The organism is Mesobacillus maritimus, from assembly GCF_023715205.1.
Lineage (GTDB): Bacteria > Bacillota > Bacilli > Bacillales > Cytobacillaceae > Mesobacillus_B > Mesobacillus_B maritimus_C.
The window spans coordinates 115,343-173,013 of record NZ_JAMBNR010000006.1; the positions used below are offsets into that span (position 1 = coordinate 115,343).

The window sequence follows — 57,671 nt, forward strand, 5'->3', positions numbered from 1 at the left end:
TACGGAGCAGCATTCCCATTAGTATTAAAGAATCTCTTCCCAGAATATGTTGGACTTGCTTGGATTGGAGCATTTTTAGCAGCTGCAGCTCGTCCAGTAGGTGGATGGCTTTCTGATAAATATGGAGGAGTTTTGGTCACATCTATTACATTAGCCGTGATGTCATTAGGAGCGTTTGTTGTCATCTACTTTACGAATACAGCTAATTTCGCTGGTTTCCTGACATCTTTCTTAATTTTATTTATTGCAGCAGGAATGGGTTCAGGGTCAACTTTCCAGATGATTCCAAATATCTTCTCAGCTAAAGAATCTGCACCTGTTTTAGGAATTACAGCAGCATTTGCTGCCTACGGTTCATTCTTAATTCCGCAGCTATTTGGTTGGTCTACTAATAACTTTGGAACACCAATTAATGCTTTATATATTTTCATTGCTATTTATCTTCTTTCGATTGTTCTAAACTGGTATTACTATCAGCGTAAGAATGCTGAGGTGAAAATTAAATAAGTTACTTATCAGAAAGGTCAGGGCTGTCCCTGACCTTTCTGATTTCTTTAAGAGCGAAAAATAATAAGGATTTATGCTAATTAGTTATTCCATTGATGATTGGTTTAGGTGAAAAAACACTGTACTGCTATGAAGCTAAAAGCGCTATCAGTTAAGCAAAGCTAGGATCCATAAATCTGTCAGAAGCACAAATCTTAATGATTAGCTAAAAAGAGGTCGCATAGACGCACCATGCGACCAAAACGGATTTCATTCCTCGAAATAAGGGTTCTTAGAAAGTTGCATGAAACCTTAACGTTGTTCATTCCCTAGGGAAAAGGGTAGTTACGCCGCAATTAGGACAAAGCACGTTGCGCACAAATAAAATCAAAAATCATAAACTGGCCCTCATACAATTAAATATATCTTGTAACAAAATTCGTAAGCTTTACAGCATATTAACACCTCTAACAACTTCACAATTCTGTCAAATGGAACAAGATTATTGTGAGGAAGTTCACTTAACACTGTGAGGAAGTTATTTATACTAAAACCAGATAATAAAGGAGGCCGTTCATATGTTTGCAAGAGATTTTAATAAAGATCCTTTTATCGTAATATGGGAGTTAACTAGAGCCTGCCAGCTTAAATGCTTACATTGCCGTGCCGAGGCTCAATATAGACGCGATCCACGTGAGTTAAGTTTCGAGGAAGGAAAAGCACTTATTGATCAAATTTATGAGATGAATAACCCTATGCTGGTGTTTACTGGTGGGGATCCATTAATGAGAGAAGATGTGTTTGATATTGCTCGATGTGCAGTTGAGAAAGGGATTCGGGTATCAATGACCCCAAGTGCTACCCCGAATGTAACAAGAGAAGCCATTGAGAAAGCGAAGGAAGTCGGTTTATCTCGATGGGCATTTAGCTTAGATGGTCCAACTGCGGAAATACATGACCATTTCCGAGGTACAGCTGGTTCTTTTGATTTAACAATGGAAAGAATTAAATATCTGCATGAGTTGGAGATTCCAATCCAAATCAATACAGTTATCTCCCACTACAACTATGATTACTTAGATGAAATGGCCAAGCTTATTGAAGAACTTGATTGTGTTTTATGGAGTGTGTTTTTCCTAGTACCTACAGGAAGAGGGCAGGAAAAGGATATGATTACCCCAGCGGAACATGAGAAAGTTTTTATCTGGTTATATGAGTTAAGTAAGAAAGTGAAGTTTGATATTAAAACGACCGCAGCTCAGCATTATCGACGAGTTGTCATTCAGCATAAAATGAGGGAAGCCAAAGAACAGGTTGAGGAGATTCAATATCTTGATGCTTTGACGCAACAAGGATTGACGGGTTCCATAGATGGATTAGGGCGTGCGCCAAAAGGAGTTAACGATGGAAATGGGTTTGTGTTTATTTCTCATATAGGCGATGTCTATCCAAGTGGTTTATTGCCTGTTAAAGCAGGGAACGTTCGTGAGCAACCGCTAGCTGAAATCTATCGTGAATCCCCTATTTTTAAAGCGCTAAGAAATCCCGATGAATACAAAGGAAAGTGTGGACAGTGTGAATTTAGATATGTTTGTGGTGGTTCTCGTTCACGTGCATATGCGATGACCGGCGATTACTTAGAAAGTGAGCCATTCTGTGTTTATATCCCTAAAGCATTAAGGAAGCAGAAACAGAACCAGAACCAAACACCTAAGTAGGACCAATCTCTTTCTTATTTTGGTTCTTTTCTCAAACTTTGTGATCTTAAACAAATCGACTGAATGAACTAGTTTATACAAAAAACAGCCATTGTCTAAAACCGAAAGCAAGAAATGTGTTTAACCTAAGGGGCTGGGGTGAGAACAAGGTTTCATAGAGTAGGAAAATATAGGGCCTTAAATTGGCCCCTTTTAAGTTGAAAGTAGCCGAACTCCCTTGATATAAGTCTTACCGCGATAAAGCAATTTCAACAGTTAAGAGGTGAATATCAGACTCATTTCTTATCAAAGGTAACGTTCGCAATCTAAGAATAAGCTAAACACTTCGATTGCCTCTAACAAACAACAAAATATTTTCCAAAAGGATATAAAAAAGTGAAGCCAGAGGCCTCACTGTCTATTCAATGCTACAGAATACAGCTGGACAATTTTCACAGCCGATTTCATTTTTTAGAAACTCTAAGTTATGAATTAATATTTTCCCTTTTTTTATTGAGATAATATTCTCACGTTTAAGGTCGTTTAAGATACGGTTCGTACTTTCTCGTGAAGTTCCACAGAAATTGGCCAGCTCTTGATTGGTTAGCGGGAGATCGATCAAAATTCCTTCTTTTTGATGAACGCCATAGCTATTAGTCATACGAATAAGTGTTGAAAATAATGCTCCCTTTTTCCCATTTAATACAAGGTCACGGAATTTGGTTTGTGTTTTTCGAAAATGGTCACTCATCCATTTCATAAATTCAAAGGCGAGGGATGGGTTTTGAAATATTTCTTTTTCTATAACCTCTTTTTTGATAACTGCAATTTCAGCATCCTCAAGGAGTAAGGCGCTTAATAAGTATTTTGGAGCCTCGGTAAATAAGGTTAATTCGCCGCAGATATCATTTTCACCACAAATGCGTAGAGCTAATTCCCGACCATCCTTTGTTACTTTGCTTATCTGTATTTTGCCGGAAAGTATTAAGTATAGTTCCTCTGCGTCCATTCCTTCTTGAAAAAGGTAAGTTCCTTTTTTGGCAAAAATGGTACGGTCTGAAAAATTTAATAGTTCTTTTATTTCAATTGAATGTGTTGCTTTTTTGATTTGAGGCATGCTCATCACCCTTGTCGTTTATCTTTCTTGTTCCTAATAATAACATTCCAATAGTGTAAAAACCGTGTTCTACCGCACTTGTTGAAAAATCGTCACGATTTTGCAGTGAATTTGTTCACACTTCTGTAAAAATGTTAACTAGCTAATCAGGTACGGTGACAACTTATGACAACTTATGACAACCTAATGACATTTTTTGTGATTTTCACTATGATTGTAGTTTTTATGGTTCAATGATACTATGAAGAGACAATGTTTTTTTCCGTTATCGTCAGATTAATGGTACTGTATGGAGAAAAGAACGAATAGGAATCAGTATCGTAGTTTGTTATTTTCCTACAAGAATAATAGCAAAACTTCATTAATGGAGTTGATATAAATGGATAAACAAATCGTGAAAGACAAATTGAATCGACCTCTACGTGATTTAAGGATTTCGGTTATCGATCGTTGTAACTTTCGCTGCACATATTGCATGCCCGCAGAAATATATGGACCGGACTTTGCCTTTCTTCCAAAATCTGAACTTCTTTCCTATGAGGAAATCGAGCGGATTGCAAGGATTTTTGTTGGATTGGGAGTAGAGAAACTCAGGTTAACTGGTGGAGAGCCGCTGTTAAGAAAAGACCTTCCTATATTAGTGGAAAAGTTATCGGTAATCGATGGCTTATCAGATATTGCGTTAACAACGAATGGAGTAATGCTTCCAAAACTTGCTGTCCCATTAAAAGAAGCAGGGTTGAAACGGGTGAATATCAGTCTAGATACACTTAAGGATGAATTATTCGGACAAATTAACGGGCGTGGTGTCGCTACAAAACCTGTTTTAAAAGGGATTAAGGCAGCTCAAGAAGCAGGTTTGGGCGTGAAAATCAACATGGTCGTAAAAAAAGGCCTAAATGATACAGAAATCCTTCCAATGGCTGAATTCTGCAAGAATGAAGGACTAGAACTTCGGTTTATTGAGTATATGGATGTGGGAAGCACGAACGGTTGGAAAATGGACGATGTGATTACGAAAAAGGAAATTTATGAAATGCTTAAGGGAAATTACGAACTTGAGCATACTGGAGCTGCGTATTTTGGTGAAGTGGCAAAAAGATATCGTTATAAAGGAACAGATGTACATGTAGGATTTATTTCTTCTGTTTCTGAGTCTTTCTGTTCAAGTTGCACAAGATCTCGACTTTCAGCCAATGGTCAAATTTTTACATGTTTGTTTAATGGGAATGGTCATGATCTACGTGATTTTATGAGAGCGGGAGCAAGCGATGAAGAAATAGCTCAACGTGTGATTGGAATTTGGAATGGTCGCTCGGATCGTTATTCAGACGAACGGACTGCTGAAACCATTGCAAACCGTAAGAAAATCGAAATGTCATATATTGGTGGTTAATGGTAAGGATTGATTCTCGTAACAAGAGGATCGATCCTTCTTTAATCTCCAACATTATTAATAGAATTGGAGATAAAGAAAACCCTCGTATGGCTACGAGGGTCCTCCTTTCCTTGTTTAAACAGTGGCAGTTTCAAAATAACGAGGGAATAAAATATTATTCTCTAAATGAACATGCATAAAAGTATGTTCTTCGAGCATCTCTAGGCGCTTGTAAACTAAACGATAAGTACCGCAAGCATCGATTGGAGGAGTAAAATCGGATGTGATCTCACGTAACTCCTTTAAAATCGCTCCTGCGTGATCGTGTTCTTTTTCTAACTCGCGAATTTCTTTTAGAATTTCTTCGCGGTTAGGAGTATTAGGATCATCTAGAGAAAGAAGTGCTGGGAATACAGTTGCATCTTCTTTAGCTGTATGCTCCAAAAGTTCTTTTTTCAATTCGTAAAATAAGTCATGCATTTTGATCAATTCTGGGTGGTTTGCTCCGTGGACGCGAGCGACTTTTGTTACGTAAGGGCTCATTAATTTTAGCTCTTCTTCAAGAGTTCGGTGATATTGATCTTGAATATGCTTTACAAGTTTTACGGATTCAGTTTGTGTCCAGAATTCCATATCTTCAGCAGAATTGGCATTTTGCTGAAAAAGTTCTCCTAGTTCAGCCATTAGATTTTCTACGTTGACCGATTTTTCAGAAGCTGCTTCTGTTAAAGGAATGCTTCCTCCACAGCAAAAATCGATTCGATTTTTCTTGAAGATATCGCTTGATTTTGGGAATACGTTTACGATGTCACGAACTAATGTATTTTCATTGAATGGAAGTTTCATTTTTATTCCTCCTTAAAAGGTCACCAATTATTGTTTACAAGTTCATCATAAAGGAAATGGTTTTATTAGTAGGTGATATGAATCACACATTGAGAACTTTTTTCAGAGGAATATAATGGTTGGTATTAGTTGATTTGTGATATTTGTCAAAGTCGCAGGTTATCATTTATCTTTATAATGGAAATAAGCAAAAAAAAATGCCTAGACATTAGGAGCTGAACAAAACGATGTTAGAGAAAAGAACACCAATCCAAATAGGTGAAGCAGTAAAAAGAGTTATGCAATATAAATTAAATGGAACTACCGAATGGGTTTCTATAAATGAAAGTTATGGTCGGTTTTTATCTGAAGACTTGAAGGCGACAAGCGATGTTCCCCATTTTGATCGCGCTCCATATGATGGATATGCAATTCGGTCGGTGGATACCCAATCTGCTTCTCAGGCAACGCCAGTAAAGTTTGAGGTAATTGATCATATAGGGGCAGGTATGTTAACAGATAAAGAATTAGGCCCTTTTCAGGCTGTTAGAATTATGACCGGAGCACAAATGCCTGTAGGTGCTGATGCTGTCGTAATGTTAGAACTTGCAAAAGAGAGTCAAGACAGCAATAAAAATTATATGAGTATAAAGAAAATACATAAGCAAGGTGAAAATGTTTCTTTCCGCGGTGAGGATGCGAAAGAAGGGGAAGTACTAGTAAAAAGAGGAACATTTATTAACCCTGGTATTCAAGCGATGTTAGCAACATTTGGCTATGCTAAGGTACCAGTTGCTAGGAAGCCGGTTGTAGGTCTTTATGCGACAGGAACAGAGCTGCTAGAGGTAGATGAACCACTTGAGCCAGGTAAAATTCGAAATAGTAATTCCTACATGATTTCGGCGCAGATTCAAAGAGCAGGGGCGGAAGTTCGCTATTTTGGACAATTAGCTGATGATTTTGATACGTGTTTTGAGGCTGTTTCAAAAGCGGTTAAAGAAGTGGATCTTTTCATAACGACTGGTGGCGTATCAGTTGGAGATTTTGATTATTTGCCACAAATCTATGAAAAGCTTGGGGCGAAAGTTTTATTTAATAAGGTAGCGATGAGGCCAGGGAGTGTGACGACAGTTGCACACCTTGATGGAAAACTATTATTTGGCCTGTCAGGCAACCCTTCAGCTTGTTATGTGGGATTTGAATTGTTTACAAGACCGATAATAAAAACGATGCTTTTATCTGAAACGCCTCATTTGCGAAAAGAAATAGCGGTTTTAAATGCTGATTTCCCCAAAGCTAATCCTTTTACAAGATTTGTGCGAAGTGCACTAACTATTAAGGAAGGGAAGCTTGTGGTAACTCCAAGTGGCTTAGATAAATCGAATATTATCATGAGTTTAGCAGGAGCAAATTCATTAATGATTCTTCCTGGAGGTACAAGGGGGTTTGAAAAGGGCATGGATGTAGAAGTCCTTATGCTAGAGGATCATGTTGGTTGTGATTGGCCGTGGTAAGGGCGCCTATTTTCCAACTGGTAGGTTATCAAAATAGCGGCAAAACAACCACAATGTATGAAGTCATACAACGTCTATCCAGTGATGGGTTTAAAATTGTCACTATTAAACACCATGGGCATGGTGGGAAGCCTGATATTGTTGAAAAGAAAGATTCGGGTCGTCATGTTAATGCCGGGGCCCTTGGTTCAATCATTGAAGGAGAGGGCAGGATCCTTCTCCAGGCTGAACAAACTAGTTGGTCCTTAGAAGCGCAGATCCTTTTAGCCAATGCTTTAACCCCTGACTTGATCCTTATAGAAGGTCATAAACAGGAAAAATACCCAAAAGCAGTTCTACTCCGCAATGATCGGGATAAACACTTATTGAATGAACTAAATTCTATACAGGCTGTTTATTGTATCGATTCCAATTGTAGGAACGATTTGCAAAAGGACATGAAGCAGCCCTTTTTTAATGATAAAGAGGACTTCTATAGATGGGTTGTCAATCATCTTAAATCTACCATCACATCTGAAGGCAACAGCTAGGTCACCAATAAGCCCGGTAGGTGCCCTTTTCATACACCCATGCACAGGTTAGCTCACCAATAAGTACGTCAGGTGACAGTTCTAGGGACTTAAATTTGTAAAGGAAATTTCTTAATTTGGACACTTCGGCGACTTTTCTCACTGTGCCTATCCGCATAACTAGTTAAAATGAAATAGGTTAAACAAACCTATTTTAATAAGTACTAGAGGTGAAATGGATGGAAATAGATCAAATTCTTTTATGGATTGTTTTTCCCTACTCCGTGGTAGCAGTTGTAGGAATGTCTTTAATATGGCAATTGGAAGCTAATGGTACCGGAAGTAAAAGATCAACTGGTGATCGAATCCTCACAGGTTCCTTAAAATGGTTATTCGTTTTAGGTATGTTAACCGGATTGGTGGTCACTCATTTTTATCAAGAAACTGCGCAGCTATATGTTTGGGGAAAAAGTCTTATTCAATTACAACCGGATATGAGTGTAATTAATAATATTTCCTTCCTTTCACAAGTACATGTAATCATAGTTTTTTCATTTCTATTAGGCCTAGCGTTTTCAAGCCATATTCGCTATTTAATGAAGCCACATTTATATATAAAGGCTCTTTTCTCAAACTTTGTTGCTTTTCGAGATGAAATAATGAGAAATCACTTTATTTTCACTGGAAAAGACTATTTAGATTAGGAGAAAAGCGCAAGCAAACAAAGTACGAACACACAAAATGCCTGATTCTGCGTTAAAATCGGCTTTAAGATTTTAACAACAAATGTTACGAAAACAGCCTATTTAAAAGAACTCTTACAAAAACGTTACTTAGTACGAAGGCATCCTTATGGGTGTCTTTTTTTGTAAGAGTATACTCCTGTTAAACTTGTCTTGTATTCATTCCTTATAATGAATGATCCTTAATACAAATTTTAACTTTATGACATATTCGTGAAGATGAAGGATTGAACATCTTAAATGTGATAAGTTTCACTTAGTAATATTCCTATGTGATTTATAGTGTGAATAGAAATGAAAGGGAGTGACGAAATTGAAGTTGTTTCTACCAAAACAGCATGGTGCTTGGGCAATGCTCATCATTCCATTTTGGCTCGGGGCTGCCGCATCAGATGTTGTTTGGCAACATATCCCGTTTTTTATAGGCTGGCTTTTGTTATATTTGGCAACATATCCAATGCTTTTTCTTTTTAAGAAGAAAAACATTCCTTATTATCGAAAATGGACCATTCTTTATTTAATACCAGCTCTATGTTTCCTTACCTTTCCGTTAGTTAGAACTCCATCCATAATCTTTTTTGGTCTGGGAATGATTCCTTTCTTTGCTGTGAATGCTTATTTTTCAAGCAAGAAGAACGATCGGGCTTTAATCAATGATATAAGTGCCATTACTTGTTTTGGGATTGCGGGTTTAGCAAGTAGTTACCTCGCACATTCAACTATAAATGGTGAAACGTGGTTAGTCTTCCTAGCTTCGGTTCTATTTTTTCTTGGTAGTACTTTTTACGTTAAAACAATGGTTCGTGAAAAAAAGAATATTCGTTATAAATATATTTCGTGGATTTTTCATTTACTCATTCCGATTATATGGCTTTTACTTGGGAAGTGGATTATTGCCATAGCTTTCGTACCAAGTTTAGTCCGGTCCATTTACTTTTACGGTCGTTCTCTTGGAATGATGAAACTAGGAGTATACGAAATTGTCAACGCAACCCTGTTTTTCATCATTATTCTGATTGCTATTTCTTAATCGTAGGAAAATTGTATAAGCAGAGTGATACAGCCAATTATGGCTGTATTTTTTTTATACAACTTATTGACTTTTCTCCATTAAAAACCGCTAATCGAAGCTTATTACGATAATTCATCTCAAAAAATGATAATCAATCAGCCTATCTTGTATTTCCTGTTATTCTGTTCCTAAAAACAGGCTTCATACCTTCAATTATAAGGCTGGCACTCTGAAAAGGAGGGATATTTTTTATAAAAAGTTTGCCGAATTTTTCAAAATTGGTTGCGTTTCGGAGAAGGAATTCTTATAATAAAAAGAACTAAAATTAATAAATATAAGTATATATGTTTATTTATACATTGGACGATGAAAGGAGGAGTAAAGTGAAGGTAGCAGTTATCGGCACAACAGGATATGGTGGAGGCGAATTGATTAGGATTTTACATAACCATCCTTTCTTCCAAATTCACTCCATTCATTCAACGAGAGATGAAATGCCCATTACAGAAGAATTCCCTCATCTGGAAAGTATTTTTGAAGATTCATTGAAACCAGTAAACCCTGACATTATTGGGGAAGAGGCTGATTTGGTTTTTCTAGCCACTCCATCCGGTGTTTCAGGTAAATTGGCTGAGGCATTCATTGAGAAGGATATACAGGTGATTGACTTGTCAGGCGATCTTCGAATGAAAGAGCCTAGTGAATATGAGAAATGGTATAAACGTGATTCTGTTCAGAAACAGACGCTATCAAAAGCAGTTTATGGGCTTAGTGAGTGGAACAAAGAGTCGATTCAAAAGGCAAAACTTCTAGCCAATCCAGGATGTTATCCAACGGCTACATTGCTTGGTCTTGGTCCTGTAGCTTCAGCTGGGATAATTGATCCGAAGGGAATCATTATCGATGGGAAGTCGGGAGTTTCGGGAGCAGGCAAATCGCTTACGAAAACAAGTGCATTTGCTGAAATGAATGATAATTTTCGGATTTATAAAGTAAATCAACACCAGCATATTCCTGAAATTGAGCAACAATTGAAGTTCTGGGATGAATCCATTCAACCTGTGACCTTTAGTACACATTTGATTCCGATTACGAGGGGAATAATGATAACGGCCTATGTTCAACTAAACCAAGATATGAATACGGCTGAGTTGTTGGAACTTTATCATGAAAACTACCGAAACCAGCCTTTTGTGAGGATCCGAAAACAAGGACAGTTTCCTTCTGTGAAAGAGGTTGCTGGCTCTAATTTCTGTGATATTGGAATTGATTTAGATCAACGAACGGGAAGATTAACCATTGTTTCCGTCATTGATAATTTAATGAAGGGTGCTGCTGGGCAAGCGGTGCAAAATGCGAATATTATGAACGGATTGGATGAGAAAGCGGGACTGAATTTTATCCCAATCTATCCTTAAGGAGGACGCGATGAAACAGGCATTGACAGAGAAAGAGATTGTAAGAAAAGTAGACACAGGTGGAGTATTAAGCCCAAAAGGTTTTTATGCTGGTGGGGTTCATGCCGGCCTAAGATATAGCAAGCTAGATATAGGGATTATATTAAGTGAGACGCCCGCTAGCTGTGCAGCAGTCTACACAACTAGTCATTTTCAAGCGGCTCCAATTATTGTGACGAAGGATAGTATTGCTAAAGAAGGAAAAATTCAAGCGGTTATTGTAAATAGTGCTTGCGCCAATGCCTGTACAGGTGAAAGAGGCTTAGCAGATGCATATAAAATGAGAAGCTTAACGTCAAACGCATTTAATATAGCTGAGCATCATATTGCGGTTGCGTCCACAGGGGTTATTGGTGAATACCTTCAAATGGATAAAATCGCTAACGGTATTGGATCAATTAAGATTGGTAAGGAATTAAATAAAGCTGAGGAATTCCAGACAGCGATTCTAACGACAGATACTGTAATGAAGAGCAGTTGTTACACTGGAGAAATAGATGGCAAGACCGTTTATATGGGAGGCGCTGCAAAGGGTTCAGGAATGATCCATCCAAATATGGCAACAATGCTAGGCTTCTTAACCACAGATGCAAATATATCTCCAGAAAATTTAAACTGTGCTTTAAAGGAAATAACAGATGTTACATTCAACCAGATTACTGTGGATGGTGATACATCTACAAACGATATGGTCATTGTACTGGCAAATGGCGAAGCTGGGAATGAACCATTAACACCTGAACACTCTGAATGGCAAACGTTTGTTCAACTTTTAAAAGCGAACTGTGAAAGCCTTGCTAAACAAATTGCAAGAGACGGAGAAGGGGCTACAAAGTTGGTTGAGGTGGAGGTATTAGGTGCCTTATCCGATGATGAAGCTAGAGCCGTTGCCAAACAAATTGTAGGATCAAATCTTGTAAAAACAGCAATATATGGTGCAGATGCTAACTGGGGAAGGATTATTGGAGCGGTAGGGCAGGCAGAAGTATTTGTTAATCCCAATAAAGTTGATGTTAAGCTTGGTGGATTAGAAATGCTAAAAGCAAGTACACCGCTTGTATACTCAGAAGAGGAAGCTAAAAGTTATCTAGAAAAAGACACGATCGTGATTACAGTTAACCTTAATGTAGGGGAAGGTACAGGAAAAGCATGGGGCTGTGACCTAAGTTATGACTATGTCAAAATCAATGCAAGCTACCGGACATAGGAGGAGAATAAATGAAAGCAGTAGTCATAAAATGCGGTGGAAGTGTCCTTGATGAATTATCACCTAATTTTTTTGAGGCCATTCATTCATTGAAAAAGGATGGTTATTCCCCGGTAATCGTACATGGTGGGGGACCTGCGATTAATGCAATGTTAGACCTACATCAAATAGATTCAAAGTTTCATAACGGGCTCCGGGTAACAAACGGAGAGACGATGGAAATCGTTGAAATGGTTCTTTCTGGGAAAACCAATCGGCAACTTGTTAGGCTCTTAGAAAAGAATAACTTAAATGCGATTGGAGTTAATGGGAGCGATGGAAAATGTCTAGTTGCCGATTATATCAATAAAGAAGCATTAGGACTTGTTGGTCGAGTTACTTATGTCAATAAAGCTCTCTTATTTAAAATGATTGAATCAGACTTAATCCCAGTCATTACTCCGATAGGGGCTTCTAGAGATGGATATAGATTAAATATTAATGCAGATTATGCGGCTGCAGCGGTGGCGAGCGCCATTAAAGCTGAGCGGTGCCTATTTGTCACAAATGTTGATGGCATTTTAATCAATGGAGAAGTTGTTAAGCAAACAACAGCTAGTGAAATCCATGAATTTATTGAAGCAGGACATATTTACGGCGGAATGATTCCCAAAGTAGAATCAGCACTTTCTGTACTCACTGAAGGAATGAATCAAGTGATGATTGTTTCCGGTAAAAAGGCTTTTTACCATCAAGGTGGATGGGAAGGAACCGCGATTACAAATAAAGCGGGGGTAGTAGGATGAGTCACTTATTTCCAACATATGGGCGCTGGGAAGTAGAACCTGAGAGCGCTAAAGGATCATATATAAAAGCAGTTGATGGGAAGAACTACCTGGATTTCACATCTGGAATCGGAGTTTGTAATTTAGGGCATTGTCATCCTGAAGTAGAGGATGCAGTTTTAAAACAAATGAAAAAATATTGGCATGTATCCAATCTTTTTCCGCAATCCATTCAAGAACAAGCAGCAAAACAATTAGCCGTTGCTTCTGGATTGGATCTGGTATTTTTCGCTAATAGTGGTGCAGAGGCTAATGAAGCAGCCATAAAATTAGCAAGAAAAGCAACTAACCGTTCAAAAATTATTTCCTTCACGAATTCTTTTCATGGGCGGACATTTGGTTCAATGGCTGCAACTGGGCAGGACAAAATTAAGCAAGGTTTTGGCCCCATGTTGGAAACTTTTGTACATTTGCCTTTTAATGATTCAGCTGCATTATTAGCAGAAATAGATGATCAGACAGCTGCGATTGTGTTGGAAATCGTCCAAGGAGAAGGTGGAATTAACGTTGTCGAGGCCGAGTTTATAGCGACAATCAAAAAAGCATGCGAAGAGAAGGGTGCTTTATTGATTGTTGACGAAATCCAAACAGGTATTGGTCGTACTGGTAAGCCATTTGCATTTCAACATTATCCAATCGTTCCTGACATCATTACGGTGGCAAAAGGGCTTGGAAGTGGTTTTCCAATTGGGGCTGTGGTTGGTTCGGGCAAACTTAAGGATGCTTTTGGACCTGGAAGTCATGGTTCGACCTTTGGCGGAAATCCAGTGGCGTTATCGGCTGCATTAGCAACAATGAAAATTGTATTCTCTGAAACTTTTCTAAATGAAGCTGTCAATACAGGGCAGTATCTGTTTACACAACTTGAAGCGAAACTAGGACATTTGGAAATCGTGAAAGACATCAGAGGACTAGGTTTAATGATTGGAATCGAGATTTCTGGTCAAGTAGCCGAGGTTTTAGGGGAACTCCGTTTAAACGAATTCCTTGCGTTACCTGCAGGTAAAAACGTTATTCGATTGCTTCCGCCTCTTAACGTTGAAAAAAACGAGGTCGATAAGGCAGTCGAATTACTTTTAAAATCATTATCAAATGTACCTTCAGCAGCTGTATAGCTGTATAATTTTGAAATCAACTGAATAATTATTTATATTATCAAATAATTATTCATATTAGATGAGGTGAATTATGGACGGATATTTGCATTTAAGTGAAGGAATGACCTATAAAGGCTCATGGTTCGGTGAAAAACCAAGTAAAGAAATTAAAGGCGAAGTTGTCTTTTTTACCGGAATGACAGGTTACCAAGAGGTCTTAACGGATCCTTCCTATAAGGGACAGATTGTAGTGTTTACTTATCCATTGATTGGAAATTACGGCATCAATAAATTAGATGCTGAAAGCAAGAAACCTCAGCCAGCTGCGGTTGTTGTGTATGAGGCAGACATGAATGGATTTCATTACGAATCTGAACTTAGCCTAGGAGAGTATTTAAAGAAGTGGGATATCCCTTTGTTAGCCCATGTCGATACACGAGCGGTTGTGAAAAAAATCCGCCAGCACGGGTCAATGCCAGCAATTCTTTCTGAAAATGAGAGTGTTGAAGGAGAGTTCGCGTTAGAGAGTGAATTAAAGGTAAAGCAGGTTTCAATTCCAGAGGCAAAAAGTTATGGAAATGGAAATAAACATATTGTCCTTTATGATTTTGGTTATAAAAAGTCTATCTTAGATTCCTTGTTGCAACAAGATTGTAAAGTCACAGTTGTTCCTTTTGATAGTCCTTTTGAATATATCCAAGCCCTTCAACCTGACGGTGTTCTTCTGTCCAATGGTCCAGGAGATCCCAAAGATTTAATAACCATTCTTCCAACTATTAAAAAGGTCATTGAACAATATCCTACCTTGGGAATCTGTTTAGGGCATCAGTTAGCAGCGCTAGCTCTTGGAGGGAATACTAAAAAAATGCTTTTTGGTCACCGTGGAGCGAATCAACCTGTTTGCGACCACACTTCAGGTAAGGTGTTTATGTCTTCACAAAACCATAGTTATGTAGTAGATGAAAAAAGTATCCAACAAGCAGGTTTAAAAGCGCGATTTCTTAATTGTAATGATGGTTCAGTTGAAGGGCTTTCACATCAAAGCCTTCCATTAGTAACAGTGCAATTCCATCCGGAGGCACACCCTGGACCGGGAGACAGTAGCTTTATTTTTGAGGAATTCATCAATCTAGTTCAAACAACGAAGCGGAGAGTAGTCAATTATGCCTAAAGATAAGAGTATTGAATCCATCTTAGTTATTGGCTCAGGGCCGATTATCATCGGTCAAGCGGCTGAATTCGATTACGCAGGAACTCAAGCATGTATTGCCTTAAAGGAAGAAGGTTATCGGGTTATCTTGCTAAATAATAATCCAGCCACAGTTATGACGGATCCTGAATTTGCTGACGCCATTTACTTTGAGCCAATGACTGTAGAAAATGTTGAAAAAATCATTCAAAAAGAAAAACCGGATGGCCTCCTCGCCACTTTAGGAGGTCAGGCTGGTTTAAATATGGCGTTTCAACTAAACGAACATGGAATTATTGAGAAATATGACTTAAAAGTTTTAGGAACATCAATTGCTTCCATTAAACAAGGAGAAGATCGCGATGCCTTTCGGAGTCTGATGTACGAACTGGGCGAGCCTGTCCCTGAAAGTGAAGTCGTTCACAGCGTCAACGAGGCTTTATCCTTTGCAAATGAGATTGGATATCCCGTAATCGTTCGACCTGCTTATACACTTGGCGGAACAGGCGGGGGAATTGCATCCTCTGAGGCAGAACTGAAGAACCTTATAAGCGGTGGTCTTAATGAAAGCCCAATCCACCAATGTTTGGTTGAGAAGAGTATTGCAGGATATAAGGAAGTTGAATATGAAATGATGCGGGATGCTAATGGTACCTGTATCGCGGTTTGCAACATGGAGAATTTTGATCCTGTTGGTATTCATACAGGTGACTCGATTGTTGTTGCCCCTTCGCAAACTTTAACAGACCGAGAATATCAGATGCTTAGGTCTGCAGCTGTAAAAATCATTTCAGCGCTAGGGATTGTCGGTGGCTGCAATATTCAATTTGCACTTGACCCAGAGAGCAAAAATTACTATTTAATTGAAGTAAATCCCCGTGTTAGCCGTTCGTCAGCTTTGGCGTCGAAAGCAACAGGTTATCCAATTGCTAGAATGGCAGCGAAACTCGCAGTGGGGTATTTGTTATCAGAAATTAAAAACCCGGTAACGGGAAATACGTTTGCAAGCTATGAACCAGCACTAGACTACGTTGTGGTTAAAATCCCTAAATGGCCATTTGATAAATTCCCTGCAATTAATCGACGTCTAGGGACCCAGATGAAAGCGACTGGGGAAGCAATGGGAATTGATCGTAATTTTGAACGTGCATTAATTAAGGCGGTACGCTCACTTGATGGAAAGAATACAGATTTGAGTTTAACAGCTTTAACAGAGAAATCTGTTGAAGAGTTAAAGAAAATGCTACTAGAGCAGTCGGATGAACGGCTCTTTGTCATCTTAGAATTATTGCGCCGTGGAGAAAGCAAAGAACAGATTCATATCGAAACGAAAATTGACTTGTTCTTCCTTAATAAATTGGAATTAATTGTAAAAGTCGAAACGGAAATTAAAGAGTTATCAAGTGGTCAGGTAACAGCACAACAATTAGCTTCATTTAAAGAAAAAGGAATGAGTGATCAGTTTCTCGCCACTGCTTGGGGAATGACTGAAGCAGATATTCGAAACCTAAGAAGAGAGCTTACAGTTACTCCAAGTTACAAAATGGTTGATACCTGTGCTGCAGAATTTGAGTCTAGCTCGAATTATTTTTACTCTTGTTATTATGGGGAAAATGAGGCGCCCAAAACAGAAAAACAAAAGGTATTAATTGTCGGCAGTGGTCCAATTCGCATCGGTCAAGGAGTCGAGTTTGACTATTGTTCCGTCCACGGTGTTCTAGCTCTAAAAGAAGAGAATATCGAAACCATTATGATTAACAACAATCCCGAAACAGTGAGTACGGATTTTACTCTATCCGACAGGTTGTATTTTGAACCGCTATGTCTCGAAGAAATTCTTGATGTCATTGAAATGGAAGGAATCACGGACGTTATTGTTCAACTAGGTGGCCAAACAGCATTAAATTTAGCAAATGGCCTAGAGGAACATGGAGTCCATTTGCTTGGAACTAGCTCTGATTTGATCGATTTATTCGAGGATCGGGATAAGTTCTATGCATTACTTGACCGCCTTAACATTCCACGTGTAAAAGGATTAATTGCGGATAATGAGCAGGAATTAATTGCAGCGTCTAAAACAATTGGATATCCTGTACTAATTCGTCCTTCGTATGTAATTGGTGGTCAAGATATGATAATTATTGAAAATGAAGAGGAATTGTCGAACCATTTATCAGGTTCAATCATTCAATACCCAGTATTGATCGACCAGTTTATGGCCGCGAGTGAGGCTGAAATTGATCTTGCTGCTGATGGAGAGTATATAATTGTTCCAGCGATTATGGAACATATTGAAAAGACAGGTGTTCATTCGGGAGATAGTTTATCTATGATCCCTGCTCAAAACTTATCTGCTGAAGTTAACCAGAAAATCCTTCAGTATGCTTCACAGATTATTAAAGCTACCAAGTATAAGGGATTAATGAATATCCAGTATATTATTTCCAACCAAGATGTGTATATTTTAGAAGTAAATCCTCGTTCAAGTCGAACGATGCCAATTGTGAGCAAGGTTACTGGAGTTCCTTTAGTCAATCAAGCGACAAAAATATTGCTTGGGAAATATAAATTGTCGAAAGATGAATTCCCTAAATTGAGTAAAGAATTAAATCCATATGTTTGTTTGAAGTATCCAGTTTTTTCTAATTTCGCGTTAGCAGGTCTCGATATGAAAACGGGACCACAAATGATGTCAACTGGCGAAGGAATCAGCATTGGAGCAACGATACAAGAAGCATTAAAGAAATACTTTTCTTCCATTTCGGCAAAAGATCGAGGCAACTGTATCGTTTATACGGATTGTGATTCAGCAGTGATTCAGGAGGCAAACGAAGCTGGGTTCAATTTGGTTGAATACAGTGGCGAACTAAACAATATGGAAAAGGTTATCGGAGTTTACTGTTTAGGAAATAGTTCAGATGATTTTACACTTCGGAATTGGGCCATTCGCCAACGAAAGCTTATTTTCACCCAACAAGAAACATTTAAAGCCTATCTTGAAGGAAACAAATCAACCGAGTGGAATGTAAAGCCAATGGGAGAATGGCTAAATTATATAGAAAAGGACGTGGCGCTAAAATGAGTCAATCGCAGCAAGCAACAGTTGAACCACAACTTAAGGGAAAACATTTTTTAACTGTATCCGCGTTTTCGTCTGAAGAAATTAAATTGTTAATTGAGAAAGCGGAAGAATTGAAATCAAAAGGTCCGGAATATCAACCTCTTGCGGGTAAAACCTTGGCGATGATATTTGAAAAAAGTTCTACACGAACCCGTATGTCCTTTGAGGCTGGAATGCTCCAACTTGGAGGAAATGCAATTTATATGAATAGTCAGGATTCACAGTTAGGCCGAGGTGAACCAATCTCAGATACTGCTCAAGTATTATCTCAGTATGTCGATGCCATTATGATCCGAACCCATGGACATAACAGGGTAGAGGAACTTGCACAACATGCAAGTGTTCCTGTTATTAATGGATTAACTGACTTAGCTCATCCATGTCAGGCCCTTGCTGATATTCTTACAATTAAAGAGAAAAAAGGCAGTTTGCAGGGATTAAAGATGGCTTATGTAGGTGATGGCAATAACGTGTCAAATTCATTGATGGTAATTTGTGCGAAACTGGGGATGGACTTTTCAATTGCCGCCCCTAAAGCCTATTGGCCGAAGGAACAGCTAGTAGCTGAGTGTAAGGTTTTAGCGAAGGAAACGGGAGCGACGATTACAGTGACAGAAAATCCTGTTGAAGCTGTCAGTCAAGCGGATGTTGTATATGCTGATGTATGGACGAGTATGGGGCAAGAGGAAGAGAATGAACAACGGTTAAATGATTTTAATGGCTACCAAGTAAATGCAGCACTTGTTCATCATGCAAAATCCGATTATCTTTTTATGCATTGTTTGCCAGCACATCGCGGTGAGGAAGTTTCTGCAGACGTCATCGATGGTTTAAATTCTGTTGTATTTCATCAAGCGGGAAATCGACTTCATGCGCAGAAAGCATTATTGGTCGAGTTACTTAAATAACTTTTTGAAGACAAAACAGTGTGAATTTGTAAATTCATGCTGTTTTTTCTTTGATTTAAAATTATTAAAAGCTGAGTTTTGGGGATTTTTCCCTTCATTATAATAAAGGCTGTTCGGCAATAATAAAAGGGCAAGATATTGATAGGGAGGAGGCAATTACATGGGCCAAAACCATCAATTCCGTCCAGGTCAAAAGGCACCAAATAACGGTGTGTATATTGAAATTGGTGAAACGGGAAGCAATGTCAATAACCCACAAAAAGTAAAACTTAGTGCCGGTGATCATTTTCCTGAAACATCAAATCATAATCGACTTTGGACGTACAAAAGAAAGCCTTGATTCTTATAAAAAAGCCATCCAATTGGGTGGCTTTTATTTGATGGTGAGCAATTTTGATAATGAAGCATTGACTAGTTTTTAGTAAGGAAAATGGATATAATAATATTAAGGTCAAAAATGGTCAAAGGGGTGATATTTATGGACTTTAACTCAATGACGGAAAAGGTTCAACAAGCTTTTTTAAAAGCTCAAGAGCTTGCAACGGATTTAAACCATCAAGAAGTAGATAGTATTCATCTATTTCTAGCTATGTTGAATCAAGCTGAAAGTTTACTTAAGACCATTTTAGAGCGTCTAGGGGAAGAGCCTTCTATCTTCCAGAAATTTGCCGAGGATGAGCTAAATAAAAGGCCTCAAGTTACAGGTACTTCAGTAGAAGGAAAATTATATATCACTGCTGATTTGCAGTCGTTGCTTCAGCTGGCAAAACAGGAAATGGATCAATTTCAAGATGAGTTTTTGTCAACGGAACATTTAGTTTTAGCTTTACAACAAAAAGACCATTCCGACATCGGACGTTTTATGAGCAGTAGAGGCGTTAGTCGAGAAAAGTTATTAATTGTGATTAAAGACATAAGGGGGAATCAAAGAGTGACCTCACAAAACCCAGAAGCAGGCTATGACGCTTTAATAAAATATGGTAGAGATTTAGTTGAAGAGGCAAGAAAGGGGAAAATGGATCCTGTTATCGGTAGGGATAGTGAAATTCGGAATGTTATCCGGATTCTATCACGAAAAACGAAAAACAATCCCGTCTTAATTGGAGAACCGGGCGTTGGAAAAACAGCGATTGTTGAGGGACTTGCGCAACGAATTGTTCGTCGGGATGTACCGGAAGGATTAAAGGATAAAACCATCTTCTCACTCGATATCGGAGCCCTTATTGCTGGTGCTAAATTTAGAGGGGAATTTGAGGAACGATTAAAGGCCGTTTTAAATGAAGTAAAGAAGAGTGAAGGTAAGATCTTACTTTTTATTGATGAACTTCATACAATTGTAGGGGCTGGAAAAACAGAAGGCGCCATGGATGCAGGGAATATGTTAAAACCGATGCTTGCTAGGGGAGAACTCCATTGTATTGGGGCTACAACATTAGATGAGCATCGGAAATATATTGAAAAAGACCCAGCACTAGAAAGAAGGTTCCAACAGGTTCTAGTAGAGGAACCGACTGTAGAAGACACCATTTCTATTATTCGTGGATTGAAGGAAAGATTTGAAATCCATCATGGCGTTAATATTCATGACCGTGCAATTGTTGCGGCTGCCACGTTATCAGACCGCTACATTACGGAAAGATTTCTTCCAGATAAAGCAATTGATCTTGTTGATGAAGCTTGTGCGATGATACGGACAGAAATTGATTCAATGCCGACAGAGTTAGACGAAGTGACAAGAAGAGTCATGCAACTAGAAATTGAAGAAGCGGCATTACAAAAGGAAAAAGATGAGGCAAGCCAAGAGCGGCTTGGAGTTCTCCAAAAAGAGCTTGCAAACCTACGAGAAACGGTAAATCAGATGAAAGGAAAATGGAAAAAGGAAAAGGAAGGGATTCAAACGATCCGGCAAAAGCGGGAAACCTTAGAAAGATTGCGTCATGAGCTTGAACAAGCAGAAAGTGATTATGATTTAAACAAAGCTGCAGAATTACGGCATGGGAGAATCCCGGCCCTAGAAAAAGAATTAAAAGAGCTCGAAAAGCGTGTAGGAGATGAAGGAGAAGAGAGGCTGCTGCGCGAAGAAGTAACAGACGAAGAAATTGCTTCAATTGTTGCTAGATGGACAGGCATTCCTGTCAATAAGTTAGTAGAAGGGGAAAGAGAGAAACTACTTCGTCTTGAAAGCATCCTTAAACAGAGAGTAATAGGGCAAGAAGAGGCTGTATCCCTCGTATCTGATGCTGTCCTTAGGGCTAGAGCGGGTATTAAAGATCCGAACAGGCCAATCGGTTCATTTATCTTTTTAGGGCCAACTGGGGTTGGAAAAACCGAATTAGTCAAGACATTAGCCCAAGCTCTATTTGATAGTGAAGAACAAATGCTTCGATTTGATATGTCTGAATATATGGAAAAACATGCAGTCTCTCGATTAATTGGTGCACCTCCAGGGTATGTAGGTTATGAAGAAGGAGGCCAATTAACGGAGGCGGTTAGAAGAAAGCCGTATTCTGTTCTATTATTTGATGAAGTTGAAAAAGCACATCCAGAAGTGTTTAACATTCTTTTACAAATGTTAGACGACGGTCGAATTACCGACTCTCAAGGAAGAACAGTCGACTTTAAAAACACAGTCATTATCATGACATCCAATATAGGCTCTCAATTTCTCCTTGACCACTCAAATAGTACACAAGGAATTTCTGAAGAAGCTAGGCAACAAGTCATGGGCCAACTAAGAGGACATTTCCGTCCAGAGTTTTTAAATCGGGTCGATGAAATAATTTTATTTAAACCGCTACAATTAAATGAAATAAAAGCCATTGTTGTCAAAGTCCTAGATGATTTACAACAACGCTTAAAGGATCAACAAATTAAGATTAACGTGAGTGAGGAAGCAAAAGAGTTTATTGCAGTTAATGGATTTGATCCTGTATATGGGGCAAGACCTTTGAAGCGCTATATCCAAAGGAATGTAGAAACAAAACTAGCTAGAGAAATGATTGCAGGAGGGGTCAGAGAGAAAAGTACAGTGGAAATTTCATTAAAAGACAACGAACTTAAGCTAACCTTAACATAAAAAGTCATCCAAATTGGATGACTTTTTATCCCTCTGTTAAACGTAATTAATGTTGATCAGCAGGATTATCAGGAAGGATGAGCGGAACAATGTACATCAAGATTGTTACAATAACAGTTAGCAAGATGCCAACTTGGAGATCAAACCCAACGCCAATCATTGCACCAGCTACATAAGTTAACATTTGAACTAATAGGAAAGTCCAGAATAAAGTCCAGAAATAACGCATTCTTTTTCACCTCTACCCTACTATATTTCTTCAATAATCTTACCACATTGCCATAAATTAATAAATAATTAAAAAAGTTGCCTGTCTCAGGTAGAAACAGCATAAATGTTTGAACATAGAAGCTTAGATGGCTAGGACTAAAAGTTGGCAAAATCCAGGTAAAAAGCTGAGCAAGGCTTTGGCTTTTCCTATCCTTTGATAATTTTTAGGCTAATCCCCATTCATTTTATATGGAACCTCATACATTATTATGAACAAACTGTTAAAGGAGAATTAAAAATGGAGAACCGGAACTTCAGATTGGATACCGAATGGAACATAATTCATTATCCCCACAAGCCAAACGGTTTCGGTATCTTAATTTTAGGAGATGAACGACATTTTGTAGACGAACAAAGCAGTTTTTGGACACAAAATGAAGGGAAGCGTAAAATGCTTGATGATTTAAAACAGGCAGGGTATACGATTTTTTACTCTAATTTATACGGCAAAAATTGGGGGAGCCAAGAAGCTGTAGAGTTGGCTAAACGTTTATGTATGCATATAAGAAAAAGTGAAATCCTTAATGATAAGTTCCATGTATTGGCTGAAGGGATGGGGGCACTTACCTTATTAAAATTACTAAAAATTGAGACAAAGTTTCGCTCTCTCGTGTTACTAAATCCTATACTCTCACTTGGTAAACATTTAGAACAAGAAAAGGAACACAAATTTTTCTATAAAAAACTAGTTAAAGAGATTGCATCGGCTTATGATATCCACCCTGATTATGTTTATGAGCATTTCCTACAAGTTGAAGAGGATCCTCGATTCCCAATAGAAACACCAATAAAAATTATTCACGTACTCACTGGTAACCGTGCCTATAAACAATCCAGCATATTGAAAGGATATAGTGAAAAGTGGAAAGTGGATCAGGTTGATTATAATATTTGTTATTTAGTTCCAGAAAAAAAACCTCAAATTGGGTCACAAGTCCTTCAGTTTTTTGGTAAACATGAACGCTTTCTTTAATGAAACAGAAGGAAATAATATGAGCCTAGATTCATAGGATACAAGGAAGATGAATCAGGGGGACTGCTAATGAATAAAGCAATCGTTGTTGGAGCATTTGGTTTTTTGGGTTATGGTGTGACCAAGGCGATGCTGGAGGAAGGAATGGAAGTAATTGCGTTAAGCAATACGGATGAGAAGAATTGTTTTAAAGAAGAAAAGCGAATGGAAGTCGGCCGTAATGCTAATTTTATCGAGGATATAGAGTGGGGCGAACTCCACGAAGAAAATGAAGAATTACGGCTGATTATTCCACTTTATGATTTTTATATGAATGGTACGGAGAAAAAGGTCTACGAGAGAGTATTAGGCAGGGAAGATCATCCTCTCTTTTCGCTTGAGAATTGTTCAGTCACTTATTTATTGCCTTACCAAGTTGCAAATGAACAAGGTTTTCAAAAGTTTAAAGATTTCATGAAGAATAGAGGTTTTTCCAGTTATCAAGAAATTTATTTTCCGACTCTATATGGACCGTGGCAGCCAGATGTTTATTATTTTCAGCAAGTGTTAGCATTTTATCGAAGTGATAAATCCGAATACAACCTATCTTCTAGAGAATCAATAGAGGATGCGATTTATATAGAGGATGCTGCTTCTATAGTTTTGCAATTAAAAGAGGATAGTGGGAAATTCGTCGTTCACAGTGGGAAGACAAATGGTTGGATGGAATGTTTTCTGCATCTTTGTAAGTCTTTAAGCTTGCCAGAGGAAAAAAAATTACTAATGCTAGAGTCCGTTTCACAAAAAATGAAAAACTGGGAACAAACAAGTTGGTTGCAGTTGCAGGAAAATAAAGATGATTACCATTTTATGTATGTAAAAGAGCCTATGGAAATCCAACGCGGTATAAAAGAACAACAGAAACAATACGAACATTGGCAACTAATGAATCGGTAGCGGATAAGAAAACCCTTTTCAAATAGTTGGTTAAAAAGTAATATGATTATATAGAAACAGAAAAGGCCTTAATTCCATATTTTCTGATGTAATGCAATAGAAGGAGTTGCAGCAAATGTTGAAACGTTTTGGGCTTATTTTGTTTAGCCTACTATTGTTGGGAGGATGCGGACAACCTCTTGCAACAGGGGAAATTCAAAAAGTTGGCCTGCTTGTCCCTGAAACAATAGATGACCAAGTATGGGGAACCGCTGGATATCATGGGTTGTTAAAAATACAGTCGCGTTTTAATATTGATGTCTTTTATAAAGAAGGTATAAATTCGAAGCCGTTAGTTGAGGCGGCTGTACAGGAGTTTTCTACTCAAGGTGTCAATTTGATTTATGGTCATGGTAATGAGTATGCCGCGTATTTTAATCAAATTTCTGAAGAATATCCAGATATTCATTTTGTTAGTTTTAATGGTGATGCTAAGAACAAGAATACAACTAGTTTGAATTTTGATGCATATGCAATGGGATTCTTCGGGGGAATGGTTGCGGCACACATGACCGAAACAAAACACCTGGGTGTCATTGCTGCATTTGAGTGGCAACCTGAAGTAGAAGGTTTTTATGAAGGTGCAGCTTTCTATGATGATGAAGTTAATGTTGATATTTACTATGTTGGGCATTGGGATAATGATCAAAAAGCACTCGATATTCTTGAAAAGGCGCTTGATGGGGGAGCAGATGTCATTTACCCAGCAGGGGATGGCTATAATGTTCCAGTCATCGAACGGGTAAAAGAAAGAGGGCTTTATGTAGTAGGATACATTTCTGATCAATCAGATCTCGGTGAATCCACTGTTCTTACAAGTACTGTCCAGCATGTGGATGTTTTATATGAATTAGTGGCAACCAAATTTAATCAAAATGAGTTAACGGCAGGAAATTTATACTTTGATATTCAGGATGGGGTCATTTCACTGGGAGACTTTAGTCCCAATGTGGATTCTAATTTTAGGGAGTCAATCCAACAGCAGATAAACCAATATAAAGAAACTGGGAAGCTTCCTAACGAATAAATGGACGAAAGCTGCGATGACATCGCAGCTTTTTTTTCATTTTTTAAAAAATTGGTCAACGAATGGCCGTATTTTAGAAAACATAGGCTTTAACTGCTGTGCCGTTCCCATAAGGGTGTCGATATATGACATGACCTCTTCTGCATTAATTTGATCTAAAATAGTATTATCCTTCTCCTGTTCATTTTCTACCGTTGATTGGTTTCTTTCTCTAGGACCAAACATTAAGCGATCAAAGGGATGCTCAGAAATAGGTTGATCGTCGTTGGACTGATTCTGAGTTTCATTGCTTGGTGATTGGTCAGTGCTCATCTTTATCCTCCTCCCTATAAATACCTTAATTATTATTTAGTTTATGTTAGAGCCCGTTTATTGACATAGACAGGTGCGGAACAAAAGAATTCTCTGTTGCAGTTTAGTACCATCATCTGATAAAATTAGTACCAGCTAATAATAATTGATATTAATGATAAAAATAAGTGCTAAGGATGAAGTTGAAAAGGAGATGGCCCTATGAATGCAGGGATTATTGGAATTGGGCGTTATGTTCCAGAACAGGTTGTGACGAATCTAGATTTGGAAAAGCGAATGGATACATCAGATGAGTGGATTCGTACGAGAACAGGTATCGAGGAAAGAAGAATTGCTGGGGATGATATGGATACATCCGATTTGGGTTTGAGAGCTGCTCAGAAAGCATTGGAAAACGCAAATGTTTCACCAGAAGAAATAGATATGATTTTGGTTGCAACTGTTACACCAGACCAGCCTTTTCCTAGTGTAGCTTGCATGCTCCAAGAAAAACTTGGCGCGAAAAAGGCTGCTGCAATGGATGTAAGTGCAGCCTGCGCAGGATTTATGTATGGGATGGTTACTGCTAAACAGTTTATTGAAACGAGTGCATATAAATATGTTTTAATTGTAGGGGTAGAAAAGCTATCCAAAATTACCGATTGGGAAGATCGTAATACCGCTGTATTATTTGGAGATGGTGCAGGTGCTGTTTTAATGGGGCCAGTTGCCGATGGAAAAGGGGTATTATCTTTTGAACTAGGATCTGATGGTTCGGGTGGCAAGTACCTCTATCAAGACACAAACATTCGAATGAATGGAAGAGAAGTTTTTAAATTTGCTGTGCGTCAAATGGGAGAAAGCAGCGTAAACGTGCTTGAGAAAGCTGGACTTAGCAAGGAAGATGTGGACTTTTTAATCCCGCATCAAGCGAATATTCGAATTATGGAGGCGGCTAGACAAAGATTAGAATTACCTTTGGAAAAAATGTCGAAGACCGTTCATAAATATGGAAACACTTCTGCAGCATCAATTCCAATTTCGATGGTAGAAGAACTTGAAGCTGGGAAAATCAAAGACGGAGACCTTATTGTTATGGTAGGGTTTGGTGGCGGTTTAACATGGGGAGCAATCGCCCTACGTTGGGGTCGGTAATTTCTCTAAAAGGAGATGGGATTATGAATAAACGAAGAGTTGTAATTACAGGAATTGGCGCTGTTACGCCAGTTGGTAACGATGCTGAAACTAGCTGGAAAAACGTAATTGCAGGAGTATCAGGGGTGGGCCCTGTGACAAGGGTAAATGCGGACGATTACCCAGCAAAAGTAGCAGCAGAGCTAAAGGATTTTAATATTGAAAACTTCATTCAGAAAAAGGAAGCTAGGAAAATGGACCGGTTCACCCATTATGCGGTGGCTGCTTCATTAATGGCGGTAAAAGATGCGGACCTTGACATCAATGATGACAACGCTGACCGTATCGGTGTATGGATTGGATCTGGAATTGGAGGAATGGAGACATTTGAACAGCAGCATGAGACATTTTTAAACAGGGGTTATCGTCGTGTGAGTCCTTTCTTTGTTCCAATGATGATTCCCGATATGGCTACTGGACAAGTTTCCATTACATTAGGAGCACGTGGTTTTAATTCGTGTACAGTAACGGCATGTGCTACTGGTACAAACTCTATTGGTGATGCTTTCAAAGTAATTCAACGTGGGGATGCAGAGGTGATGATTAGTGGAGGTGCAGAAGCCCCAATTACGAAAATGAGTTTTGCAGGCTTCTGTGCAAATACAGCACTTTCAACAAATCAAGACCCTGCAACAGCTAGTAGACCTTTCGATAAAAATCGTGATGGTTTTGTAATGGGAGAAGGAGCCGGTATTGTTGTACTTGAAGATCTAGAGCATGCATTGGCTAGAGGAGCGAATATATACGCGGAAATAGTAGGATATGGTGCAACAGGTGATGCTTATCATATTACTGCACCTGCGCCTGAAGGTGAAGGTGGAGCAAGAGCAATGAAAATGGCATTGGATGATGCGGGATTAAAGCCTGAGGAAATTGGTTATATCAATGCTCATGGTACAAGTACAGAGTATAATGATAAGTTTGAAACAATGGCGATTAAGAACGTATTTGGGGAACATGCTTATAACTTGGCGGTTAGTTCTACAAAGTCTATGACAGGGCATCTGCTTGGTGCCGCAGGTGGAATTGAAGCGATTTTCACTGCGATGGCAATTAAGGAAGGTATTTTACCTCCAACAATTAATTTAGAAACACCAGATCCAGAATGTGATCTTGATTATGTCCCTAACGAATCACGTAAGCAAGAAGTTCAAGCTGCTATTAGCAACTCGCTCGGATTCGGTGGCCATAATGCGACGATTGCCTTGATAAAATACACTGGATAATAAAGAAAAGAACCTAAACCAATATTGGTTTAGGTTCTTTTTTTGACCGTTTTTTATTCTGGATTAACTGGTAGTAAGAACCTAAAAGGATAAGTGGGTGATCAATTGAAATTCATAATCCCCTAGAAAAATTAAACAGGCTTTGTGTGATTGAAGTTTTTCACTTTATAAAACGAATGAAATAAAGTTGTTTGTCGTTATTTTGTTTTTTCTTGGATGTTATATATATGAGGTGGAAGGGCTAGGTGGGGAATGTAAACAATTGGTTTTGTTCTTCATAGGTTAGAGTAAGAATTAAAAACGGGGGGAATATAATGGCAGTTATTCGTACGGATGAATGGCTAGAAAAAAACTTTCAGGAGCCCTTGAAAATATGTGAAGAGTTAAAAGAGTTGTTTAAAGATGATTCTCCTAAAAGAATCTATCAATATTTACTGCAGTTTGGTATGTATCGACCTCATCGTCGTACGTTTGACTGGTTTAAAGAATTGGAGAAAAAACAAATTTGGGAGCAATTAGAAAAACTAGTTTTACAATATAAGAAAAAATGGCAAGGACCTGATATCCCAGTTTTCATTTTCCCTATGGATACAGGGGCTGTGTTCTCCAGTAGAGGTTTTTCAAAGTCAGGCGTTTCGTTTCGAGATAAGATGTTTTTATTTCTATCCCCACTGCAGGATGAGAAGGAAATAGAGGCCTTGTTTGTACATGAATATCACCATGTTTGCCGAATACATTGCCAAAAAAAGAGAGTAGAGAACTATACGTTATTGGATTCCATGGTTTTAGAGGGGCTTGCGGAGCAAGCAGTGCTCGAAACATGTGGAGAAAAATATCTAGCAAAATGGAGTAAGCAATATTCAACGAAAGAGTTACTAAAGCATTGGAATTCTAGCATTAAAGAGGTACTTGATTGTAAGCGGGATGAAAAAATACATGATGATATTTTATTTGGCAAGGGAAAATATCCGCCGCTATTTGGATATGCCATCGGGTACGAAATTGTCAGGCAGTATAAACTGAAGCAACATTTATCTAGAGAAGATTCGTTTAGATTGCCCGCTGATACTATTTTAGCAGAGATTGATTTTTAAAAATTTGTTTAAACACTGCATTTTCTTTGCAGTGTTTTTTTTTGTCGAGAAAAAATGAAATTATCAAGTTTATATTTTCCTAACAATTTTGCTAACCGATTTAGATTCCCCTTTTAATCAATATCCTTTGGGTGAACCTAACTTTTTGGAAGGCTCTTCTCTCAAATATAGCATATGAACAAAAAATACGACTGAAAGAGCTATGTGTACAAAAAATAGCTTCATTAATGAGAAAAAGAGCTTGCAAACTTAATTTAAACATACGGTTAGGGCTACTATTGCGTTAAAATCGGTATTAGGGTTTTAATAATCTTTACGAAAACAGGCTTTTGGAACAATCCTAAACTTGCAAAGTTTCTTTCCTGAGTATATCAATTAAGGAATAATTTTACTTATCTCTGCCCATACTGAGTGCAAAGAGAACTGATGAGAGGGGTTGTAATCATGTTGTATCTTCATGATGTCTGGGTGAACTGGTTTGAAGGTGAAGAGAATGGATACAATGTATGCGATTTTCATGAGTGGAGAAAAGATGACGGGGTAGAATTATTGGATCAAGTGCCACTATTAAAGATTGATTCTCTATTATTTAATTACATAGAAAATGATCTTTCAGAGTTACCACAACAATTAATGGATGATATTTATCAAAAAGCTTACCTGAGAAAAAATCACGAACGAGTTCAGTTGGATTATTGTTTTGTTGTTTCCGATGGAGTAGGGATTTTAGCCGTTGACACGATTGGCTATAACATTCCAATCCGAAAAAGTAGATTAATTCCAAGACAAGAGCAATTAGTATTTGAGATGCTTGAAAATCAAGAAACTAGAAGTTATAAATTTAACGATCAATCATCTTTGAAAGATTATCATATTCTTTCCCCAGCACCAGATTTAATGAGAGGACTTACTAGAAAAGAAAGACAACTTAAGCAGCTTTTATTCATGGCAATGGATCAATTGCATTCTTCGCAAAATGTGGCCGAGGTGCGTTACTGGTTAACTGAGTGGAGTCCAGAAAAATATGAAGAAATCCAACAACTTTCCTTTGAGGAAGTGTGGGAAGAGTTGTATGATGAAACAAAATTCGGTTGGTCTAGAAGACATTATGCTTTCTGTGAAAATTTAATTAAAGGACAAACCTTCTTTGAAAAATTATGGGAAATGGAACACGGATCGAAAGTAAATTAGGAGCCAATCGGCTCCTTTTTGTGTTTATCTACATTTTTATTCTCACGAAAGGGAAGAGAAGAATCACGCATCCCATTGGCTTTTCTAAGGGCTGAAGTCCAAAGAAAAGTCATATCTCAGTCGTTTTGCTCCAGTCCATACGTCGCTAAACGAGCCGCCTCCGCTTTAGGTACACCCGGCTGCAGCGGCTAGCCCCTCGAGTCACTTCAGTCTGTCAGTTGAAGTCAAAGAACGACTTCATCTGTCAGCCCTCCAGCGCTTGTCGGGGCTGACCAAGCCGCTTCCGCACTTGGGACATCCAGCTCCGGCAGCCAGCGACTAGTGGACTTCCCACCTCTCCCTACGATAAGTCAACATCGAATCGCTATCGCTCTTCGTGTTTCTTTTATCTCAGTCGGATTGCTCCAGTCCATACGTCGCAAAACGAGCCGCCTCCGCTTTTGAGATTACCGTCTTTTTCTTCCTAGGCCCATTGCATTTTCCATTTTCTTTACCATTTTGCTTGCGACTAGATTTGCTTTTTCGGCTCCTCGGTCTAGAATTTCGTCTAGTTCGGAGGATTCCATTAATTCATTGTATCGAGTTTGAATTGGTTCAACGGCGTTGATGACGACTTGTGCGACATCTGCCTTAAAGTCGCCATACCCTTTTCCTTCATAAGCTTGTTCCAATTCTGCAATAGATTTGTTGGCTAGGATAGAATAGATCGATAGAAGATTTGAAATTCCTGGTTTATTCTCTTTATCGTATGTCACAATTCCCTCAGAATCCGTTACTGCACTTTTAATTTTTTTCTCGATTTGTTTAGGCGTATCAAGCATCGAAATGAATCCTTTTTGGTTCGCATCTGATTTGCTCATTTTCTTAGTTGGATCCTGTAAAGACATGATTCTTGCCCCAACTTTCGGAATTCGAGCTTCTGGAATTGTAAAGATATCATTATATTTTTTATTAAATCGTTCGGCTAGATCTCTAGTTAATTCAATATGTTGTTTTTGATCTTCTCCGACTGGGACTAAATCTGCACTGTATAAAAGGATATCGGCTGCCATTAACGGTGGGTAAGTTAATAGGCCGGCTGATACGGCTTCTTTTCCTGCTGATTTATCTTTGAATTGTGTCATTCTTTCTAATTCACCAATATAGGCAATACATTGTAGCATCCATCCTGCCTGAGCGTGAGCAGGAACTTCTGATTGAATAAATAGTGTTGCTTTTTCAGGGTCTATTCCTGAAGCGAGATACAACGCTGCAAGACTGCGCGTATTCTGTCGTAATTGTAGTCGATCTTGTGGGACCGTGATAGCATGTTCATCAACGATACAGAAATAGCAATTAAATTCATCCTGAAGCTCGACAAATTGTTTCATTGCTCCGATGTAGTTTCCGAGTGTAATCGTACCGCTCGGTTGAATACCTGAGAAGATTGTTTGCATGTTAAAAACCTCCAAAAGATAATGAAAATAGAAAAAAGACCACTCATCCCCCATCAATCTAGGGACGAATGGTCCGCGGTGCCACCCTAATTACTCTATAAAGAGCCTCTTATCCATGCACAGAAAAGCGCACGCCCCATTAACGCTGGAAACGTCTGCTGCTACTTTCTTCACAACAGAGGCTCGAAAGTCCATTCCACTAGTTCGGTTGCTTGTTTTCACCAACCACAAGCTCTCTGAAAAACCGAGTTCAAGTGTACTACTCTTTGTCAACACCATATCTTCATTTTGTATTTGAGAAAATTATAAATCAGGATGGCACAAGAATCAAGCTTACGCTCATTTAATCCAGGCATATTTAACTAACTTCTAGTTCATTTTTCGTAATCGCTTTTTTGATCCAGTTCTTTCCTTCAACTAATCGAGCAACAAGCATGGCACAAGCAGTGTTGCCAGTTGAATTTAGTAAAGTAGCTGGAGCATCAATAATCGTACTAATCACCGCAATAATTGGTAGAACTTCTGGAGGGAACCCATAGATGCTTAAAATCAACATTTCACCAATCATCCCACCCCCAGGAATGGCACCCATCACAGCACCTACAAGGAAGGAAACAGCAAGAATACTTATGATGCTGGATATGTTTGTCATATCTTTTCCAAACAAAGCAAAAAGGAAGACAATTTTGATTACCCCTCCAATTACAGAGCCATCTTTATGAGTGTTTGCCCCTAGAGGAACAATCGTTTCAGCAATATCATTTGGAACCCCCATTTTTCGCACAGCTGCTAGGTTAATCGGAATACAAGCAGCACTGGAACAAGTCGCAATAGCGGATACAGAAGGGGTTATGGCATTTTTCCAAAAGATTTTAACCGCCGTTTTCCCCCCAGAGATAAATGCGTACAGTGTAAAGAACCCAAAATAATAAATGATCGTTAGGATGAGATAAAGAACGAAGGTTCTTGCATAACCCTCAAGTAATTGAGGGCCAAGTTGACCGATAATGGAGGCAAAATAAGCACCTAATCCAATTGGTGCATAATACATAATGATTCCAACCATTTTCATGAAAACAGCCGAACCTGATGATAGTAGAGAGGCGATAGGCTTCCCCTTTTCACCAGCTAACGCGGTGGCAACTCCAAATAATACGGAAAATACAATTAATTGAAGCATGTTGCCTTTTGATAAAATCAATGAAAAATCTGTCACTGTAAAAGTTTGTACTAGCTGGCCAAGGAAAGTAATCTCTTCTGAAGGTTCGGAGATTTCGCCGGATTCTATCATAAGTTTCTCTATAGCAGGTATATCCGTATCTTTTAATGGATTAATAATTGAAGTCCCAGCGATTGCAAGAATAGCCGCGACTAGGGCGGTCAGCATAAAGACAATAAAAATACTTCCTATAATTTTACCAAGTCTTTTCATGCCGCTCATGTTTCCAATTGCAGAAGAGATACTAAAGAAGACAAGAGGCACAATCATCATAAATAATAGATTTAAAAATAAGTCACCTAATGGCTGAATAACCTGAGCTTTAGGCCCAAAAATGAGTCCGATGATTCCACCAAGAATAATCGAACCTAATAAGATCAAGGTAAAGCGATAACTTTTCAGTATGGATTTCAAATGAACACGGCCTTTCTAAAATATTTCAGCGATTAATGATAGCATGGATTACACATAAGTACACCCATTAAAACCTTATAGGTGTTACGGATTTTAGACGATATGTGGGAGAAAGGCAAAAAAAATCCTGAAAGTATTTTCTTTCAGGACCATTGTTTCATACAAAGTAAATAGGGTATAAAAATTATGCCTTCTTTTTGCCACCAACAGCATTCCAGCCTGTTTGTAAGCTGGTGGATTGGTCAACAATTTCATTGCGACTTTTCCCGCCAAAAAACTTTAATCCGATTGCATTGGTTAGAACGCCATTTGTTGCTGTAATCCCAATGACAAGTATTGCCACTATCAAAAAATCCACAATGTAACCACCCATGATAGACCCTCCATCTCTTGTCCGGTTTGAAATCAAGTAAAGCAATAAAAATGGGATAACCTACTAGTTCTTATGTTTATTGTAAAAGAAAATTAAAATGATTTAAAGATGTGATTGAACTTTTAGAGCGAATTGTATAGATTTTTTTGGTTTGTATGAAAATAGGCTAAAGGAGAGAGTCAAAATGCATTGGTACGAAAAGTTAAACCAGTATTTCCCTATTGAAGAAATGAAGTCCAAACAACATATGGAAACGTTATTAAAGGAACGTCCGGAGATTTATCATAAAGATGAAGGACCAAATCATGTTTTGATGTATGTAGAACTACCGGATTTTGTATTTATTGATTATTTATTCGTGTCCAAAGCGGCAAGGGGTGAAGGGCTTGGGCATAAGCTAATCGAAAAGTTAAAGAAGAAGCAAAAGGCAATTATTTTAGAAGTTGAACCTATCAATTATGAGGATAGTGATTCGGAAAAGCGGTTAAGGTTTTATAAACGAGAGGGGTTTGAACATGCAAAGTCGATTGGATATAGCCGGCGATCATTAGCTACAAATAAAGAGAATGAAATGGAAATTTTATATTGGTCTCCGTCGAATGAAACTGAAGAGAAAATCTTTGAGGCAATGAAAAAAACGTATGAACTTATACACACATATAAAGATAAAGAGTTTTACGGACAGTCCTATCAACCGGTTGAAGAAGTATTGAAAATAAGAGAGGGCCGCGAGGATATGTTAGAAGACGTTTAAGGGTGGAAAAAGTGTCTTACTCATACGTTCCAGAGACAAAACACAATCATTATTGGGTGATTGTGTTTTCATTTTCTTTTTTTAATTGAGAATGAAAAAAATCAGTAATTTGGTTTGTAAAGGAGTGTTTCTGGGTAAAGGTATGATATGACTTTTATATTCGCTCAAGGCAAACAGAGATACTGATTGGATTGCTTTAATGATTTACCAGTAATAAAAATTTTGAACCGAAAATGAAACCTTTTTAAAACTGATTCGTCTTATATGATAGCACATTCATACATAAAACTTTTTCTAAAAAAGGATACCCTTTGTCCACAGTTTGGTGTATAATTTAACTGTAGCAATTATAAAATTATATTCATTTTAATCTAGATAAAAATAATGAATTTTCATAGGCGGATCTAACTATATTAAGGAGTGTGATTAGCTAATGGTCACTTTATACACTTCACCAAGTTGTACTTCATGTAGGAAAGCAAAAGCATGGCTTGAAGAGCATGAAATACCTTATCAAGAACGCAATATTTTTTCTGAGCCATTAACGATTGATGAAATAAAAGAGATTTTGCGAATGACTGAAGATGGTACAGATGAAATTATTTCCACCCGTTCAAAAACATTCCAAAAATTAGATGTAAATTTAGAGACGTTGCCCCTGCAGGATTTGTACGGTCTAATTAAAGAAAATCCAGGTTTGCTACGTCGCCCAATCATTATTGATGAGAAAAGACTTCAAGTTGGATACAATGAAGACGAGATTCGTAGATTTCTTCCAAGGAAGGTACGTACTTACCAACTAAGAGAAGCCCAACGTCTTGTCAACTAAATGAAAGCCTCCGACCAATAGGAAACGGGGGCTTTCGTACTATTTGAAATCTCTTGTGAAACCTGTTAAAATCTAAAGAATATATCTCAGAGTGGCACCTAGATATATTGATTTCGTTTTGACGATATTTTGATATAGATAGGCTTTCGCTGTTTTTTAAAATGGGCAGTGTTTTTATTTCCAAAACAAGTTGCTTTATCATAAAATAATAGTACAAGGTCGTCTAATAAATATCCCATAGATACACATTATATGGTAATATTTCGGTTAAGATATGTGAACTTGATTAGTCTTGCGGGGGTATTAGTCCCTTCAATTCTTTGCCTGGAAGGGAGAGATAATGAATGGAAATTGAGCGCATCAATGATAATACGGTCAAGTTTTATATTTCGTATATAGATATAGAAGAAAGAGGGTTTGACCGGGAAGAAATCTGGTATAACCGTGAACGAAGCGAAGAGCTTTTTTGGGAAATGATGGATGAGGTTAACCATGAAGCCGAATTTACAATTGAGGGACCTCTTTGGATTCAGGTTCAAGCTCTTGAAAAGGGCTTAGAAATCTTGGTAACAAAAACTCAAGTTTCGAAAGATGGTCAAAAATACGAACTTCCAATTACCGATGAAAGAATAAAGGATTTGCCAGTCGATGATCGGATTGAAGAAATGTTGGATCATCATTTTAATCCGAAATCCCAGAATCAAGATATGGGTATAGTCCTTGGTGACGAGCTTGAATATTTGCTTGTGTTTAAGGATTTCGAGGATATTATTTCTCTATCTAATCGACATGACTTAGATTCTTTCAACGCAAACACACGTCTATTTAGTCATGAAGGTCGTTACTACCTCTATGTTGATTTTTCCGATTATGATTATGAGGATGAAGATTCTATTGATAACTTCCTAAGTATTCTCCTTGAATATGGAGAAGAGACGGCTGTTTCAATCCATCGATTGGAAGAATACGGGAATAAAGTAATGGATGAAAACGTATTTAGTACGGTTAGGAAATACTTCTCTTAAAGTTCAGGTCAGTTTCAGTAGAAACTGACTTTTTTGCTGTAAATGACTGTGTCCATAACCTAAAAGGCTAGCAGCTCTAGCACTCGCCAATAGGTGAGTGTTTTTTTATATTTGCGTGCCAGCAAGCCGTTAATTGCTAATTGGTGAAAGTCCAATCTGAGTAAGTACCAAGACGCTCAGTACTAACAAATCGCTTCATTCTAAAAGCTTGCTAACTTAATTTTCAGCTTACAAAATGACGATTATTGCGTTAAAATCGGCATCAGGATTTTAACACACAATCTTTACGATCCTTTATTTTTAACACAAGAAGGAATCTAAATATTTTTGGAGAATATTTTTTTGTGAAAGGAGGCTAAAACAATGTTAGTCGCTAAACGTAAAAATGGAGACAACTTCTCTCTTATTCATCATTGGAATCGTCATGAATTAGAGGAATATCGAAGGAAGGAAGTCTTCTTTTGTCCAGATTGTGGTCAAGCCTTAGTACTGAAGTTGGGAAGGAAAAGGATCTGGCACTTCTCACATCAGAAAGAGGCAACCTGTTCTTACCAGTATGAAAGAGAATCAGATTATCATCTTCAAGGGAAACTACAACTATATCAGTGGCTTCAAGACAATCAAGTTGAAGCTGATATCGAACATTACCTGCCAAATTGTAATCAACGAGCAGATGTGGTTTTTTACAGGGAAAATAAAATCTTTGCAGTTGAATTTCAATGTTCTCCTCTCGATCCTACGATGTTTCTGAAGCGCACAAACGGGTATTTACAACACGGAATTACACCAATTTGGATTTTGGGAGGCAATCAAGTGAAGAGGTTGGGGGAGAATCTATTCTCTTTGAATCAATTTCAATCACTCTTTTTACAACAACATGAAAAACAGTGGTATTTATTATCCTATTGCTCGCAATCGCGCTGCTTTCTCTTTCTCCAACATTTAATCCCAATTTCGACCAATAAAATGATTGGTACATTAACCCCAATTACAAGGAATGAAGTAAAACTGGTTCATTTATTTCATCCCCCTACACGCAATTTCCGATCTTTTTCACAATGGATTCACCAGTTGCAAAAATTTAAATCGAATTATTATATTTACCCGAATCCTCAACAGAGAATCATATTAAATGAATTCTATGTAAATCGATCCCATTTGCTTACCTTACCACCAGAACTGGGCTTACCTGTTCCTTCAGGCATCTTCATTGAAACCCCGCCCTTAATTTGGCAATCATTTCTCTACTTGGATTTATTTCACCATTTGCTAGTTGGGGACACATTCACCTATTCACAAGCCCTACAGTCATTTATGACCCGCATCCACCATAAACAAATTGTTTCTCGCGATGTTCCTTTAGGAAGACATGGTGATTATACGAACGCACTAAAGGAATACCTTCAGTTACTAGTAGATTGTTCTATTCTGGACAACAATTCCGAAAAATTTTGGATCAAATGCTCTTTTTCTGCATCAGACACTATAGATCAGCAAAGAGAAAAAGAACAAAAATTTTATCAAATGCATTCTAAAAATATCATGAAACAGTTTTTGTCTCATCCAATAATGAAACAAGGGGAAGATGTATAAAATAGAATAGAGGAATCAGTAAGTGGATGTTGGAACCAAAGCAGGATATTTTTATTGCCTAGGAGAACCTTATACAATATAAAGAGGGTTTGAAAAGAATAATGAATGGAGGTTGGAACATGACCAACGAATCACAGGTTAAAAAACTCCCTGCTAGGAGTGAAGTTCCTGTAGAAGATACTTGGAGATTAGAAGATATATTTACGAACGATGAAGCATGGGAAAAAGAGTTTCAGGCTGTGAAAGAATTATTACCAGCTGTACAACAGTTCCAAGGGAAATTAGAAGAGGGTCCTGAACAACTTTATGAGGCGCTACAATACCAAGATAAACTTCTAGAGCGTTTAGGAAAACTCTATACATATGCTCATATGAGATATGACCAAGATACAACGAATTCTTTCTATCAAGGGTTAAATGATCGTATTAGTAATCTTTATTCACAAGCCGCAAGTGCTTTAGCGTTTATCGTTCCTGAAATTCTATCGATTGATGAGAGTAAGGTTAAGGAATTTCTCAATAAAAAGGAAGAGTTAAAGCTATATGAACATGCGATTGCAGAAATTAATCTTCAACGTCCGCATGTTTTATCCGCTGAGCAAGAGGCACTACTTGCTGAAGCGTCAGAAGTAATGAGTTCGCCATCTAATACATTTGGAATGTTGAATAACGCAGATATAGAGTTCCCTACTATTAAAGATGAAAATGGCGAGGAAGTGGAGATTACACACGGACGCTATATTCGCTTCTTAGAAAGTGAGGATCGTCGGGTAAGAGAGGATGCTTTTAAGGGTGTTTATGATACGTATGGAAAGTTTCGTAACACTTTTGCGAGCACATTAAGCGGGAATATAAAGAAAGATAATTTTAACGCTAGAGTTCGTAACTATAAGTCGGCTAGAGAAGCTGCATTAGCAGCAAATAATATCCCGGAAACAGTTTACGAAAATTTAGTAGGCACAATTAATAACAACCTCCATTTGTTGCATCGATATGTGAAACTTCGTAGAAAGGTTTTAGGTGTCGATAAGCTTCACATGTATGACCTTTATACACCGCTTGTTAAAAATGTGAAAATGGAAATCCCTTATTCTGAGGCCAAAGACCTTATTTTGAAAGGGTTAGCTCCAATGGGGGAAGAATATGTTGGCCTATTAAAAGAAGGATTTGAAAACCGCTGGATCGACGTTCAAGAGAACAAAGGCAAACGAAGTGGGGCTTATTCTTCTGGGGCTTATGGGACAAATCCATATATCTTAATGAATTGGCAAGATAATGTAAATAATTTATTTACTTTAGCCCACGAGTTAGGTCATTCTTTACACAGTTACTATACGAGAGGAAATCAACCATATGCTTATGGGAATTATTCAATCTTCGTTGCAGAGGTAGCTTCCACGTGTAATGAGGCTTTGTTAAATGATTACTTATTAAAATCAATTGATGATGAACAAAAACGGTTGTATTTATTGAATCATTATCTAGAAGGTTTCAGAGGAACTGTCTTTAGACAAACAATGTTTGCTGAGTTTGAACATCTGATTCACCAACAAGCTCAGGAAAACCAGGCATTAACAGCAGATTCTCTAACCCAGGATTATTATGAATTAAATAAAAAATATTTTGGGGAAGAAGACATTGTAATAGATAAAGAAATTGGACTTGAATGGTCACGTATTCCACATTTTTATTATAATTATTATGTTTATCAATATGCGACTGGTTATAGTGCTGCAACTGCTCTTAGCAAGCAGATTCTTGAAGAAGGGAAGCCTGCTGTGGACCGCTACGTAGACTACTTAAAGGCTGGTAGCTCTGATTATCCAATTGAGGTATTGAAAAAAGCAGGAGTTGATATGACTAGTTCGAAACCAATAGAAGACGCATGTAAAGTATTTGAAGAAAAGTTAAATGAAATGGAAGCTCTTTTATCATAAGAGAGCAACACTTCTATTAGTAGATCATGTTAACGGGATGGAAAATTTCTATCCCGTTTTCTTTTTATAAGGCTCTTTTCTCAAATATTTTTGCTTTTTAAAGAAAATATAGAATGATTTAGCTATTGATTTCATTCCATATTCGTTTATAAAAGGAGAAAAGAACTTACAAACTAAGTAGTATCGCAGAGAAAAGCCTCTTTCTCGTTAAAAGCGGCTCTAGGATTTTAACAACAATCCTTATGAAAACATCCTTTATTAAGGAGAATAGGCTCCGCTCCTGAAATGCTTGAGCGAAGCGAAGTGGCTAAAGCGGAAATCAATAACAGTATTTAACAGAAGCTATGTGTTAAAAACCTTTAAATCTTTTACGATCGTTTAAATAAATGAAAAAGACCAGTAATGTCAGAAATAAAATTGGCCCACTTACAAAAAGAGGGACAATATGCATAAGCCCTAAAACATGCAATCCGAATGCAAACAGGTTAGCGAGAGTTAGGATGATTACGGGAAAGCTTTGTTTCAATTATCTCCCTCCAAAAGCGATAAAAGGTAGTATTACTAGATTGTATGAGCGAGAAAAGGGGTACATGCTCAAATATGACAATATTGTGAAATGATGAGCAGTAATATTGTTTTAAGATCAGTCCCATGATATATTTATATCGTGAAGTTGATCACAAACAAACATATACCCCTTTGTTTGACCGTGAAAAATTTCTCCCATCCCCTTTGTTCGTATTATATAGAAAAGGACCCTACAGCCCGTTGCTGTGGGGTCCTTTCATTTTAATAATAGGAATAAATTCAATTACTACTTTCAACATGAAGTGATGTTCAATCAAGTTGTTTGTCTTCGCTTTTAAGGATGCTAAGTGCAAAAAAATCTACTCCATATTTTCATTAAAGCGCCAAAACATCCCATACTTTGCAGGTATTTGTTCAACGATCTGTTTAAGTTGTAGCTTTTTTAATTCTTTCTCCGCTTTTTGAACAGTCATATTGTAAACAACAGCTACTTCTTTAGTTGCTACTGTTTTATAATGCCTCAAGAACTCCTCCAAAGGAGGTGGAGAAGAAGGCTCTGGTTTAGTAGGGAGCATTTCCTCTAGAATTTGAACATATACTTCATATGGATACAAGCCTGTTACTTTAAGCCCTTCCTCCTCAACATTGGAGTTAAAGAAAACAAGGGTTGGGATTTCTTGTACCTCCATCTCGGCTGTAATGGTTAGATCACATTGAAACGCTTTTGCAGCACTTTCAGAATGTAAATCGGTTAAAAACTCATCAACATCCAAACCAACACTTTTTGCACATTCTTTTAACACTTCCATACTCGAAATGTTTTGTTTTTCCAAGAATAAGTACTCCTGAAGCTTGCGCAAAAACTGTAATCCTTTTTTTCTTCCTTGGAGTTCAGCCGCTTTTATTGCAACCGATGCAAGAAAAGGTGAAGATACTGGGTTCTCAAACCATAGATTACCATCGCAAGACATACCGGTCCGGCTGGCAGTTTTTTCCCATAAATCTGCAATGTTCTCATATTGTTTCTTACGGCCAAGGTTAAGAGTCGTTAGCTTTCCGCTTAAAATATGGCGAAGTAAGAAATAATGTCCATATTCGGCAAGTAACTTTTTTACTATAGGTTCTAGTGCCCAACATTCTGGGCATAGAGGGTCAACGAACGTATAAATTTCAAGCGGCTTTTTATCATTTTGATTTGCTACCAAACCTGGTTTTAACAAATCTTCTCGTTTCCAAATCACCATTCATCACCTGGTTCCCCATCATCTGGTGTGTTGACCATATGTTGAGCGGTGAAGACGAGCCTAGCATAAAAATCCTCTCTTAAAGGTCCATTAAGACCAACCTCATCCATTGCATCCTTCATACACGATAGCCATGCTTTTGCTCTTGTAGGGGTTATTTCAAACTGAAGATGCCGTGCTCTGAGCATAGGATGACCATGTTCCTGCGTATAAAGCGCAGGTCCACCTAAATATTGAGTTAAAAACTGCTTTTGTTTCCGCGCAGTTTCAGTTAAGTCATCAGGAAAAATAGGAGCAAGATCAGGATGCTGTGCTACCCGAGTATAAAAGGCGTCTACTAATTGATGCAGCATACCCTCGCCGATGGCTTCGAATGGTACGGACTTATTCTCGACCATTTTAAAACTCCTTTGTTATAATAATTTTAAAAATCGCTCATGTTTCGAGCCACTCAGGAAAGATAATTCTAGAAAATATTGAGCTTGCAACTTTCGACATCTCTTGAGCTTTTCTATCTATGATTTATATTTTAACAATGCAAAAAATATATCTCAAACAAACAGCTTTGGGATTAGAAGTTATTTCAAATATTTTCCTGCTCTTTTTGTTTTTGTTTATAAAACCTCATCATTTTATTATCGGTTTTTCGCATGGGGATTTGCAATTGGTGAAGGATGTTCTGAAAGTTCCTCAACCCTATTTGTTCATCCTCTACCTCAAATTCTAGTTCGAAATCCTCTGTGTTGAGATATTGGCTATGGTCTAATACAATCAGTCCATCTTTATACTTCTTTTCTGCTCTTTTTGTTGTCAAAGATCCAAAGTACGAAACAGATTCATTTGGATGCAAAACTTCTGTCAAAATGGGCAAAACTGGGCCTTTAGGTAGGTTTCCGGTTTGCATCATGTTCTGTTTTTCCCTTTCGGTCAGAATTTGATTCGTTTCGAGTAAACCAGTAGGTGCCGGTTGTTTTAAAGTTAACTCCATATGCTCCGACTTTTCTCTTATTCTAAGAGCGCAGCCCTGTTTTTTTAAAGAGAAACTAGGTGTATCAAAATAGTGATTGATTTGGGTTTTAAAATCTTCTGTACTAAATTGTAAAAAAGTAGTTAGTTCTATAAACTCGTCTTTCGTTAACAAATTTTTGAATTCGATTTCAATATGTTGTGACATTTAAATAATCCTTTCTCAAGAAGATGGGGAAAATCTAAGGCTTTATAGGGACATATCAGTAAGGACTAGCTCCTAAATATATAGACTCTCCATATAGGTAAAGTTTATCTCTATATGATAAAATGGAAAAGGAAAATTGGAGGTTGAAAAATGATGAAACAAAGAATACATATCAAAAAAGCAGAGATAAAGGACCAGAAACTATTGTTGTACACAGATGAGACTATACCGGTTGAACAACTCCTTCCTGGAGGTCAAATGTTAGTAGATTCTGACCAATTATCTTTTATTTACATAGCAGAGTTAAATGGAGAATATAATTATGTCACAATCCATGATGAATTTTGGCAGATAATAAAAGACAGTCTGGACCAAAATATGGAGGTTTACTTAACTAATCATGGGGAACAGCTCCAGTTAACAAGCTTCAAAGACGAAATGGCATATTTAATAGAGAATATTAAAGGGAATAGTAATTACGGAGAAGAGATGGTTGAGAAAGTAGAAAGAATTTTTTAAATAAATCTTCATCCGTAATAATGGAAGATGAATAAAACTTCCAACAAGACCAGACAGGATGAGGTGACTTGCTTGAAGCATTGGGAACATTTCCTAGAACCATATAAACAAGCAGTTGAAGAGCTTAAAGTGAAATTGAAGGGGATGCGAAACCAGTATGAACAAAATACGGATCATTCCCCGATTGAATTTGTAACGGGAAGAGTAAAGCCAATTGCAAGTATACTTGATAAGGCCAATCAAAAAGGAATCTCCTTAGAAAAACTCGAGGAAGAAATGCAGGATATAGCTGGGCTGCGCATCATGTGTCAGTTTGTAGATGATATTAAACCAGTTGTAGAACTCCTTCGAAACAGGAATGATTTTGAATTTGTTGAGGAAAGGGATTATATCTCTTATCAAAAAGCAAGTGGCTATCGTTCATACCATGTTGTCATACGGTACCCGGTTCAAACAATTAATGGGGAAAAAAAGATCCTCGCTGAATTACAAATCAGAACATTAGCAATGAATTTTTGGGCAACCATCGAGCATTCGATGAATTATAAATATAAGGGCCAAATCCCTGAGGACATCCGTTTGAGATTAAAAAGAGCAGCGGAGGCAGCTTTTAGTCTTGATGAGGAAATGTCGAAGATTCGTGATGAGATTCAAGAAGCTCAAGTGTTTTTTTTGAGAAAAAAAGAACAACAGCAAGATAAAGAGAGTTGAGGTAAGCTATATCGATAATGGTGATGAGGTGGTGGAACGATGAGGTTTGCAATAACATCAAAGGGTGATGCTAGATCGAATACACTCATGCACAAGATGCGGACTTATTTACAAGACTTTGATCTTCAATATGATGAGGATCAACCTGATATTTGCATATCGGTTGGAGGAGATGGAACACTTCTTTATGCTTTTCATCGTTATAGTAGCCGGCTAGATAAAATGGCTTTTGTAGGGGTACATACTGGCCATCTTGGATTCTACGCTGATTGGGTTCCAGAAGAAATTGAAAAATTAGTCATTGCGATTGCAAAAACTCCTTATCAAGTGGTGGAATACCCACTACTTGAAGTGATTATTCGGTATCAACATGGAGGTCGAGAAACTCGCTATTTGGCTTTAAATGAATCGACTGTTAAATCAGTGGATAGTACTCTTGTAATGGACGTTGAAATTAGAGGGCAGCATTTTGAACGTTTTCGAGGAGATGGGCTTTGTGTAGCCACTCCATCAGGAAGTACAGCATATAACAAAGCATTGGGAGGCGCGATTCTTCATCCGTCCTTATCGGCAATTCAATTAACGGAAATGGCATCCATTAATAATCGGGTGTTTCGGACCGTAGGGTCGCCACTTGTTTTACCTGCCCATCATACCTGTATTTTAAAACCGGTAAACCGCCCGGACTTTCAGGTGACAATTGATCATCTAACTTTACTACATAAGGATGTAAAATCGATTCAGTTCCGCGTAGCAGATGAAAAAATGCGTTTTGCGAGGTTCAGACCTTTTCCGTTCTGGAAAAGGGTGCATGATTCCTTTATTTCGGATTAAAATCAGTAGAATAAACAGGTGGAAATATGAATAATTGCTTTAAATTAACCTGGACGGTTTCTGGAAGGGAAGAATTACAATTACTGCGTGAGTTTTTAATGACACGCAACATTTCTAAGGCCGCTCTCACGGATATTAAGTTTAAAGGTGGAGGTCTCTATGTAAATGGAGACCCAGTTACTGTTCGCTATCTTCTCAAAGCGGGAGACGTAATTGATGTATATTTCCCCCCTGAAGAACCTTCGGCTGGTGTGAAAGGTGAATCGATCCCTCTTAATATTGTCTATGAAGATGAATTTCTTTTAGTGATCAATAAGCCTGCTGGAATGAACACGATCCCTTCAAGAGAGCATCCGGTGGGAAGCTTGGCGAATGGAATAATTGGGTATTATAACGAAAAAGGGCTAAAGGCTACTGCTCATATTGTGACACGACTAGACCGTGATACATCGGGTCTTGTACTAATAGCAAAACACCGTCATATTCATCATCTCATGAGCAAACTGCAAAAGACTGGTAAGTTGAAGAGAATTTATGAAGCCTTTGTCGAGGGGAGCTTTGCCACAGATAACGGGATTGTTGAGGCTCCAATTGCCCGAAAATCCAGTAGTATTATCGAGCGAGAAGTAAGTGAAAACGGACAATATGCTTTTACCAGTTATTGGGTTATCAAACAATTTGACGGGTTCAGCCATCTCCAGTTACAATTGGAAACTGGTCGAACCCACCAAATACGCGTCCATATGTCCTTTATCCAACACCCGTTGTTAGGAGACTCTCTTTATGGGGGAAACAAGGACTTGATATCTAGACAGGCGCTGCATTGTCGTGAAATAAACTTTTTACATCCGATTCACCAAGAAGAAATGAAGTTTATTGCACCACTTCCAAAGGATATGGAGAACATCTTAATAAAAAGCAAGCCTTCCATTTAGGCTTGCTTTTTAAAAAAGGTGTTTTAACGATAATAGAGGTTTGGCAAGAGAAAAGGGGGGGCGTGTATGTCTGAATTAAGTCAAGAGACACAGCAAAAACAGCATATGGATAAAGAACTTTTGATTGAAGCACTCCAAACAGATAATATTGACGAGTTTCGATCAGAATTTCTTGAACTGCATCCTTATGATCAAGCTACTTTTTTTAAAGAGTTAATCAAACAGCATCGGCAATTAGTCTATCATTTTCTTTCTCCACAAGAAATGGCCACTATTTTTGAAAACCTTGAGGTTGAGGATAATGAATATAGTGAAATGCTGGCTGAAATGACACCAGATTATGCTGCAGATATGCTGTCAAATATGTATGCGGATGATGCGGTAGATGTCCTAAACGAACTTGATAAAGATCAAGTGGTTAGTTATTTAACAATAATGGATCGTGATTCAGCTCGGGAGATAAAAGAATTACTCCATTATGAGGAATATACCGCAGGTAGTATTATGACGACCGATTTTATTGCGATAGCTTCGAATCAAACGGTGCGATCCGCAATGCATATTTTAAAAAGTAAAGCGCCCAGTGCAGAGACTATCTACTATGTCTATGTAATTGACGACGATAGACGGTTGGTTGGGGTGTTGACCCTCAGAGATTTAATTGTGAACGACGACGATATCATGATCTCAGAAATTATGTACGACCGTGTTGTCTCTGTTTCTGTAGGGGAGGACCAAGAAGAGGTTGCAAGAATGATGCGGGATTACGACTTTCTTGCGCTGCCTGTAGTCGATTTTCAAAATCATCTCCTTGGAATTATAACAGTTGACGATATTATTGACGTTATGGAAGAGGAAGCTTCCGATGACTACTCTAAACTTGCCGGGATAGCCGATTTAGATACAATTGACCGGAATCCGATTTCTGCTGCGAAAAAACGATTACCTTGGTTAGTGATTTTATTATTCCTTGGTATGCTAACAGCAAGCCTGATTGGAAGGTTTGAAAAAACTTTGGATCAAGTAGCCATTCTTGCTGTATTTATTCCACTGATTGCTGGAATGGCAGGGAATTCTGGTACACAAGCACTAGCGGTTGCTGTACGGGGCCTTGCAACTGGTGATCTTGAAAATGAGAGTAAATTGAAAATTATTGCTAGAGAAGCGGGCACTGGAGTCATTACCGGTTTGACATGTGGGATATTGGTGATTTTTGTTATCTATTTTTGGAAAGGGGATTTATTCCTCGGCATCCTTGTGGGAATTTCCATCTTCTTCACCCTAATCGTCGCAACGTTAGCTGGTTCATTTGTTCCATTGATTATGCACCGTTTGAAAATTGACCCAGCAGTGGCATCAGGCCCTTTTATTACAACGATTAATGATATCATTTCTATTTTAATTTACTTCGGGATTGCTACTGCATTCATGAGTTATCTTACTAGCTAAGGGGGGAAAGGATGGAACAACATGCTTCCGTTACATCACTATTAGTTGTTATTATCATTGCTTTTTTAACACCAATCTTACTGCATCGATTCAAACTGAATTTTATCCCAGTAGTCGTAGCAGAAATCGTTATGGGATTATTTATCGGGAAAAGCGGACTGGATATAGTCCATGAAGATATGTGGCTTGAAACTTTGTCTACTTTAGGATTTTTATTCTTGATGTTCTTAAGCGGATTAGAAATCGACTTTAGTGCGTTTAAAATAAAAAAAACAAAAGGGAAAAAACAAGCGAAAGAAAGTGCTGAACCAAACGCTTTTATTATATCAACAGTTATTTTTATTGGTATTTTTGTAGCATCATTAGCGCTATCCTACCTATTTGTTTTAACTGGATTCATTGATAATGTTTTCTTAATGACTTTAATCATATCGACAATATCGCTAGGAGTTGTCGTGCCTACACTAAAAGAAGCTCGCCTCATGAAAACAAATATTGGGCAGATTATCTTATTAGTTGCCGTTATTGCGGATCTAGTGACGATGATTTTATTGGCTGTGTTTGTTTCAATTTATGATACTGAAGGTGGAAACACTTGGTTGCTGCTTCTCTTATTTCTTGCAGGAGTCATCTTATATTTTGTCGGAAATCGATTTAAGAGCCGTAAATTTGTTTCAGCACTATCAACAGGGACTACCCAGATTGGTACAAGAGCCGTATTCACTTTATTAATTGTACTTGTGGCCATATCAGAGACGGTTGGAGCAGAGAATATCCTTGGAGCTTTTCTAGCCGGTGTCTTGGTATCATTGCTTTCTCCAGATCAGGAGTTAATTCATAAACTGGATTCATTTGGTTATGGGTTCTTAATTCCAATCTTCTTTGTTATGATTGGAGTCGACCTTGATATCTGGTCGTTATTAAGCGATCCTAAATTGCTGCTACTGATTCCATTATTATTGATTGCTTTATTGATTTCCAAATTACTCCCAGTTTACGTTTTAGGGAAATGGTATGACAAAAAAACTGTGGTTGCCTCTGGTTTCCTCCTTACTTCAACACTTTCACTCGTTATTGCAGCTGCAACGATTGGCGAAAGGATGGAGGTTATCACATCGGAAATGAGTGGGACGTTGATCCTTGTGGCCGTCATATCCTGTGTTTTGGCACCGATTGTATTTAAGAAATTATTTCCTCGTACAACAGCAGAGGAGAAAAAACTTCAGGTTGCCTTTATTGGGGCGAATTCGATGACATTATCTGTTACGAGAGAATTAAATTCTGGACTTTATGAACCCATTCTTTATCATACTAAGCAGGATAAAGCAGAGAACAAAATCTCTAATTCCGTTTTTGAAATCATTGAGGTTCAAGACTATGCTCCACAGACGTTAGAACAGCAAAACATTTATAACGCTGATATCATAGTTATTTCAACTGGAAATGAAAATACGAACGCATTGATTGCTCGGGCTGCAAAAGATAAAGGGGTTGGACGTGTTATTGCAAGAATTGAGAACCCAGAGTTAGAATTGAGTCTCAAGCAAGAAAATGTTGAAGTTTTTTCTGTTTTAATGTCTACAACAACTTTGTTGCGCTCTTTAATTGAATCACCTGGTATAATCAATATTTTAACGAATAAGGATTCTTCCCTTCATGAAATTCGAATGATGAATGACCAGTTTGATGGGATGACGTTACGTCGTTTTCCATTTACAGGGGATGTCATATTTGTTAGAATCCTTCGGGGAAATGACTCGATTGTCCCGCATGGAGATACCGAACTTCGATTACATGATCGTTTAATTGTGACGGGCTCCAATGAGTATGTTGAAGAGTTGAAACTTGAATTAGAGTTTGGTGCTTGGAATTATAGAAAATAAAATTACCCCCTCTCCATGAGTGACCATGGGGAGGTTTTTTTGTATTGAATTTGTTGTTAATAAAAACTTGATGAAACGGTCGAGAACGAAGACACTTTTCAAAGTGAAATTTATGTTGTAATATTAGTACTAGGTGCTAATAACTTGTATTAACAGGAGGAATATCATGACGTTTTCTTTAGAAGGAAGAACCTATGTTGTAATGGGTGTTGCCAATAAGCGGAGTATTGCATGGGGAATTGCTCGATCTCTTCATCAGGCTGGAGCCAATCTTATCTTTACATTTGCAGGTGAACGACTAGAAAAGAGTGTAAAAGAATTGGCTGCATCCTTAGATGAAAAGTATCTAGTTCTTCCATGTGATGTAACAAAAGATGAAGATATAGCTCAGTGCTTCTCTCAAATTAAAGAAGCAGTTGGTACCATTCAAGGGGTTGCACATTGCATTGCCTTCGCGAACAAAGAGGAATTGAGTGGAGATTATTTAAATGTAACACGAGAGGGCTTTTTACTTGCTCATAATATTAGTTCATATTCTCTAACTGCAGTGGCTAAAGAAGCAAAAAAACTAATGACTGATGGTGGAAGTATCGTTACACTCACTTATCTTGGTGGGGAACGTGCAATTGAAAATTACAATGTTATGGGGGTTGCAAAGGCTTCACTGGATGCAAGTGTTCGTTACTTAGCAAGTGATTTAGGTAAAGAGAATATTCGCGTTAATTCCATCTCAGCTGGTCCAATTCGGACTTTATCTGCAAAGGGAGTAAGTGATTTTAATTCGATTTTGAAAGAAATTGAAGAAAAGGCTCCTTTACGTCGAAATACAACACCGGAAGAAGTAGGCGATACAGCGGTGTTCTTATTCAGCGACCTCTCCAGAGGGATTACCGGAGAGAATATTCATGTGGATTCTGGTTTCCATATTATATAGGTTCAATACAAAACCGTTAGGCTTATGCCTAGCGGTTTTTTTAGTTTTGAGGCTAATTCCAAAAAAATGTGCGAATGAACCAAGATATTCGCGGAAACGGCTTGGTCACTCTCCCTATATAATGTATTAAGTGCAAAGGAGGTGAAGATGAATGAGTGAAGACAGTCAAACAAATGTTTCTGTCCCAACTGTATTTGTCAATGGGAAGGAAATTCCCCTTAATGGAGAATTCAAGTTGACCGAAGAAGATATGCAGAAAGTCATTGATGCCGTCAACGATAGCATAGCTGAAAGTTTGATGGGCACTTTACAGGATCTTCAGAAGGGATTACCACTAATCGCACAATTTCTTCAAAACCGTAAGTTTTTCCCTAAAATTGAGGGGAACTTGACCGGGGATGTGAAATTGAAATTCAATGACCGTACCCTTTTCAAACTAGAACTTCCGAAGCCAAACGAATCCAAAAATGAGGAAAATGATGGACCCGAAGAAACTTCCCATTAACAGGGCTCGTTCATTTACCGATTTGCACGAATAAAAATTCGTAAAGGAGTGTGTTATATATGTTAGAAAGCAAATGGGGTAACTCCAGAGGAGGCCGCAATGTATACAGTGATGACGATAAGAAAATGAAGAAAGTAAAGAACTCAGGACAAAATCAACCACAAAAGGCTGAAGTAAAAGCAGATAACAGTGGAGATGTTAAACAAATCGTCAATGCTAAACGTGGAGCGTTTGTCCTTCCGATCCAGATTGCACCGAAGATTGCGATTGCTCTACCTGCCGTCAATGCTGGTCTACAACTTCCAATTCTAAGTAGCTCAGGAGACGTTGAAACAGAAGTTGAATCAGACTCTGACAAATACTAAAGCAGGATTCAACCAGGCTGTTAGAAAGCGAATTAGCAGCCTGGTTTTCTTTTCCCTTTTACTCATCTCTCTATTATGAACGCCTAATTTTAGGGAAAACGGGCTTTTGTCCGACACCCAAATGCCCTTTCTTAAATATCTTAATAGTGTAAATAACCAATAAAGAAAAGGAGGCCAAAAATTATGGGTTGTGGAAAAAGAACCGGACACCACACAAGTGGTTGTGTATGTGATGTTGTCCGTGCGATTTTAGATATCCAGGAAAATGTTCATGATGATTGTGGTTGCGGATCAAATTGCTTTATGGAGCCACTTGGTTCTATTCGCCCGCATATGAAAGACAGAGTTAATACACGTGTATTTGTCCTAAAAAATGCTGACGGATCACCATTTCATGCTTTCTTTAAAGGGTGCGGCGATGCTTGTGTATCCATTTACTTCCGGGTTGAAGAGGTGTTTGACAACTGTTGCGCAACGCTAAGGGTGTTAAAACCTTTAGGACATGAACGTCATCCAGTAGATTTGACTGGGGATAAGAAAGACAAATGCTGCATCGATCTTAACAAGGTGTGTAAGGTTGAGGACTTCGAGGCAACGAACGACTGTGTAACAGTTGACCTCTCTTGCTTCTGTGCTATCCAGTGTATCGAAGATGTAAATATTGACCTTTGCTAAGAATTGCAGTCACATTAATCCTCCTATAAGAGACAGGACTTCTGCCTTTTATAGGGGGATTTTTTATCCTAGCATCTATATGAAGTTATAAGGCTCGTTGTTCAAATCGTCCAGGAAGAAGTGGTTTTTATTTGCTCTAAGCATGAATATGTACCTTTTTGAAATGGAATGCGTAATTTTTTAAAAGGAAATGTTTTGATCAATCACACAAAAAACCTAGCCCATCATATGGCTAGGTTCCTTGCAGATTTAATGAAAGCCGAGCATTTTTATATCTTTAATTTCGGATTGACGAAGCGTTGCATTTTTACCATTGGATAGCTTAATCTCAATTAGCCCATTATCATTTTGGATAAAAACTCCGGTGTAAGTTGAATCTTCGAGGACGTATAAACAATTTACAGCGTTCAGTTGTTTCGGAAAATGCTCTAAGTAAGCTAGTTTTTCAGCAACTGTCATTTCTCTAAAGTGCTTCACTCTTTGTAAAGTAAAGTGATTTTTTCGTTTTGTATCAAAGGGGTTTGATGAAGATTCCACTTCTGTTTCTTGATTGGAAGCAATTTCTATTTCTACTGGTTCAATATCAGTATCCTTACTAGCAGGTGATAAATGTTCTTCTTTAACTGTTGTTTGTTCTTCACTAAATCGTTCTTCCTTGGTAGAGTATCGTTCTTGCATAATCACCTTTGGAAATTGGAACATAGGCTGACTGATATAAAGAGTCGGTTTATGCTTTGTTTTCCTATTTGACAAAAATATCCCTCCCAACATTGGCTTCAGTTTAATTTATGCACCAGTTGGAAAGGAGTGAAAAAGATGTTTCTCGGAATTGACTTTGGAACTATTTTTCTTTTTAGTTTGGCCTGTTTTCGGATCACTAGGCTAATTGTTTTTGATAAAATTACAAACTTTATTCGTGCCCCTTTCTTTGATGAAATAGAAGAAGATGGAGAAGTTTTTCTTCTTGTCAAAACAAAGGGAGTTAAGAAGTGGATCGGGGAACTATTGAGTTGTTATTGGTGCACAGGGATTTGGGTTAGTTTGGTTCTAGTTCTAGGTTTGTTTTTCTTACCGTCCTTCACTTATCCACTTGTTTTGGTGTTTGCAATCGCTGCAATTGGAAGTTTGATTGAGACATTTGTAAGCAAAACGTTAGGCGACTAAACAAACTGTACTTACCATCTTGGCATATAAATATAAGTAGGAAGGAGTTTGATGGTTATGAAAAATTCTAATGAATCTCATCAAGCATCTAAAAGAAGAATAAAAAAGAAAAACTGCGGGTGCGGTGCGACAAAAAAACCGAAGCCTGTTCAGCAAAGGAGGAAGCTGTCTCAATGAGGCAGCTTTTTATTATGCTCATGGACTCAGTCAACATTTCAACTATAGATAACTCAACCCCTTTCTGTTGTGAAAAATTACTAAAAGCGCTGTTTTTTAATGACTTGAATAGCCTCGGAGCAAAGATGGTTTTATGATTTGAACACCTCCTAAATTCAATGTGTAAAAATTTGGATATGGATGTACCCATAAAGAGAATCATATTTAAGGAATAAAAGGTGAAAAATAATCAGTAGAAAAATTACGACAATACATAGTGAGGGAAATGATATGAAAGAATTTAAACGTTTACTTGTTGTTTTATTCCTTTTGGTTTTCACGGCTGTTATGGCGAGTTGTAACCTTGGAAAAACCACTGAAGAAAGTCGGAAGTCAATGATTCAATCCGTGCATCCTCATCCTACTGCAATCGAGGATAAGAATAAAAATAATCATGAAAAGGCAGAGAAAATCAAGAAAGAAGTCGAATCTCTACCGGAAATTTATGATGTCGCGGTTTTAAAAGGTGAAGGTGACGTGTTGGTTGCTTACAAGGTAAAACATATGCAAAGGTTTCGGATGAAAAAAATCGAAAAAGCACTAAAGAAAAGATTAGAAAGTAAATTTTCAGATGAGACGTTTGTAGTATCAAGTGATTATAAAATTTTTATCGAAGCAATTGAACTAAAGCAAAAGATTAAAGAAAAGAAGATTTCAAAAGACGAGGCGGAAAAAAGATTACAGAAGATCATTAAGTTTCAAAAAGAACTCACATAGAAAGGAGCAGAACAAATGGCCAAAAAAAACAAAAGTCCAGAGCAAAAGCGTTATCAACAGATTGAGCAAAAACATGAGCTAAAAAGACCTGTTGTTAAAAATTGTATCAAGGCTTTTTTTGTCGGCGGCACGATTTGCTTAATTGGACAAGCGGTGATGTATTTTTATATGTATTTTTTCCATTTTACAGAACAAACATCTGGGAATCCGACTGTTGCCACCATGATTTTCTTTGCAATGCTTCTTACTGGATTTGGAGTTTATGATAAAATTGGGCAGTTTGCTGGAGCTGGGAGTGCAGTTCCGATTACGGGATTTGGAAATTCTGTTATATCAGCGGCGATTGAACATCGTACCGAAGGATTTGTTCTAGGTGTAGGTGGCAATATGTTTAAATTAGCAGGGTCGGTCATATTGTTTGGGGTTTTTTCAGCTTTTGTAGTAGCCCTAATTAAAACCTTGTTGCAAATTTGGGGGATTATCTAATGAAAAATAAAACAGAGATGGAGGCCATGCTATGTTAAAAGGAAAACAGTCTTGGGTTTTTCCAAACCGACCGGTTATTGAAGCTTCCGCTGCTGTTGGCGGGCCTTTTGAGGCAAGAGGAAAATTAGCATCAGACTTTGATATCCTTCATGATGATTTATGGATGGGGAAAGACTCCTATGAAAAAGCTCATACACTGATTTTAGAAGAGGCCATTGAAACAGCTATACAGAAAGCTGAGATGACCAAAGAGGATATATCATTTATGTTGGCAGGGGATTTGGTGAATCAAATTACTCCCTCAAGTTTTGCCGCACGTAGCGTTGGTATTCCCTATTTTGGGTTATTTGGAGCCTGTTCCACTTCTATGGAAGGTCTAGCGCTAGCTTCATTTATCATTAATAATCAAGGCGCAAACCGAGTGGTGACAGGGGCTTCAAGCCATAATGCGGCAATTGAAAAACAATTTCGTTATCCAACTGAATACGGCAGTCAAAAGCCACCCACTGCTCAATGGACAGTGACTGGAGCTGGAGCCGCTGTAGTTACCAATGATCAAGAGAAGCAGGGGAAATTAGTAACAACGTCTGCCACAATCGGCAAGGTTGTTGATATGGGTTTATCAGACCCATTCAATATGGGGGGAGCAATGGCACCGTCAGCGGCGGATACAATTATCGCTCATTTTAAAGATTTGCAGCTAGACCCCTCCTATTATGACTTGATTGTTACGGGGGACTTGGCAAAGATTGGACATCCGATTACATTAGAACTTCTAAAGAAAGAAGGGCTCAACATTGATAGTCAGAAGTTTAAGGATTGTGGCTTAATGATTTATCAAGAAGATCAACAAGTCCAAGCTGGAGGAAGTGGTGCAGGTTGTTCAGCAGCAGTTTTGTACGGACATCTACTAAATGAAATGAGAAAAGGGAAGTACCAGCGGATATTATTAGTTGCAACCGGGGCCCTACTATCGCCATTGAGCTTTCAACAAAAGGAAAGTATTCCTTGTATTGCCCATGCTGTTTCAATTGAAGTACACCCATAAACAAAAATTCTACATAAAATGAGGAGGGAACCAGCGTGCTTCCAATGTTTTTTTGGGCCTTCGTTATCGGGGGATTGATTTGTGTCATTGGCCAAATTATGTTTGATGTCATAAAGTTAACACCAGGCCATACTATGAGTACCTTGGTGGTAATAGGGGCTATACTCGGGGGCTTGGGTTGGTATGACCCTTTAATTGACTTTGCTGGAGCCGGAGCAACGATTCCGATTACAAGCTTTGGAAATTCTCTTGTCAATGGTGCATTACAAGAAGCGGATCAACACGGACTAGTTGGTGTGCTTACCGGTATGTTCGAAATCACAAGTTCAGGTATCTCTGCAGCCGTTGTTTTTGGATTTATCGGTGCCTTATTATTTAAGCCAAGAGGATAAATTTTAGTGTAAATCGCCGTAAAGGTGGTAGCTCGCCCAAACAAATTGAATCGCCTTACATATATTATAGTGAACCTATAAAAGTGAGGTGATATGAATGGGCTGGGGTTGCGGCTACGGCTACGGCGGCTACGGCGGCGGTTTTTACGGAGGTTCAACTTTCGTACTAATCGTTGTATTGTTCATCTTGTTAATTATCGTTGGCGCTAGCTACTATTAATCTCGACGGTGCCAAACCGAACCGTTCCATTAATGGAACGGTTTTTTTGTGCTCACCAATTGGTTCGTCTTATACATAGCGTCCCCTTTATTGATAATATTTTTGGAATTTTTAGAATAATGGTTGAATATTTTTAGGAATGAAGTATACTTAATTTATATGCATACTAACTGGTTAGTCAAAAAATATAAATGTAAGCGTGTACATTGAACCGATTCAGATCTATGTGTAGATTCAGTCAAATTGGATCAAGGACTAGGGAGGAAAAAGTATGAGTCAAAGAAAAAAATGGTTTGAATTATACCCAGAATCCATTCAAAAGGAATTAGAAATCCCAAAAACGTCATTGCCAGAAATGCTAAATGCAACCGTTTCAAAATATCCAGACCATAATGCCTTGTCTTTCTTTGGAAGAAAGCTGACTTATCGTGAACTGAACCAAGCGATATTTGGTTTTGCTTCTGCTCTCCAGTCTGTCGGAGTTAAAAAAGGTGACAGAGTGGCTATTATGCTTCCGAACTGTCCTCAATATGTCATTGCTTACTATGGAATTCTCTCAGTTGGAGGGATTGTGACACAAATTAACCCAATGCTTGTGGAACGAGAATTGGAGTATATTGTAAATGATTCCGGAACGGAAACTATTATCGTTCTGGATGCTTTATATCCAAAGGTAAAAGCAGTACAGTCTAATTCTAATTTAAAAAATATTATTGCTGTTAGCTTACAACCAGCGAATCAGGAATTTGGGTCTGATTATACATTTGAAGGCTTTATCGCAAGTGCAACACAGCGATTTACTCCAGTTGACATTGATCCAGAGCATGACGTTGCCATTTTGCAATATACTGGGGGAACAACTGGAAGGTCAAAGGGAGCCATGCTAACTCATCGAAATATCTTTGCAAACGTACTACAATCCTATGAATTTTTTAAACATGAAATGAAAATTGGCCAAGAGAAATGCTTGACAGTTATTCCACTCTTTCATGTTTTTGGGATGACATCTTGTATGAATTTATCAATTTATACTGCTTCAGAGTCAGTCATGCTTCCAAGGTTTGATTTAGAAGAGGTACTTAATACGATTAAACAAGAGCGACCAACAATTTTCCCTGGGGTTCCAACAATGTATGTAGCGATAACCAATCATCCGAATGCGGAAAAGTATGGAATTGATAGCATTCGAACATGTAATAGTGGTAGCGCACCAATGCCCGTTGAGTTAATGAAGGAATTCGAAGGGAAAACAGGCTCAAAGATTCTCGAAGGATATGGACTTTCTGAAGCTTCACCAACTACCCATTGTAATCCTCCTTTTGCTGACCGTAAACCAGGAAGTGTGGGCATTGGAGTACCTTCAACTGAATACAAAATTGTTGATTTGGCTGATGGAGAAAAGGAAATGCAAGTTGGTGAGCTTGGCGAGGTCATTATTAAAGGCCCTCAAGTGATGAAGGGATACTGGAATATGCCTGAGGAAACAGCGAATACTTTACGGGATGGCTGGTTGCATACAGGTGATATTGGCAGAATGGATGAGGATGGATACTTATATATTGTGGATAGAAAGAAAGATATGATTATAGCCAGCGGATATAATATCTACCCACGAGACGTAGAAGAGGTTCTTTATGAACACTCTGCTGTCCAAGAGGCGGTTGTGATTGGTGTACCAGACCCATATCGTG

At 38.1% G+C, this 57,671-nt stretch carries 57 protein-coding genes and 1 other annotated feature (2 of these 58 running past the window's edge); of the genes, 45 read left to right on the forward strand and 12 right to left on the reverse strand.

Going from position 1 to position 57,671, the window contains the following annotated elements:
* Positions 1 to 507 carry the 3' portion of an MFS transporter gene (locus tag M3182_RS10305; RefSeq protein WP_251425166.1) on the forward strand. It extends 789 nt beyond the left edge of the window, so only the last 507 of its 1,296 coding nucleotides appear in the window; the start codon falls outside the window, past its left edge; its stop codon occupies positions 505 to 507.
* 557 nt (positions 508 to 1,064) lie between these two features.
* Complete coding sequence (locus M3182_RS10310; protein WP_251557981.1) at positions 1,065 to 2,204, forward strand: TIGR04053 family radical SAM/SPASM domain-containing protein; 1,140 nt, start codon at positions 1,065 to 1,067, stop codon at positions 2,202 to 2,204.
* A 397-nt stretch (positions 2,205 to 2,601) separates the two neighbouring features.
* On the opposite strand, the gene M3182_RS10315 is transcribed toward M3182_RS10310, so the two are convergent.
* The gene (locus M3182_RS10315; RefSeq protein WP_432806559.1) at positions 2,602 to 3,300 is read right to left on the reverse strand and encodes a Crp/Fnr family transcriptional regulator; all 699 of its coding nucleotides are present in this window, start codon (positions 3,298 to 3,300) and stop codon (positions 2,602 to 2,604) included.
* Positions 3,301 to 3,679: 379 nt separating this feature from the next.
* Between M3182_RS10315 and moaA the strand changes: the two genes are divergently transcribed.
* Complete coding sequence (gene moaA / locus M3182_RS10320) at positions 3,680 to 4,696, forward strand: GTP 3',8-cyclase MoaA (RefSeq protein WP_251557983.1); 1,017 nt, start codon at positions 3,680 to 3,682, stop codon at positions 4,694 to 4,696.
* Positions 4,697 to 4,813: 117 nt separating this feature from the next.
* Here moaA and ric read toward each other — a convergent pair whose 3' ends face one another.
* Entirely contained in the window at positions 4,814 to 5,524 is a 711-nt protein-coding gene (ric, locus tag M3182_RS10325) for an iron-sulfur cluster repair di-iron protein (protein ID WP_251557985.1), read from the reverse strand.
* 227 nt (positions 5,525 to 5,751) lie between these two features.
* On the opposite strand from ric, the gene M3182_RS10330 reads away from it, so the two are divergent.
* The 13 genes from M3182_RS10330 to clpB all read left to right on the forward strand — a co-directional run bounded on the left by M3182_RS10330 (position 5,752) and on the right by clpB (position 22,160).
* The gene (locus M3182_RS10330; RefSeq protein ID WP_251557987.1) at positions 5,752 to 7,017 is read left to right on the forward strand and encodes a molybdopterin molybdotransferase MoeA; all 1,266 of its coding nucleotides are present in this window, start codon (positions 5,752 to 5,754) and stop codon (positions 7,015 to 7,017) included.
* Positions 7,011 to 7,547, forward strand: coding sequence for a molybdopterin-guanine dinucleotide biosynthesis protein B (gene mobB, locus M3182_RS10335; protein WP_251426172.1), 537 nt, complete (start codon positions 7,011 to 7,013; stop codon positions 7,545 to 7,547). Before M3182_RS10330 ends, mobB begins: the two co-directional genes overlap by 7 nt.
* Before the next feature lie 218 nt (positions 7,548 to 7,765).
* The gene (locus M3182_RS10340; protein ID WP_251557989.1) at positions 7,766 to 8,230 is read left to right on the forward strand and encodes a respiratory nitrate reductase subunit gamma; all 465 of its coding nucleotides are present in this window, start codon (positions 7,766 to 7,768) and stop codon (positions 8,228 to 8,230) included.
* A 343-nt stretch (positions 8,231 to 8,573) separates the two neighbouring features.
* The gene (locus M3182_RS10345) at positions 8,574 to 9,299 is read left to right on the forward strand and encodes a YwiC-like family protein (protein ID WP_432806700.1); all 726 of its coding nucleotides are present in this window, start codon (positions 8,574 to 8,576) and stop codon (positions 9,297 to 9,299) included.
* Between the two features lie 365 nt (positions 9,300 to 9,664).
* The gene (gene argC, locus M3182_RS10350; protein ID WP_251557993.1) at positions 9,665 to 10,699 is read left to right on the forward strand and encodes an N-acetyl-gamma-glutamyl-phosphate reductase; all 1,035 of its coding nucleotides are present in this window, start codon (positions 9,665 to 9,667) and stop codon (positions 10,697 to 10,699) included.
* A 10-nt stretch (positions 10,700 to 10,709) separates the two neighbouring features.
* Entirely contained in the window at positions 10,710 to 11,945 is a 1,236-nt protein-coding gene (gene argJ, locus M3182_RS10355) for a bifunctional ornithine acetyltransferase/N-acetylglutamate synthase (RefSeq protein WP_251425191.1), read from the forward strand.
* A gap of 11 nt (positions 11,946 to 11,956) precedes the next feature.
* Positions 11,957 to 12,730 carry an acetylglutamate kinase gene (argB, locus tag M3182_RS10360; RefSeq protein ID WP_251425194.1) on the forward strand — a complete coding sequence of 258 codons (774 nt, stop codon included), beginning with the start codon at positions 11,957 to 11,959 and terminating at the stop codon, positions 12,728 to 12,730.
* The gene (gene argD / locus M3182_RS10365) at positions 12,727 to 13,884 is read left to right on the forward strand and encodes an acetylornithine transaminase (RefSeq protein ID WP_251557995.1); all 1,158 of its coding nucleotides are present in this window, start codon (positions 12,727 to 12,729) and stop codon (positions 13,882 to 13,884) included. Before argB ends, argD begins: the two co-directional genes overlap by 4 nt.
* Before the next feature lie 73 nt (positions 13,885 to 13,957).
* The gene (locus tag M3182_RS10370; protein WP_251557997.1) at positions 13,958 to 15,037 is read left to right on the forward strand and encodes a carbamoyl phosphate synthase small subunit; all 1,080 of its coding nucleotides are present in this window, start codon (positions 13,958 to 13,960) and stop codon (positions 15,035 to 15,037) included.
* Positions 15,030 to 18,137, forward strand: coding sequence for a carbamoyl-phosphate synthase (glutamine-hydrolyzing) large subunit (carB, locus tag M3182_RS10375; RefSeq protein WP_251557999.1), 3,108 nt, complete (start codon positions 15,030 to 15,032; stop codon positions 18,135 to 18,137). The genes M3182_RS10370 and carB overlap by 8 nt, the downstream gene beginning before the upstream one ends.
* A complete protein-coding gene (argF, locus tag M3182_RS10380) occupies positions 18,134 to 19,084 on the forward strand; it encodes an ornithine carbamoyltransferase (RefSeq protein ID WP_251558121.1) in 951 nt (316 codons plus the stop codon). The genes carB and argF overlap by 4 nt, the downstream gene beginning before the upstream one ends.
* 160 nt (positions 19,085 to 19,244) lie before the next feature.
* A complete protein-coding gene (locus M3182_RS10385) occupies positions 19,245 to 19,424 on the forward strand; it encodes a YjzC family protein (RefSeq protein ID WP_251425207.1) in 180 nt (59 codons plus the stop codon).
* A 138-nt stretch (positions 19,425 to 19,562) separates the two neighbouring features.
* Positions 19,563 to 22,160 (forward strand): ATP-dependent chaperone ClpB, encoded by a 2,598-nt coding sequence (gene clpB, locus M3182_RS10390; RefSeq protein ID WP_251558001.1) that lies wholly within the window; start codon positions 19,563 to 19,565, stop codon positions 22,158 to 22,160.
* 46 nt (positions 22,161 to 22,206) lie between these two features.
* Here the strand turns inward: clpB and M3182_RS10395 are convergent, their stop codons facing one another.
* Positions 22,207 to 22,389 (reverse strand): YjzD family protein, encoded by a 183-nt coding sequence (locus tag M3182_RS10395; RefSeq protein WP_251425213.1) that lies wholly within the window; start codon positions 22,387 to 22,389, stop codon positions 22,207 to 22,209.
* Positions 22,390 to 22,821: 432 nt separating this feature from the next.
* Between M3182_RS10395 and M3182_RS10400 the strand changes: the two genes are divergently transcribed.
* From M3182_RS10400 to M3182_RS10410, 3 genes are all read left to right on the forward strand, one after another.
* Positions 22,822 to 23,403, forward strand: coding sequence for a hydrolase (locus M3182_RS10400; RefSeq protein WP_349775444.1), 582 nt, complete (start codon positions 22,822 to 22,824; stop codon positions 23,401 to 23,403).
* Positions 23,404 to 23,472: 69 nt separating this feature from the next.
* Complete coding sequence (locus M3182_RS10405) at positions 23,473 to 24,339, forward strand: hypothetical protein (protein ID WP_251558005.1); 867 nt, start codon at positions 23,473 to 23,475, stop codon at positions 24,337 to 24,339.
* 115 nt (positions 24,340 to 24,454) lie between these two features.
* Positions 24,455 to 25,405 carry a BMP family ABC transporter substrate-binding protein gene (locus M3182_RS10410; protein WP_251558006.1) on the forward strand — a complete coding sequence of 317 codons (951 nt, stop codon included), beginning with the start codon at positions 24,455 to 24,457 and terminating at the stop codon, positions 25,403 to 25,405.
* 36 nt (positions 25,406 to 25,441) lie between these two features.
* On the opposite strand, the gene M3182_RS10415 is transcribed toward M3182_RS10410, so the two are convergent.
* On the reverse strand, positions 25,442 to 25,717 hold the full coding sequence (locus M3182_RS10415) for a hypothetical protein (protein ID WP_251558008.1): 276 nt from the start codon (positions 25,715 to 25,717) through the stop codon (positions 25,442 to 25,444).
* Between the two features lie 201 nt (positions 25,718 to 25,918).
* On the opposite strand from M3182_RS10415, the gene M3182_RS10420 reads away from it, so the two are divergent.
* The 4 genes from M3182_RS10420 to M3182_RS10435 all read left to right on the forward strand — a co-directional run bounded on the left by M3182_RS10420 (position 25,919) and on the right by M3182_RS10435 (position 30,401).
* The gene (locus tag M3182_RS10420; protein ID WP_251425228.1) at positions 25,919 to 26,851 is read left to right on the forward strand and encodes a beta-ketoacyl-ACP synthase III; all 933 of its coding nucleotides are present in this window, start codon (positions 25,919 to 25,921) and stop codon (positions 26,849 to 26,851) included.
* A gap of 23 nt (positions 26,852 to 26,874) precedes the next feature.
* Positions 26,875 to 28,116 (forward strand): beta-ketoacyl-ACP synthase II, encoded by a 1,242-nt coding sequence (fabF, locus tag M3182_RS10425; protein ID WP_251558010.1) that lies wholly within the window; start codon positions 26,875 to 26,877, stop codon positions 28,114 to 28,116.
* Positions 28,117 to 28,430: 314 nt separating this feature from the next.
* On the forward strand, positions 28,431 to 29,210 hold the full coding sequence (locus M3182_RS10430; RefSeq protein ID WP_251558012.1) for a DUF2268 domain-containing putative Zn-dependent protease: 780 nt from the start codon (positions 28,431 to 28,433) through the stop codon (positions 29,208 to 29,210).
* A 444-nt stretch (positions 29,211 to 29,654) separates the two neighbouring features.
* Positions 29,655 to 30,401 (forward strand): YjbA family protein, encoded by a 747-nt coding sequence (locus M3182_RS10435; protein WP_251425236.1) that lies wholly within the window; start codon positions 29,655 to 29,657, stop codon positions 30,399 to 30,401.
* Between the two features lie 446 nt (positions 30,402 to 30,847).
* Here M3182_RS10435 and trpS read toward each other — a convergent pair whose 3' ends face one another.
* The 3 genes from trpS to M3182_RS10450 all read right to left on the reverse strand — a co-directional run bounded on the left by trpS (position 30,848) and on the right by M3182_RS10450 (position 33,843).
* Positions 30,848 to 31,837, reverse strand: a complete 990-nt coding sequence (trpS, locus tag M3182_RS10440; protein ID WP_251425239.1) for a tryptophan--tRNA ligase — start codon at positions 31,835 to 31,837, stop codon at positions 30,848 to 30,850.
* Between the two features lie 57 nt (positions 31,838 to 31,894).
* Positions 31,895 to 32,119, reverse strand: a binding site (T-box leader).
* 76 nt (positions 32,120 to 32,195) lie between these two features.
* The gene (locus M3182_RS10445) at positions 32,196 to 33,470 is read right to left on the reverse strand and encodes a dicarboxylate/amino acid:cation symporter (RefSeq protein ID WP_251558014.1); all 1,275 of its coding nucleotides are present in this window, start codon (positions 33,468 to 33,470) and stop codon (positions 32,196 to 32,198) included.
* 184 nt (positions 33,471 to 33,654) lie between these two features.
* Positions 33,655 to 33,843 (reverse strand): hypothetical protein, encoded by a 189-nt coding sequence (locus M3182_RS10450; protein WP_251425244.1) that lies wholly within the window; start codon positions 33,841 to 33,843, stop codon positions 33,655 to 33,657.
* 184 nt (positions 33,844 to 34,027) lie between these two features.
* Between M3182_RS10450 and M3182_RS10455 the strand changes: the two genes are divergently transcribed.
* From M3182_RS10455 to pepF, 5 genes are all read left to right on the forward strand, one after another.
* Complete coding sequence (locus M3182_RS10455; protein WP_251425247.1) at positions 34,028 to 34,597, forward strand: GNAT family N-acetyltransferase; 570 nt, start codon at positions 34,028 to 34,030, stop codon at positions 34,595 to 34,597.
* A 433-nt stretch (positions 34,598 to 35,030) separates the two neighbouring features.
* Positions 35,031 to 35,426, forward strand: a complete 396-nt coding sequence (spxA, locus tag M3182_RS10460; RefSeq protein WP_251425250.1) for a transcriptional regulator SpxA — start codon at positions 35,031 to 35,033, stop codon at positions 35,424 to 35,426.
* A 344-nt stretch (positions 35,427 to 35,770) separates the two neighbouring features.
* Positions 35,771 to 36,451 carry an adaptor protein MecA gene (gene mecA / locus M3182_RS10465; RefSeq protein WP_251425253.1) on the forward strand — a complete coding sequence of 227 codons (681 nt, stop codon included), beginning with the start codon at positions 35,771 to 35,773 and terminating at the stop codon, positions 36,449 to 36,451.
* 363 nt (positions 36,452 to 36,814) lie between these two features.
* On the forward strand, positions 36,815 to 38,044 hold the full coding sequence (locus tag M3182_RS10470) for a competence protein CoiA (protein ID WP_251558016.1): 1,230 nt from the start codon (positions 36,815 to 36,817) through the stop codon (positions 38,042 to 38,044).
* 119 nt (positions 38,045 to 38,163) lie between these two features.
* Positions 38,164 to 39,981 carry an oligoendopeptidase F gene (pepF, locus tag M3182_RS10475; protein WP_251558018.1) on the forward strand — a complete coding sequence of 606 codons (1,818 nt, stop codon included), beginning with the start codon at positions 38,164 to 38,166 and terminating at the stop codon, positions 39,979 to 39,981.
* 349 nt (positions 39,982 to 40,330) lie between these two features.
* Here pepF and M3182_RS26590 read toward each other — a convergent pair whose 3' ends face one another.
* From M3182_RS26590 to M3182_RS10490, 4 genes are all read right to left on the reverse strand, one after another.
* The gene (locus tag M3182_RS26590; RefSeq protein ID WP_490715550.1) at positions 40,331 to 40,507 is read right to left on the reverse strand and encodes a hypothetical protein; all 177 of its coding nucleotides are present in this window, start codon (positions 40,505 to 40,507) and stop codon (positions 40,331 to 40,333) included.
* A gap of 361 nt (positions 40,508 to 40,868) precedes the next feature.
* Positions 40,869 to 41,750: a ClpXP adapter SpxH family protein gene (locus M3182_RS10480; RefSeq protein WP_349774410.1), complete on the reverse strand. Its 882-nt coding sequence runs from the start codon at positions 41,748 to 41,750 to the stop codon at positions 40,869 to 40,871.
* Positions 41,747 to 42,151, reverse strand: a complete 405-nt coding sequence (locus tag M3182_RS10485) for a globin domain-containing protein (RefSeq protein ID WP_251425263.1) — start codon at positions 42,149 to 42,151, stop codon at positions 41,747 to 41,749. Before M3182_RS10485 ends, M3182_RS10480 begins: the two co-directional genes overlap by 4 nt.
* A 185-nt stretch (positions 42,152 to 42,336) precedes the next feature.
* The gene (locus M3182_RS10490) at positions 42,337 to 42,927 is read right to left on the reverse strand and encodes a CYTH domain-containing protein (RefSeq protein ID WP_251558020.1); all 591 of its coding nucleotides are present in this window, start codon (positions 42,925 to 42,927) and stop codon (positions 42,337 to 42,339) included.
* A gap of 150 nt (positions 42,928 to 43,077) precedes the next feature.
* Here M3182_RS10490 and M3182_RS10495 point away from each other — a divergent pair, with 150 nt between their 5' ends.
* From M3182_RS10495 to M3182_RS10540, 10 genes are all read left to right on the forward strand, one after another.
* Positions 43,078 to 43,446, forward strand: coding sequence for a UPF0738 family protein (locus M3182_RS10495; RefSeq protein ID WP_251425270.1), 369 nt, complete (start codon positions 43,078 to 43,080; stop codon positions 43,444 to 43,446).
* Between the two features lie 72 nt (positions 43,447 to 43,518).
* A complete protein-coding gene (yjbM, locus tag M3182_RS10500) occupies positions 43,519 to 44,157 on the forward strand; it encodes a GTP diphosphokinase (RefSeq protein ID WP_285867708.1) in 639 nt (212 codons plus the stop codon).
* 39 nt (positions 44,158 to 44,196) lie between these two features.
* Positions 44,197 to 44,991 (forward strand): NAD kinase, encoded by a 795-nt coding sequence (locus M3182_RS10505; protein ID WP_251425277.1) that lies wholly within the window; start codon positions 44,197 to 44,199, stop codon positions 44,989 to 44,991.
* 26 nt (positions 44,992 to 45,017) lie between these two features.
* Complete coding sequence (locus tag M3182_RS10510) at positions 45,018 to 45,926, forward strand: RluA family pseudouridine synthase (protein ID WP_251558022.1); 909 nt, start codon at positions 45,018 to 45,020, stop codon at positions 45,924 to 45,926.
* A 105-nt stretch (positions 45,927 to 46,031) separates the two neighbouring features.
* Positions 46,032 to 47,375 (forward strand): magnesium transporter, encoded by a 1,344-nt coding sequence (gene mgtE, locus M3182_RS10515; RefSeq protein WP_432806567.1) that lies wholly within the window; start codon positions 46,032 to 46,034, stop codon positions 47,373 to 47,375.
* An 11-nt stretch (positions 47,376 to 47,386) separates the two neighbouring features.
* Positions 47,387 to 49,258: a monovalent cation:proton antiporter family protein gene (locus tag M3182_RS10520; protein WP_251558024.1), complete on the forward strand. Its 1,872-nt coding sequence runs from the start codon at positions 47,387 to 47,389 to the stop codon at positions 49,256 to 49,258.
* Positions 49,259 to 49,424: 166 nt separating this feature from the next.
* Positions 49,425 to 50,192, forward strand: coding sequence for an enoyl-ACP reductase FabI (gene fabI / locus M3182_RS10525; protein ID WP_251425289.1), 768 nt, complete (start codon positions 49,425 to 49,427; stop codon positions 50,190 to 50,192).
* A 151-nt stretch (positions 50,193 to 50,343) separates the two neighbouring features.
* Positions 50,344 to 50,697 carry a hypothetical protein gene (locus M3182_RS10530; RefSeq protein ID WP_251425291.1) on the forward strand — a complete coding sequence of 118 codons (354 nt, stop codon included), beginning with the start codon at positions 50,344 to 50,346 and terminating at the stop codon, positions 50,695 to 50,697.
* Positions 50,698 to 50,756: 59 nt separating this feature from the next.
* The gene (locus M3182_RS10535) at positions 50,757 to 51,062 is read left to right on the forward strand and encodes a hypothetical protein (RefSeq protein ID WP_251425294.1); all 306 of its coding nucleotides are present in this window, start codon (positions 50,757 to 50,759) and stop codon (positions 51,060 to 51,062) included.
* Between the two features lie 183 nt (positions 51,063 to 51,245).
* Positions 51,246 to 51,737, forward strand: a complete 492-nt coding sequence (locus M3182_RS10540) for a CotY/CotZ family spore coat protein (protein WP_251425297.1) — start codon at positions 51,246 to 51,248, stop codon at positions 51,735 to 51,737.
* 249 nt (positions 51,738 to 51,986) lie between these two features.
* Here M3182_RS10540 and M3182_RS10545 read toward each other — a convergent pair whose 3' ends face one another.
* Positions 51,987 to 52,490 carry a CotO family spore coat protein gene (locus M3182_RS10545; RefSeq protein ID WP_251425300.1) on the reverse strand — a complete coding sequence of 168 codons (504 nt, stop codon included), beginning with the start codon at positions 52,488 to 52,490 and terminating at the stop codon, positions 51,987 to 51,989.
* A 63-nt stretch (positions 52,491 to 52,553) separates the two neighbouring features.
* Here M3182_RS10545 and M3182_RS10550 point away from each other — a divergent pair, with 63 nt between their 5' ends.
* From M3182_RS10550 to M3182_RS10580, 7 genes are all read left to right on the forward strand, one after another.
* On the forward strand, positions 52,554 to 52,901 hold the full coding sequence (locus tag M3182_RS10550; RefSeq protein ID WP_251425303.1) for a DUF1360 domain-containing protein: 348 nt from the start codon (positions 52,554 to 52,556) through the stop codon (positions 52,899 to 52,901).
* A gap of 447 nt (positions 52,902 to 53,348) precedes the next feature.
* A complete protein-coding gene (locus M3182_RS10555; RefSeq protein WP_251558026.1) occupies positions 53,349 to 53,834 on the forward strand; it encodes a YhcN/YlaJ family sporulation lipoprotein in 486 nt (161 codons plus the stop codon).
* Positions 53,835 to 53,849: 15 nt separating this feature from the next.
* Positions 53,850 to 54,320, forward strand: a complete 471-nt coding sequence (spoVAC, locus tag M3182_RS10560) for a stage V sporulation protein AC (protein WP_251425309.1) — start codon at positions 53,850 to 53,852, stop codon at positions 54,318 to 54,320.
* A gap of 31 nt (positions 54,321 to 54,351) precedes the next feature.
* Complete coding sequence (gene spoVAD / locus M3182_RS10565) at positions 54,352 to 55,368, forward strand: stage V sporulation protein AD (protein WP_251425312.1); 1,017 nt, start codon at positions 54,352 to 54,354, stop codon at positions 55,366 to 55,368.
* Between the two features lie 35 nt (positions 55,369 to 55,403).
* On the forward strand, positions 55,404 to 55,760 hold the full coding sequence (gene spoVAE, locus M3182_RS10570) for a stage V sporulation protein AE (RefSeq protein WP_251425315.1): 357 nt from the start codon (positions 55,404 to 55,406) through the stop codon (positions 55,758 to 55,760).
* A gap of 97 nt (positions 55,761 to 55,857) precedes the next feature.
* Positions 55,858 to 55,980, forward strand: coding sequence for a YjcZ family sporulation protein (locus M3182_RS10575; RefSeq protein ID WP_251425318.1), 123 nt, complete (start codon positions 55,858 to 55,860; stop codon positions 55,978 to 55,980).
* Between the two features lie 271 nt (positions 55,981 to 56,251).
* Positions 56,252 to 57,671, forward strand: partial view of a long-chain-fatty-acid--CoA ligase gene (locus M3182_RS10580; RefSeq protein ID WP_251425321.1) — the 5' portion only. It continues 191 nt past the right edge of the window; 1,420 of the gene's 1,611 nt are visible here — the first part of the coding sequence; its start codon is at positions 56,252 to 56,254; its stop codon lies beyond the right edge, outside the window.

Excerpts from the sequence above, each read along its gene's own strand:
- argF (WP_251558121.1), top strand. The coding sequence starts at position 18,134 with ATGAGTCAATCGCAGCAAGCAACAGTTGAACCACAACTTAAGGGAAAA.
- M3182_RS10535 (WP_251425294.1), top strand. The coding sequence starts at position 50,757 with ATGTTAGAAAGCAAATGGGGTAACTCCAGAGGAGGCCGCAATGTATAC.
- M3182_RS10315 (WP_432806559.1), bottom strand. The coding sequence starts at position 3,300 with ATGCCTCAAATCAAAAAAGCAACACATTCAATTGAAATAAAAGAACTA.
- M3182_RS10540 (WP_251425297.1), top strand. The coding sequence starts at position 51,246 with ATGGGTTGTGGAAAAAGAACCGGACACCACACAAGTGGTTGTGTATGT.
- M3182_RS10455 (WP_251425247.1), top strand. The coding sequence starts at position 34,028 with ATGCATTGGTACGAAAAGTTAAACCAGTATTTCCCTATTGAAGAAATG.
- M3182_RS10310 (WP_251557981.1), top strand. The coding sequence starts at position 1,065 with ATGTTTGCAAGAGATTTTAATAAAGATCCTTTTATCGTAATATGGGAG.
- M3182_RS10410 (WP_251558006.1), top strand. The coding sequence starts at position 24,455 with ATGTTGAAACGTTTTGGGCTTATTTTGTTTAGCCTACTATTGTTGGGA.
- M3182_RS10400 (WP_349775444.1), top strand. The coding sequence starts at position 22,822 with ATGCTTGATGATTTAAAACAGGCAGGGTATACGATTTTTTACTCTAAT.
- M3182_RS10555 (WP_251558026.1), top strand. The coding sequence starts at position 53,349 with ATGAAAGAATTTAAACGTTTACTTGTTGTTTTATTCCTTTTGGTTTTC.
- mgtE (WP_432806567.1), top strand. The coding sequence starts at position 46,032 with ATGGATAAAGAACTTTTGATTGAAGCACTCCAAACAGATAATATTGAC.
- M3182_RS10405 (WP_251558005.1), top strand. The coding sequence starts at position 23,473 with ATGAATAAAGCAATCGTTGTTGGAGCATTTGGTTTTTTGGGTTATGGT.
- M3182_RS10420 (WP_251425228.1), top strand. The coding sequence starts at position 25,919 with ATGAATGCAGGGATTATTGGAATTGGGCGTTATGTTCCAGAACAGGTT.
- pepF (WP_251558018.1), top strand. The coding sequence starts at position 38,164 with ATGACCAACGAATCACAGGTTAAAAAACTCCCTGCTAGGAGTGAAGTT.
- mecA (WP_251425253.1), top strand. The coding sequence starts at position 35,771 with ATGGAAATTGAGCGCATCAATGATAATACGGTCAAGTTTTATATTTCG.
- spoVAD (WP_251425312.1), top strand. The coding sequence starts at position 54,352 with ATGTTAAAAGGAAAACAGTCTTGGGTTTTTCCAAACCGACCGGTTATT.
- M3182_RS10330 (WP_251557987.1), top strand. The coding sequence starts at position 5,752 with ATGTTAGAGAAAAGAACACCAATCCAAATAGGTGAAGCAGTAAAAAGA.
- M3182_RS10530 (WP_251425291.1), top strand. The coding sequence starts at position 50,344 with ATGAGTGAAGACAGTCAAACAAATGTTTCTGTCCCAACTGTATTTGTC.
- M3182_RS10575 (WP_251425318.1), top strand. The coding sequence starts at position 55,858 with ATGGGCTGGGGTTGCGGCTACGGCTACGGCGGCTACGGCGGCGGTTTT.
- ric (WP_251557985.1), bottom strand. The coding sequence starts at position 5,524 with ATGAAACTTCCATTCAATGAAAATACATTAGTTCGTGACATCGTAAAC.
- clpB (WP_251558001.1), top strand. The coding sequence starts at position 19,563 with ATGGACTTTAACTCAATGACGGAAAAGGTTCAACAAGCTTTTTTAAAA.
- M3182_RS10395 (WP_251425213.1), bottom strand. The coding sequence starts at position 22,389 with ATGCGTTATTTCTGGACTTTATTCTGGACTTTCCTATTAGTTCAAATG.
- spoVAC (WP_251425309.1), top strand. The coding sequence starts at position 53,850 with ATGGCCAAAAAAAACAAAAGTCCAGAGCAAAAGCGTTATCAACAGATT.
- argD (WP_251557995.1), top strand. The coding sequence starts at position 12,727 with ATGAGTCACTTATTTCCAACATATGGGCGCTGGGAAGTAGAACCTGAG.
- M3182_RS10550 (WP_251425303.1), top strand. The coding sequence starts at position 52,554 with ATGTTTCTCGGAATTGACTTTGGAACTATTTTTCTTTTTAGTTTGGCC.
- argJ (WP_251425191.1), top strand. The coding sequence starts at position 10,710 with ATGAAACAGGCATTGACAGAGAAAGAGATTGTAAGAAAAGTAGACACA.
- M3182_RS10495 (WP_251425270.1), top strand. The coding sequence starts at position 43,078 with ATGATGAAACAAAGAATACATATCAAAAAAGCAGAGATAAAGGACCAG.
- spxA (WP_251425250.1), top strand. The coding sequence starts at position 35,031 with ATGGTCACTTTATACACTTCACCAAGTTGTACTTCATGTAGGAAAGCA.
- M3182_RS10510 (WP_251558022.1), top strand. The coding sequence starts at position 45,018 with ATGAATAATTGCTTTAAATTAACCTGGACGGTTTCTGGAAGGGAAGAA.
- M3182_RS10385 (WP_251425207.1), top strand. The coding sequence starts at position 19,245 with ATGGGCCAAAACCATCAATTCCGTCCAGGTCAAAAGGCACCAAATAAC.
- M3182_RS10370 (WP_251557997.1), top strand. The coding sequence starts at position 13,958 with ATGGACGGATATTTGCATTTAAGTGAAGGAATGACCTATAAAGGCTCA.
- fabF (WP_251558010.1), top strand. The coding sequence starts at position 26,875 with ATGAATAAACGAAGAGTTGTAATTACAGGAATTGGCGCTGTTACGCCA.
- carB (WP_251557999.1), top strand. The coding sequence starts at position 15,030 with ATGCCTAAAGATAAGAGTATTGAATCCATCTTAGTTATTGGCTCAGGG.
- fabI (WP_251425289.1), top strand. The coding sequence starts at position 49,425 with ATGACGTTTTCTTTAGAAGGAAGAACCTATGTTGTAATGGGTGTTGCC.
- M3182_RS10485 (WP_251425263.1), bottom strand. The coding sequence starts at position 42,151 with ATGGTCGAGAATAAGTCCGTACCATTCGAAGCCATCGGCGAGGGTATG.
- trpS (WP_251425239.1), bottom strand. The coding sequence starts at position 31,837 with ATGCAAACAATCTTCTCAGGTATTCAACCGAGCGGTACGATTACACTC.
- M3182_RS10340 (WP_251557989.1), top strand. The coding sequence starts at position 7,766 with ATGGAAATAGATCAAATTCTTTTATGGATTGTTTTTCCCTACTCCGTG.
- M3182_RS10490 (WP_251558020.1), bottom strand. The coding sequence starts at position 42,927 with ATGTCACAACATATTGAAATCGAATTCAAAAATTTGTTAACGAAAGAC.
- M3182_RS10520 (WP_251558024.1), top strand. The coding sequence starts at position 47,387 with ATGGAACAACATGCTTCCGTTACATCACTATTAGTTGTTATTATCATT.
- M3182_RS10415 (WP_251558008.1), bottom strand. The coding sequence starts at position 25,717 with ATGAGCACTGACCAATCACCAAGCAATGAAACTCAGAATCAGTCCAAC.
- M3182_RS10505 (WP_251425277.1), top strand. The coding sequence starts at position 44,197 with ATGAGGTTTGCAATAACATCAAAGGGTGATGCTAGATCGAATACACTC.
- argB (WP_251425194.1), top strand. The coding sequence starts at position 11,957 with ATGAAAGCAGTAGTCATAAAATGCGGTGGAAGTGTCCTTGATGAATTA.
- M3182_RS10450 (WP_251425244.1), bottom strand. The coding sequence starts at position 33,843 with ATGGGTGGTTACATTGTGGATTTTTTGATAGTGGCAATACTTGTCATT.
- M3182_RS10430 (WP_251558012.1), top strand. The coding sequence starts at position 28,431 with ATGGCAGTTATTCGTACGGATGAATGGCTAGAAAAAAACTTTCAGGAG.
- M3182_RS10435 (WP_251425236.1), top strand. The coding sequence starts at position 29,655 with ATGTTGTATCTTCATGATGTCTGGGTGAACTGGTTTGAAGGTGAAGAG.
- moaA (WP_251557983.1), top strand. The coding sequence starts at position 3,680 with ATGGATAAACAAATCGTGAAAGACAAATTGAATCGACCTCTACGTGAT.
- M3182_RS10470 (WP_251558016.1), top strand. The coding sequence starts at position 36,815 with ATGTTAGTCGCTAAACGTAAAAATGGAGACAACTTCTCTCTTATTCAT.